Raw genomic sequence first — 54,831 nt, 5'->3', positions numbered from 1 at the left:
GCGCCCTTTTCCAGATGCAGATCGGAGACGACGAGGATGCCGGCCTCCGGCAGATAGAGCGCGCCCAGCGGGTCACAGACGGCGGGGACGCCATGAATGACGGCCTCGACACCCGCCGCGCTGGTTGCGCCGTTGCCTTCATTCATATCTCGCGCTAGCGCCAGGCGGTTCATTACTTTAACGATCTACCTTCGTCGTCTGCCTTACAGTATCCCTATTCCATCGCTTCGCGGATCAAGTCGTCAGCCGCTTCCGCAAGCAGAGAATCGTGAGCCTCGCCCGGTACCGGCACCTTGCCGATTTCCAGCATCACCGGAACGGCGAGCGGAGAAATATGGTCCAGCGCGCGATGGGTGATATGGCCCTTGATTCGCTTCAGCATATCCGCAAGTCGGCCAATATCCAAAAGCCCGGTCGCCGCGTCCTGCCTTGTGGCCTGCAGCAGGATATGATCGGGCTCGTGGCTGCGCAGCACGTCATAGATCAGATCGGCCGAGACGGTCACCTGCCGGCCGGTCTTTTCCTTGCCCGGATGCCGGCGCTCGATCAAGCCTGCAATCACGGCGCAATTGCGGAAGGTCCGCTTCAGCAGGAAAGATTCATCGAGCCAGGCTTCGAGATCGTCGCCGAGCATATCCTCGTCGAAGAGATGGGAGAGGCTGAGGCGCCCGTTGGCGATCATCAGCCCCATATCCTCCAGGCCCCAGATGCCGAGCGAATAATCGGTCGCGACGAAGCCCATGGGCTTCGCGCCGGCGCGCTCCAGCCTTCGGGTCAGGAGCATGCCCAGCGTCTGGTGGGCCAGCCTTCCCTCAAAAGGATAGGCAACCATGTAGGCGCGGCTGCCGCGCGGGAAAGTCTCGATCAGAAACTCGTCGCGCTTCGGCAGCAGCGACTTCTCGTTCTGAATTTCCAGCCAATCGCGCACCTGATCCGGCAGGCGGTGCCGCCGGTCGGGATCGGCAATCATCGCCCGCACCTGATCGGCCAGATAGGTCGAAAGCGGAAACTTGCCGCCGGCATAGGACGGGATTTTGGGGTCCAGCGAGAAGGCCTGCGAGGCCAGGCATTCGCTCTCGCGGATGCCTTCGAAGCGCAGAACCTTGCCGGAAAACAGGAAGGTATCGCCGGGTGACAACTGCTCGACGAAATATTCCTCGACCTTGCCGAGCGGCGCCCCGCCTCTCCCAAGCGAGCCCAGCGCATTGCGCTTTACCAGTCGGATGTTCAGCATCGCCTCTTCGACGATCGTGCCGAGATTCAGGCGATATTGCTGCGCGACCTGCGGATTGGAGACGCGCCAGCGCCCATCCGCCGTCTTGCGGATACGGGCATAGCGCTCGTAAGTTCGGAGCGCATAGCCGCCGGTGGCAACGAAATCAACGATGCGCTCGAAGGTCTCCCAGGAAAGCTCGGCATAGGGTGCTGCACTCTGCACCTCGTCATAGAGTTCGAGCATGTCGAATGGTTCAGCGCAGGCCATGCCGAGCACATGCTGGGCGAGAACATCAAGCGCGCCGGCACCGATCGGCGGCGTGTCCTGCGCGCCGGTATAATTGGCATCAAGCGCTCCCTGGCATTCCATGACCTCGAAACGGTTGGCGGGCACAAGGATTGCCTTCGAGGGTTCATCCATGCGGTGATTGGCACGGCCGATACGCTGGGCAAGGCGGCTTGCGCCTTTCGGCGCACCGACATGGATGACGAGATCGACATCGCCCCAGTCTATGCCGAGGTCGAGCGTCGATGTGGCAACGACGGCGCGCAGCCGGTTCTCCGCCATAGCCGCTTCCACCTTGCGGCGCTGGCCGACATCGAGCGAGCCGTGGTGCAGGGCGATCGGCAAGTTATCGTCGTTGGCCGACCACAACTCCTGAAACAGCATTTCGGCCTGCGAGCGCGTGTTGACGAAGAGCAGCGTCGTGCGATGCGCCTTCAGTTCGCGATAGATATCGGGGATGGCATATTTGGCGGAGTGGCCGGACCAGGGGATGCGCTCTTCGGTCGCAAGGATTGAGATATCGGGCTTGGCGCCACCTTCGACCATGACGAGGCCGGCGTGGTGCTCTTGCCCCGGCCGCTGCGCCACCAGCCATTTCTGCAGATCCATGGGATCGGCGACCGTCGCTGAAAGGCCGATGGTCTGCACGCGCGGCGCCAGCTTGCGGATACGGGCAAGGCCGAGCGACAGCATATGGCCGCGCTTGGAGGTGACGAGCGAATGCAGTTCATCGAAGACGATGTATTTCAAATCCTTGAAGAAACGCTCGGCCTCACGATTGGCAAGCAGCAGCGCCACTTGCTCCGGCGTCGTCAGCAGGATATCGGGCGGATTGAGCTTTTGCCGCTGCCGCTTGCCGCTCGGCGTATCGCCGGTGCGGTTTTCGACCGTGACAGGCAGGCCCATCTCCGAAACGGGCTTCATCAGGTTGCGCTCGATATCGACCGCCAGCGCCTTCAGTGGCGAGATGTAGAGCGTGTGGATGCCGGTAAAGGCCGAGCCGGGCGGGATTTTCCCGCGCCGGGTGAGATCCGTCAGCGACGGCAGGAAGCCGGCGAGCGTCTTACCCGCACCGGTCGGGGCAATCAGCAGCGTGCTTTCGCCGGCTTCGGCGCGGGCCAGCAGCTCCAGCTGATGCGCACGCGGCTGCCAGCCCTTTTCCGCAAACCAGCGGAGAAAGGGAGCAGGCAAGGCAAGGGGGTACTGCGCGTCGATCTGGTCCACGGGTTTCAATGTAATGGATATGCGGCGGATGAGAAGCCGGGGAGCTTCGTGTCCGTTCGTTTCAGCGTTTGCGGAGCGCGCAATACCCCCCTCTGTCACTTCGTGACATCTCCCCCACAAGGGGGGAGATCGGTAATCCGCAGCACCTGCTTGCCTCAAACAAACTCTGCATCACCAGAAAAGACGCCCGATGTTAACCGAAACGCAGCGGCACGCTCCAAACGATCTCCCCCTTGTGGGCAGGGGTATCGCATATGAGCGGAGATCGCCGCCGTCCCCCTTCTCCCCAGCGGGGAGAAGGTGCCGCCAGGCGGATGAGGGGGTGCCCGCCAAGACCCCACAAAAATCCATGAATTCAAAGCGATAACCCCCTCATCCGACCCTTCGGGCCACCTTCTCCCCAAGGGGAGAAGGAGCTCATGGTGCTCATCCGCCTCCATATGCGATAGCCCTGCCGCCGGCGGGGAGATGTCACGAAGTGACAGAGGGGGGTGTCAGACGTCCGACATATTCAAATGCAGCTTACATGCCGCTCATTTCAAGGGCCTTGACTCCCATCATAATCGTGGATAAAAGTTATCTACGATTAGAAAGGCACCAAGATGAAGCTCGGAGACGGCGTCGAACAATCCATCCATTGCGTTGCCATGCTGTCGGGTTTGTCCGATGGCGGCGTGCTCTCGGCTGCGGCGCTTGCGGAATTTCACGGCGTTTCGGTCAGTTATCTTCTGAAGCACCTGCAGGCGCTTTCTGGCGCCGGCATTCTCGATACCGTGCCGGGGCCGAAGGGCGGATATCGGCTGGCGCGCAAGCCGGAGGAGATCACCCTTCTCGATATAGTGCTGGCGGCTGAAGGCCCAGCACCCGCCTTCCGCTGCGCGGAAATCCGCCAGCGCGGCCCGAACCCGCTGGAAGGGCGCTACTTCGCCAAGCCCTGCGGCATCAATGCCGCCATGCTGGCAGCAGAACGCGTCTATCGGGCCGAATTGGCAAAGACAACGATCGCCGACGTGCTGACCGACCTCCGGCAGACGGACACGGACGGTGGGATAGCCGCGAGAGGCTGCGCCTTTCTCGAGCTGCATGAACGCAAGACCAGAAACTGAACCTCAATTTAAAACCCAAGGAGAAGACCATGCATCCGCGTTTCAATTTCGCCAAAGCCTCCCCGGACTCCTACAAGGCCGTCGTCGCGCTGGAAAACTTCGTTCAGAGCAGCGGCCTTGAGCGCCGCTTCATTCACCTGATCAAGCTCCGCGCCTCGCAGATCAACGGCTGCGCCTATTGCGTCGACATGCATGTGAAGGAAGCCCGCCACGATGGCTTGAGCGAACAGTGGATCAACCTGATGTGCGTCTGGTGGGAATCGCCTGTTTATGACGACCGCGAACGTGCCCTGCTTCGGTGGGTCGATTCCGTCACCAAGATCGCCCAGACTGGCATTCCGGATGCCGATTTCGAACCTCTGAAGCAGCATTTCAGCGAAGAAGAGATCGTCAAGATCACGGTAGCGATCGGCACGATCAACATCTGGAACCGCCTCGCCGTGGGCTTCCGCTCGCAGCATCCGGTGGATGCGGCAAGCAAGGCTGCTTGAGTACGCTCTTGCCGGGCATGTGATGTGCCGCCGCTTGCTGCGCTGAGCTTCCCCTGAGCTCCGTCATCCTCGGGCTTGACCCGAGGATCCAGACACAAGGAAGGCAGTGGCACCGAAGCGCCGCCAGTGAGCGTTGGCGAGAGTGCATCCCATGATGCGATGCACTCCCCTCCCAGCTTGGGCGTGGATCCTCGGGTCAAGCCCGAGGATGACGCACTGTGGGGTTAGCAGCGGGGGGCCAAGAAAGTCTGGGCGACAGCGGCTATTTGATAACCTCAAAACGAAAAACGCGGGGCCAAAAACCCCGCGTCATTCATTTATTCTCTTATGCTCGGGGAACCGAAGCTGAGAAGTCTTAGGCAGCAACCGAGCCGAAGCCAGCCGTCGGAACTTCCGAGATGGTCTTCAGAACCTGGGAAGCGATCTGGTAGGGGTCGCCTTGCGAGTTCGGGCGACGATCTTCGAGGTAGCCCTTATAGTCGTTCTTGATGAACGAGTGCGGAACGCGGATCGAGGCACCGCGGTCGGCAACGCCGTAGCTGAACTTGTTCCACGGAGCCGTTTCATGCTTGCCGGTCAGGCGCATGTGGTTGTCCGGACCGTAAACAGCGATGTGGGCTTCGAGGTTCTTGTCGAACTGAGCCATGAGCGCTTCGAAATAGGCCTTGCCGCCGACTTCGCGCATGAACTTGGTCGAGAAGTTGCAGTGCATGCCCGAGCCGTTCCAGTCGGTGTCGCCAAGCGGCTTGCAGTGGAACTCGATGTCGATGCCGTACTTTTCGCACAGACGCAGCAGCAGGTAGCGTGCCATCCAGATCTGGTCGGCGGCTTTCTTGGAGCCTTTGCCGAAAATCTGGAATTCCCACTGACCCTTGGCCACTTCGGCGTTGATGCCTTCGTGGTTGATGCCGGCTTCGAGGCAGAGGTCGAGGTGCTCTTCAACGATTTCGCGAGCGACATCGCCGACGTTCTTGTAGCCGACGCCGGTGTAGTACGGGCCCTGCGGAGCCGGATAGCCGGATTCCGGGAAGCCGAGCGGACGGCCGTCCTTATAGAAGAAGTATTCCTGCTCGAAGCCGAACCATGCATCTTCGTCGTCGAGGATGGTTGCGCGGCTGTTGGACGGATGCGGGGTGACGCCGTCGGGCATCATGACTTCGCACATGACGAGAGCGCCGTTGGTACGGGCCGGATCCGGATAGATAGCGACGGGCTTCAGCACGCAGTCAGAGCTGCGGCCTTCGGCCTGCATCGTCGACGAACCATCGAAGCCCCAAAGCGGAAGCTGCTCAAGCGTCGGAAATGCGTCGAATTCCTTGATCTGCGTTTTACCGCGCAGGTTCGGTACCGGGGTGTACCCGTCGAGCCAGATGTACTCGAGCTTATACTTCGTCATTACGCACCTCATAACAGTTAATCAGGCGAAGTAGGAAAAACTTGGCCGGCGCGCCCGCCGGAAAATTCCTCACTACGAACGGCTGCCAAGAGAGATGCATGTGCCGTGCCAGATCGCATCGATACCTAGTCCGTCAGGCGAGATTTTCACGATGGAGTCGTGTTCGGGCGAGATTTCCCAGTGCCAAGCATCAGATTCTTTTCAAATCGCCGCCATGGTTTCAATCGAGCTGCCAAAGTGTCGCAGGCTCGACCGGGCCCTAAAACGGATTGGAAAATCGGCAGACCAAAGAAACGGCATCGGCGACACCATCGTCGATTTGCCTATAATTTCATCATTTAGCATTTTTTTTAAGCGAAATGGTGATATTCGCCTTCGGCTTTGCTATATATGAGTTGTCTCTTGAAGCGCGCCCGCTTGAACACCAAAAAGGGAGAGACAAAGAATGGCAATCGGTACTCGGCACGAAACCGCAAAGATCTATCAGTTTCCCGTTACGGCTCGCCCCACGGCGCTCAGCCAGCGTCCGAAGGTGAACCTCACCCCGGATATCGGCCCGTCCATTGCGACGGCCGCATTCGATAGCTGGTATCACGAAGCCGCGATCGTCGAATCCGACGAGACCCGCAAGCAGTAGGCTTTAGCTTTACAGCGCTATATAGCGATCTGAGCGATGATTGATCGCGACGAAGAGATTGAGCGCGATTGCGCCGATCACCGAGCAGATGACCACCGCAGGCGTGGTCACCGCAAAAGCGACGGCGAGCACGCAGAGGTCGATCGCAAGCTGCACTAGCCCTGCCCTCATGCCGAAACGCTCCTGCAGGTAAATCCCCAGAATGCCGACGCCGCCGAGGCTTGCCCGATGGCGATAGAGCGCGAGCAGCCCGAAGCCGAGCAGAATGCCGCCGAGCACCGCCGACCAGAGCGCGTTGATATGCGCGACATCGAAGAGCAGCGGCTGCAGGTTGGTCAGCAGCGAGGTGAGCGCAATGGCGATGAAGGTCTTTATGGTGAAGACCGGGCCGAGCTGTTTCAGAGACAGATAGAAGAACGGCAGATTGACCACGAAAAAGGCGAGGCCGAAATTCAGGCCGATCGCGTAGTGCAGCAGGAAGGCGATGCCGGCGGTGCTGCCGGTTAGAAGGCCGGCGCTTGAAAGGCAAAATAGCCCGAGCGAGGAAATCAGGCTGCCGGAGATGATGCCCTGAACATCCTCGATCCACGAATGCCGGGTCGCGGATGTATTCCAGATACCAAATGCGCTCTTTGCGTTTGCCATATGATTTCCCCTGGGTTTCAAGGCTTTTTGCTGAAAGCTCAGGCGATAATCAAGCGAAAATACGTAAGTAATGCTGACCTATTTCAAATTCGCAAGATTCGAAATTATCAGGCCGATTTCCGGGTAATGAACAGAATGCCGTGGACCGGTTTTCCGCCATCCATGCGAATGACGCCGCGGGTGAGATCCAGCACCGTAAAGCCGTAAGCGGCCAAAATCCGACTGACATAGGCTTCGGAATGGGCGAACCGTAAGGAATCGCGCAGGACATAGCCGTCCGCCTGCTGTGCATCCTCGACCGAAAACGCAAAGATGGCGCCATCGGCCGAAAGTTTCTGCACGATCGCCGTCACGCCATGCAAATCGCCGAGATACATCAGCACGTCGGCGGCGGTGATCAAATCCGCTCGGCCAACGGCGAACCCTTCATCGAACACGCCTGACAGCTCCGGCTCCAGCGACAGATCGGCCTGGCCGAGATGATCGTAGACATGCTTTTCCGCCGCCTTGGCGAGCATGCCCTTCGACAGGTCATAGCCTTCGAGCCGATCGACGGTGACGCGGATTTCCGGCCCGAGCAGGCCGGTGCCGCAGCCAAGGTCGATCGCGAGACGGAAATGTTTCGGGATACCCGCCGTTTCGGCAATTAGGCCGGCAAGCTTGCCGGGCACGCTATAGCCGAGCTTCTCGACCAGCGAGGTTTCGAAGCGGTCGGCGTAGTCGTCGAACAACCGCTCGACATAGAGGCTCGGCGGCCGGTCCGGCACATCGGCACCGCCGAGAACGGCAAGCTTGAGGCGGGCGCCGAAGACATCGCCTTGATCGAGCATCAGCACTTCGTTCAGCGCCGCGATTGCGCCGGATGCATCGCCGGCCTTCTCGCGATAGGTCGCAAGCGTGAACCAGCCCGCCGCCCAGCGTGGTACCAGCTCCAGCGCCTGCTCCATCAGCTCGGCCGCACTTGCGGGCTCTCCGCTTTCGGCAAGCATCTTCGCATAGTCGGCGCGGCGGTCGGCGATGACATCGCCGGAGGAAAGCTGGCTTGGCAGCATGTGTTTCATCCTGTTTGATGCTCGCCTTTGAACGCGGCCATAAAAAAACTCAAGTCCTATTTCAGGCAGGCGCTGGTTTAGGGTGTAGGCTGGGCGAAAGTGCTTGCGAGTCGCAGGTGTCGGCCCTATCTCAGCACCGACCGACTGCCATATGGAGACGTCAGCATGTCCGATCAGGTGAACAGATTCCTTGGCGACTCGCCAGGCAGAACGCTGGTGAAGCTCGTCATCGTGTCGCTCGTGGTCGGCTTCGTGATGAAGTTCTTCGGCTGGCGGCCGCTCGATTTCCTCTATGGCGTCCGTCGCTTCCTGCTCGATCTCTGGCACAGCGGCTTCGCTGCGCTTGGCGAGTTCGGCGATTATGTGCTGCTTGGCGCCTCCATCGTCATTCCCGTCTTCATCATACTTCGTTTGTTCAACTACCGCCGCTGACATGACCTCCCAGACACTGACCTGCACGCGCCGCGATGCGCTGCGCCTCGCCGCTCTTGCGCTCACCGCATCCGTCGCAAGCTGCGCCACGCCGCCTGCCCGGATTTCCAGCATCCCTGCCAGCGACCAGACCGCCTCCGCCCTGCCGCTCGTCAATGCACTGCGCGCCAAGAACGGCTTGCCACCATTGAAGATCGATACCGCTGCCAGCGCCGCCGCCGTCTATCAGGCGAGGCGGATGGCGGGTGCCGGCAAGATGGAGCACCTGATCGGCCTCGGCGACGATTTCGGCAAGCGGGTCAAGGCAAGCGGCGTCAAGCTGCCGGCAGCGGAGAACATTGCCGAGGGTCAGCGCGACGTGAATGCGGCGGTGACGGCCTGGATCAATTCGCCGAAGCATTTGCACAACATGCTCGGCAAATATGATGGGCTCGGTGTCGCTCTCGCCTATGCACCCTCTTCCGGCGACAGGCCTTATTGGTCCATGGTGCTTTCCTCGAACTGAGGAGGCGTAAGGCAACATGGATGTCCAGCAGGAGAGCGGGAAGGTTCTGCCCTTCGACGTGACGCATCGGCTCGTGCTGTCGATCGCGATTCCGATGACGCTCGGCTTCATGACGACACCGCTGCTCGGCCTTGTCGATACGGCCGTCGTCGGGCATCTCGGCCAGCCGGACGCGCTGGCGGGGCTTGCGATCGGTGCCGTGTTGTTCGATCTCCTTTTCTCAAGCTTCAACTTCCTGCGCGCTTCGACGACAGGGCTCACCGCGCAAGCCTACGGCCGTCATGACCGGCACGAACAGCAGGCCGTCTTCTGGCGCGCGCTGATATCGGCGCTCACATCAGGCATCCTGATCGTGCTCTTGTCGCCTCTTCTCCTTTGGCTCGGCCTCAAGTTGATGGGACCGCAAGGCGGCATCGCGGAGGCGACGCGCACCTATTTCTCCATCCGCATGCTGTCGGGACCGGCAGCGCTTGCCAATTACGCGCTGCTCGGCTTCGTGCTCGGCCGTGGTCAAGGCCGCATCGGGCTTTTGCTGCAGACCGTCATCAATGGCGTCAATATGGTGCTCGCCATCCTGCTCGGCTTATACCTTGGCTGGGGTGTAGCCGGCGTCGCCTGGGGTACACTGATTGGCGAAGCAAGCGGCATGCTGCTAGGGCTTGCTATTGTCCTGCGCAGCTTTGCCGGCGAGGAGCGGCCGCCGCGCGTGGAACTGCTTTCCCGCGCCAAACTTACCCAGCTCTTCGCGCTCAATCGCGATATCCTGATCCGGACCTTCGTTCTGATCGGCGCCTTCACGCTGATGACGCGCATCGGCAACAGTTTTGGTGCGGTCATGCTCGCCGCCAATGCCGTACTGATGAACTTCTTTTTGTTATCCGGCTATTATCTCGACGGGCTCGCCAATGCCGCCGAGCAGATCACCGGCCGCTCGATCGGCGCCAATTACAGGCCGGCCTTCGAGCGCGGATTGAAGCTGACCGCGCTCTGGTCCTTCGGGCTGGCGCTTGCCGCCGCCATTTTCTTCTTCACCGTCGGGCCGGCCCTGATCCGCCTGCTGACCACCTCGGAGGAGGTCCGCGCCGCGGCCGAAACCTATCTGCCCTGGGCGGCAATCACCGGCTTGACCGGGGCACTCGCCTTTTTGATGGATGGGGTCTTCATCGGCGCCACATGGTCGCGCGAGATGCGCAACAAGATGCTGCTATCCTTCGGCGGCTATCTCATAGCGCTCGCCGTCTTCGTGCCGACGCTTGGCAATCATGGCCTGTGGATGGCCATGAACGCCTTCCTGCTGTTTCGCGGCATCTTCCTGGCCATGGGCCTGAAGAAGCGGGCCGATCAGACGTTCCGGTTCGCCCAGTAATCCAGCTTGGCATCGCGTAGGTCGCGGATCGAGCCGGCACGCTCGCGATCGAGCAGCTTCGACAGGCCGGTGACGACCTGTCCCGGCAACCCTGGCCCTTCATAGACCATGCAGGAATAGAGCTGCACGAGATCCGCGCCGGCCTTGATCTTCTCCAGCGCGGTCTCCGCTGAGGAAACGCCGCCAACACCGATGATCGGCAGCGCGGCACCCACACGGCGGCGCATCTTGGCAAGCACCGCAGTCGATTTTTCAAAGACCGGCTTGCCGGAAAGGCCGCCCGCCTCCTTGGCCTGCCGCTGATCTTTCAATCCATCGCGCGACAGCGTGGTGTTGGAGACGATCAAGCCATCGAGCGCATGCGACAACACTTCCGCGGCGATGTCATCCATGCCCTCTTCGGTCAGATCGGGGGCGATCTTGAGAAAGACAGGGATGCGTTTGCCGGCCTTTGCCGCTTCCTCGTCGCGCGCGGCAAGCACGGCCGACAACAGGGCCGACAGGCTTTCGCGCGCCTGCAAATCGCGCAGGCCCGGCGTATTCGGTGAAGAAATATTGGCGGTGAAATAGCGCGCCACGGAATAGAAGCGGCGGATACCGGCGACATAATCGGCGATGCGGTCGGCGCTATCCTTGTTGGCGCCGATGTTGACGCCGATGATGCCGTTGCCGCGGATGGTTTTGAGGCGCTGAAATGCTGCCTCATGGCCCTCATTGTTGAAGCCGAGGCGGTTGATGACGCCTTCGTCTTCGACCAGCCGGAAGATGCGTGGGCGCGGATTGCCCGACTGCGCCTTCGGCGTGACCGTGCCGATCTCGGTGAAGCCGAAACCAAGCTTCAGCAGCGCCTCCGGCACTTCGGCATTCTTGTCGTAGCCGGCCGCCATGCCTATGGGGTTAGCAAAGTCGAGCCCTGCCACGGTCTGGCGCAGGCGGGGATCGTTGTGTGTGCGGCAAGCCGGAATGAGGCCGGATTTCAGCGCCGCTATCGACATGCCATGCGCGGTTTCCGGATCGAACAGGAACAGGCCGCGCCGGCCAAGGTCGCGAAAGGCGCCGATCATTCCGCCATCTCCGGAAAGAGGTGAGCTCCATCGTCGCCAATCGGCAGCGGCTTTTCCCAGAGCACGGCCGAAAGCGGCAGCGGCGCGTAGAGATGCGGGAAGAGATCGCCGCCGCGCGAGGGTTCGAACACCAGCTTGTCGCCGAGCGCGTCGCCGTCCACCGCGACGAGCAGCAGCCCGGTCTGCCCGGCGAAATAGAGCTCGGCGGTTTTTCGTGCCTGCTTCGCGGTGGAGAGATGAATGTAGCCGTCGGTCAGATCGATCGCCGCGCCATGAAAAACGCCGGTTTGTCTGGCTTGCTGCCAGAGCGTGTCCGGCACGATCTTGTAAACCACTGGCATGGCGGTCATCATCCCTCTGTAAAGCTGTCCTGATAGGGCTTTGCACGAAAACATCAGCCGATGTCCACGGTTTCCGTGATGGATTTGGGGTTTAACGCAGAAAATCCGGAGGATGACATGACGAAGGAACTGAAAATCGGCCTTGCGGCCATGCTTGTGCCTGCCGCTTTTCTTCTCTCCACACCGGTTCTATCGGCCGAACCGGACGCAACGCGCTTCCAGCTGGAACGCAGCGGCGATCATTTCATCCGCCTCGACAAGCAGACCGGGGCGATGTCCATCTGCCAGGATCAGGGCGGCAATCTCGTCTGCCGCATGGCCGCCGACGAGCGCAGCGCCTATGACGACGAACTCGATCGACTGTCCGATCGCGTGACGAAGCTGGAAAAGACCGTCGCCGCAAACAAGGGATCGAGCCTGCCCGACGACGCCGAGATCGACCGTACGCTCGGGATCATGCAGAAATTCATGCGTGGCTTCATGGGCATGGCGAAGGAATTCCAGAACGAGCAGCCGGATGTGAAGCCGCAGCCGCAGAAGACCTGATGGCTGTAAAAAGGGCCGCGAAAGCACGGGGATAAAGGACCGTATTCCTATGCCGGCCTTTACTCGCCAAAATGCCTCGGTTAACCTTTTCTAAAGAGCAAAGCGCCGGGCGAGCCGGCGCGGATACCGAGCGGCGATGCTGTCACACGAGCAGATATGGGGTGCGATCGACCGGCTTGCCGAGCGGCATGCCTTAACGCCTTCCGGCCTCGCTCGCCGTGCCGGCCTCGATGCCACCTCCTTCAACAAATCGAAGCGGCTGAGCCAGGACGGACGCCTGCGCTGGCCCTCGACGGAATCGATCGCCAAGATCCTGGATGCGACCGGAGCAACCCTGGAACAATTTCTGAGCTTCATTCGCCCGGCCGAGTCGTCGACCGCAACAGCCGAGAACGGAATCCTGCCACCCGGCACCTCCATCCCACTGATCGGCTTCGCCCAAGCGGGCGCAGGCGGCTTCTTCGACGATGGCGGATTTCCAGCCGGTCAGGGCTGGGACATGGTGGAATTTCCCGTCGCTGCCGGGCACAGGACCGGCGCCTATGCGCTCGAGGTGCAGGGCGAAAGCATGTTGCCGCTCTATCGCGACGGGGATATTCTGATTGTCGAGCCAGGTGCTCAGATCAGGAAAAACGACCGTGTCGTCGTGAAGACCCGCGAGGGCGAAGTCATGGCCAAGGTCCTGCTGCGGCAGAGCGCCAAGTCGATCGAGCTTTTGTCGCTCAATCCCGAACACCCCAACCGCAGCTTCGATCTTGCGGATGTGGAATGGATTGCCCGGATCATTTGGGCCAGCCAATAGGAAAGTTTTCTCGTTATGCGTCGTAATATTTGGCTTGCAGGTGCGGCAGGCGCGATCGTCGGTTCTTGGTTGACCCTCGTCGCGATTCAGGTCAGCGAGCGTGGTTTCAGCCTGCCCCACCGAGACCACAGCGACACGACGGCTCAAAGCAAGCCGGCTGTGACTGGGCCGGGCGAGACTGCCAAGGCCGGCACCACACCACCAAAGGCTATCGAGGCACCTAAGCAAGCCGAGACCACGAAGCAGAACGGCGCAAATTCAGGTCAGGCGCAATCGGAAGGCCAACCGGTAGCGCAAGCCGCCGGCTCGGCCACGCAAGCAGCGAAGGATAAGGCAACGATCCTCGCCACAGCGTCCCCATCGACAAGCAGTTCCGACGGCAGTCCCGAGCTGTCCGCCGCTGCCATGGCGGCGGCTGCGGCGGCGAGCGATGGCGACGAGACTAAGGCCGCGGAAAACAAGACGGCGGCAGCGCCGCCGGTGACGCAACAGGACGACAAGGTTCCGAGCGACGCTGCCCGTTCGAACGACGTATCGACGAAGCCAGAGGAAATCCAAAAGCTGCCGCCTGCGACAGATATGGCGAGCGGCAAGGACGCCGCCACGTCCCAGGCCCAGCAGTCAAGCGAAAACACGCCGGGCAAGGCGGTAGCCGCTTCATCGGAGACTGGGTCTGACGACCAGGCCAAGACCGATCCCATCCCGGACAACCGGATACCGGCCGACCAGATCGACAGGGAGACGGCGGCGGCCGAACATCGAACCCTGCCGCCGGAATTGCCGCGGCAGCAGCCAGCGTCTCAGTCCGAACAGGCAGCACTTGATCCCGCATCCAAGCCGCAGGAGCAGACGACAACGATCGAACTCGTCCGCCCCTTCTCGGATCAGGCCGGCATATTGACCATCACCGGTAGGAGCGTACAGCTCACCGGGATCATTCCGACCGATGTCGATCGAATGTGCACCGGCCCGAGCGGGAAGGACTGGCCCTGCGGCCAAGCCGCGCGCACGGCATTCCGCATGTATCTGCGTGGCCGTTCGATCGATTGCGATGTGCCCGATGCCAACTGGAAAGGCACTGTCAAGGCCGCCTGCCGCTACGTCCGCGTCGATCTCAGCGCCTGGCTGGTGCGCTTCGGCTGGGCCGATCCGGAGCCAGGTTCGCCGCTTGCATCGCTCGTCGACGAGGCCAAGCAGAAGAAGCGCGGCATGTATGGCGACGATCCGCGCAAGAATGGAAAATCGACGCTCGGGCCGGCCTTGCCCAAGGAAGACCCGCTCAATCCGATCTGACGTCTTGCTTCCGCCACCACAGCGCCGCGCCTCATATATCGCGCGCAAAGGCCGCTACGGCACTTCCAATCCGCCGCATAATTCCTTAAATCGATTCCGATTCAAGGAATTATGCAGTAACTTTTGCCATGGGACGCGCGACTTTTCAGCTTGCCAAATTCAAAGGACTTCGCCTGTCATGAACAAGCCGCTTTCTGCTCACGAGGCCCTGATCTACGTCATGGTATTGGCCTCGGCCGTTGACCGCACGATGAACGACCGGGAGCTCAGCCGCATCGGGGAGCTCATTCACGCCCTGCCGGTCTTCAAGGGGTTCGACGACGAGAAGCTGATTTCCGTCTCTCGCGATTGCGCCAAGCTTCTTTCGAACAATGAGGGATTGGACATCGTGCTCGAAACCGTGCGCGATACGCTTCCCGCCCGTCTCTACGACACGGCCTACGCCCTTGCCGTCGAAGTCGCTTCGGCCGACCTATCGGTCAAGGCCGAGGAATTGCGCCTGCTCAGCCTACTCCGCGACCGTCTTGGGCTCGACAAGCTGACCTGTGCGGCCATCGAACGCAGCGCAATCGCCCGCTATCGCAAGGCCTAGAGGCTTTTTCCGAATTGCGCTAATCAGTAAAGCCCGTAAGGGAAATAGCGCAGATAGATTTCCTGCAGCCTGCCATCGCGAGACAGGGTGGCAAGCGCGTGGTTGATCGCGGCCGTCAGATCGGCGTCCTGCTGGCGCAGCATGATGGTCATGCCTTCGCCGAGAAATTGCTGTGACAGGTAGGGACCGTCAAAAAGAGCGCAGCATTTTTCCGCCGCCGGCGACGAGACCCAGAAGGAAAGCTGCAGGCCATCGGCAAATGCGGCATCGACCTTGCCGTCCTTGACGGCGGCCAGAAGCCCATCCTTGTCATCGAACGGCACCGACTTGATCGCCGGGAAGAAGGCCGCCAGCATCGCCTCGTGCACCGTGCCCTTGACGACGCCAACAGGATGTCCCGAGAGCGAGGCGGCCGTCGTGCCGCCGATCGATGCCTTGAGGTTGCGCACGAAGCGGGCCGGCAACATCAGGAACGGCCGTGAAAAGGCGAAGGTCTTGCGCAGTTCGGGTGTGACCGCAACGCCGGCGATGACGGCATCGCCTTGCGAAGCGGCAAGTGCGCCCTGCAATTCGCCAAAGGGCAAGGCCTGGATCTGGCATTTGTCCGCTATTGCCAGCTCGTCGCAGATCTTGCGCGCCAGCTCGACATGGAAGCCGGTGAGCTTGCCGCTCTGATCGAGAAAATTGAAGGGCGGAAAGTCGATCGACGTCAGGAAGCGCAGTCTGACCAGCGAGGACAGATCCGGCTTCGGAAGGCGCTCACGCGCATCGAACAGGATCGGCAGGCTCTGCGGCTTCGTCTCCTGGGCGGCAAGCGGCAGGGTGCAGGACATGGCGATCAAGGCCGTAAGCGCGAGATGCCGGGCGGCCGACATGATCGAGGAAAGGCAAACACGCATGGTCTGGATCGGGCCTCCGGTCGTGGATGCACATCTCTGGTTTCACGAATCCGATGTAACAGAGTCATGCCGCAGGGGGAATATCGCGGTCTACTGATGGCCGAAGCTCCGGGATGAGCGACGTTCGAGCTTTTTTACTTTTTCTGCAGGACCAGCCGTTCAATCTTTCCCGATCGGGTGCGGTCCGCCTCTCCGCGCCGCTTCAGCAGCCTTGCCGGGGTACCGACATAGATGCCGTAAGGCTCGGTCCTGCCCTTGACGACGGCGTTGGCGCCGATAACGCATCCTTTGGAAATATGGGAGCCACCGAGGATCTTGGCGCCCGCTCCGATCCAGACATCGTCTTCGATGACGATCGGCTTCTTCGTCACGCCCTGAAGACGAATTGGGCGGGAAATATCATCGAAATTGTGATCGAAGGAAACGATCATCGCATGCGCAGCGATGCGTACATCATTGCCTATGACGATCCCGCCGCGGCCCAGCAGAATGCTGTAATCGTTGAAGGAGACGTGATTACCGATCTCGATGCTGCCTTCCTGTGCATCGATGACGACTCCCTTGCGGAAATGCACTCTTTCCCCGATGCGAACGTCGCCGCGCCGCCAGATGATCCTGGTGCCGAGAGGTACTTTCGTGCTGCGGGCAATCTTCAGCGCACCGCTTCGAAAGAGCGCCCTCAGCCTGTAAACCCAAGCTATTCCACGCATTCCGACGCTCCTGACAAGGGGCGCCTGTTTTTGCATGCTTGTCTGGCGGCCACCTGAATGCGTCACAGATGGCGATGCGGCAGCGCAGCCACAAGTGCTGTCCTTGCATTGCTCAGGTGCGCGCAGCAAGACCCGTGATCAATGCAATCACGCCAAAGCCCGCCGCCCCTGCGCATACGGCAGCCCAGCCGCCGAAATCCCATGCCGTGCCGGCGAGCGCCGATCCGAGAGCCCCGCCGAGGAAGAAGATGCCGACGAACAGACCATTGATCCGCCCGCGCGCCTCCGGCTTCAGGAGATTGACGGCACGGCGACCTAAGGTCTGATCGCCGGTGACGCCGACATCGAGCAAGACGGCGCTCATGCCCAGAAGGATCAACAGGGCCACGGAGCTGCCCGAGCGTATTCCACCCACCCAGGCGGCCAGCGCCATCGCGGCAAGCACGATCACATGCGAGGCCAATGTCGCCGTCCGCGTCCATCCCCTGTCGCCCATACGGCCGAAGACGGAGGTCGCCGCGGCACCACCGGCACCCACAAGGGCAAACAGCGCGATGCCGGATTGGCCGAGCGAGAACGGCGGCTGCGCCAGACGCAGTGCGACGGAAGTCCAGAACAGGCTGAAGCTCGCCATCATCAAGGCTGCCGTGAAGGCGCGCAGCCGCAGCACCGGTTCCTCCTGCAAAAGCTTGAAGAGCGAACCGATCAAGGCCCCGTAGCTCGCGCTGATCAGAGGGCGCCGCTCGGGCAGGCGTAGGGCGAGCACAGCGGCGAGGAGCGCAAGCGTTGCGGCGCTCAACGCATAGAAACTTCTCCAGCCCCAGAAATCGGCAATCAGGCTCGCCAGCGGTCGCGAGACAAGAATGCCGACCATGACGCCACTCATGACATTGCCGATCACCCGGCCGCGATGCTCAGGCGGCGCCATCGCTGCCGCGATCGGCACGAGGATCTGGATGGCGGAACAGGCCGCTCCCAGAAGGAAGAGGAAGATCAACAGGCTCCAGCCGGTCGGCGCAAAGGCGGCGGCAACGGCCATGACCAGAGCCGAAAGGAGCATGCGCAGCACCAGCTGCCGGTTCTCCATAAGATCCGCCAGCGGCACCAGAAAGAACAGGCCGGCGGCGTAGCCAAGCAGCGAGGCCATGGCCACCAGGCCGGCACCGCTTTCGGAAAAGCCGAGCGACGGACCGATGATGCCGACCAGTGTCTGAGGCGCGAAAAGATTGATGATGATGACGCCGGTCGCGATGGCGAACAACAATGTCGAGGGAGCGGCCGTTGCTGCGGAAACCTCTTCCTCCGGCTCGCTCGTGATGCATTCCGGGACTTGCGACATGATCTCTCCAATAATTTCTGATAATAAAGATAGCAATCATTATCGCTTTATTGCATAATGCGGCAATTAAAATGAACTAATAATGATTATGCGAGCCAAGCATGAACATTCATGACCTGGAAGCCTTCGTCGCAGTGGTGGAAACAGGTTCGATCGTTGCCGCCTCCGCGCGCATCAATCTGACCCAGCCAGGCATCACCCGCCGCATACAGAACCTGGAAGACAGCCTCGGCATTGCGCTGCTCGACCGGCAGTCGAAGCCCTTGCGGCCAACGGCGGCAGGACGCGAGGCCTATGAGCATGGGCGCCGCGTGCTTCGCTCGCTCGACGATCTGAAGGCAGGCGTTTCGCCCGGCGGCACAATCGGCGGCGAATTCCGTCTCGGGATCATGCCTTATCTCTCCGAAGCGGCCTTATCGGCCCCGCTCGACGAGTTACGCGGCCAGTTTCCGCAATTGACGCTGCGCGTCGTCACCGGCTGGTCGCCGCAACTGATCGAACAGGTCGCTCACAGTCAGCTCGATGCGGCAACCGTCTGCCTGGCGGAAGGGCTGCAGCCGCCGGATAATGTCGTCGGCGAGATGCTCGGAGTCCATGCCGTCATTCTCGTCGCGGCACCCTCGCTGGGCGTCCCCAAGGAACCGAGATTGGAAGATCTCTCCCGCTTCCCCTGGATCATGAACCAGAGCGGCTGCGGCTTTCGCGCCTTCATTCAGCATCGCTTCGAAGCCGAACGCCTGCCCTTCGACGTCGGCGTCGAGGCCATGAGCGCCGATCTCAGAATGTCGCTGGTCGCGCGCGGTCTCGGCATCGGTGTCTTGACGCCGGCCGCACTAGCGGACAGCCGCTGGCGCGATTTGGTCGAAATCGTCGAAGCCCCGGATTTCAGCCCGAAGGTCGTCAACTGGCTGGTGCATCGCCCGCCGGCGGGGCGGCTTGCCCGTCCGATCGCAATTTTTGGGGAAGCGCTGAAGGAAACGCTGAAAACGAAGAGACCGCTTCTGGCGTGAAAAGTATGGAGCGGGTGAAGGGAATCGAACCCTCGTATTCAGCTTGGGAAGCTGCTGCTCTACCATTGAGCTACACCCGCCTGACACCTTGAGATGTCCAACAGTTGGCGGCCTCTGTCAAGGCCACCAAATAGTCGATCACAGCCGGAAGTGCTTGGAGAGCTTCAGGCCCTGTGCCTGGTAGTTCGAGCCGAGACCGGAGCCGTAGAGGCTGCTTGGCTGTTCCAGCATGTGTTCGTAGATCAGCCGCCCAACGATCTGGCCGTCTTCCAGTATGAAGGGCACTTCGTGGCTGCGCACTTCCAGCACAGCGCGACTGCCGCGGCCGCCGGCCGGTGCGTGGCCGAAGCCGGGATCGAAGAAGCCGGCATAGTGGACGCGAAATTCGCCGACCAGCGGATCGAAGGGCGTCATTTCGGCGGCGAAATGCGGCGGCACATGCACAGCCTCGCGCGAGACGAGGATGTAGAACTCATCGGGATCGAGGATCAGCTCGGTCCGGCCGCGGCTGTAGAGCGGCTCCCAGAAGTCAAAGATATCGTGCTGGGCCTTTTTGTCGACATCCACAACCGCCGTATGGTGCTTGCCGCGATAGCCGATAAGCCCTTCCTTGTCGCCGGCAAGATCGATCGAGAGAGCGATGCCGCCGCCGGTGATATTCGGCTTCTTGCTGGCGACCAGCGTCTCGCTCTCGTGTAGCGCCAGCAGTTCCGGCTCGGTGAGCAGGGCTTGGCCGACGCGGAAGCGGATCTGCGACAGGCGCGAACCGCGGCGCACGACGATCGGGAAGGTGCGCGGGCTGATTTCGAGATAGAGCGGGCCGGAATAGCCGGCCGGGATCTTGTCGAACTCCTGCGCCCGGTCGGTGATGACGCGGGTGAAGATGTCGAGACGGCCGGTCGAGCTCTTCGGATTGGCGGAGGCCGACATATCCTCGGGTAGATCCAGCCGCTCCATCAGCGGCACAATATAGACGCAGCCCGTTTCCAGCACAGCGCCTTCGGAGAGATCGACCACATGCAGTTTCAGCCGGTCGAGCTTATCGGCGACGAGGTGCGATGGACCGGGCATGAAGCTGGCGCGGACGCGGAAGGCATGCGAGCCGAGCCGCAGGTCAAGGCTTGCCGGCTGGATCTGATCGACATCCAGTTCTCTCTCGCTCGTCAGCCGCCCCGTTTCAAACAGCGCTGCGATGGCGCGATCGGCCAAAATTCCAGTATTGCGAGCCATCATGCTTCTCTCATAATTTGTCGCAGACAAAACCAAACTCGGGGAATTGACGCAAGCCGTCAACGGCAGTATTGCAACTTATCCCGTGGTGATTTGGCCGGTCGGCTTGCAGCCACGTTAAACAAATGGCTAAAAAGACCGGGGTTGAACCGGTCTGCTTTTGCGACCGGTTTTTTTGTTTTGAAAGTGGTGATGGCATGAGCAAGACTTGGCGCCCCGCAACCCAGCTCGTACACAACGGAACGCTCCGTTCGCAATTCGGCGAGACCTCCGAAGCAATCTATCTGACCCAGGGCTTCGTCTACGACACGTCGGAAGCGGCGGAAGCCCGTTTCAAGGGCGAGACGGACGGTTTCATCTACGCCCGCTACGGCAGCCCCACCAACGACATGTTCGAAAAGCGCATGTGCGCGCTGGAAGGCGCTGAAGACGCCCGCGCCACCGCGTCCGGCATGGCCGCGGTCTCCGCAGCCATCCTTTGCCAGCTGAAGGCCGGCGATCATATCGTCGCTGCCCGCGCCCTCTTTGGCTCCTGCCGCTGGGTGGTCGAGACGCTGGCGCCGAAATACGGCATCGAATGCACGCTGGTCGACGGCCGCTTTACCGAGAACTGGGAAAAGGCCATCCGCCCGAACACCAAGGTGTTCTTCCTCGAAAGCCCGACCAACCCGACGCTGGAAGTGGTCGATATTGCCGCCGTTGCCAAGCTCGCCAACCAGATCGGCGCGAAGGTCGTGGTCGACAACGTCTTCGCGACGCCGCTCTTCCAAAAGCCGCTAGAACTTGGCGCCCATATCGTCGTCTACTCCGCCACCAAGCATATCGACGGCCAAGGCCGTTCTCTCGGCGGCGTCATCCTCTCCGACAAGCAGTGGATCGACGAGAACCTGCAGGACTATTTCCGCCACACCGGCCCGGCCATGTCTCCCTTTACCGCCTGGACGCTGCTGAAAGGCATTGAGACGCTGCCGCTGCGCGTTGCGCAGCAGACGGCGAACGCCTCCAAGGTTGCCGATTTCCTCGCCGAGCAGACCAACAAGGTCGCCCGCGTGATCTATCCAGGCCGCAAGGACCATCCGCAGGCCGATATCATCGCCAAGCAGATGAGCGGCGGCTCTACGCTGGTCGCCTTCGAGCTCAAGGGCGGCAAGGAAGCGGCCTTCAAGCTGCAGAATGCGCTGGAGATCGTCAAGATTTCCAACAATCTCGGCGACTCGAAGAGCCTGATCACCCATCCTGCCACCACGACGCACAAGAACCTCACCGACGAGGCCCGCGCCGAGCTCGGCATTTCGCCGGGCACCGTGCGCTTCTCCGCCGGCATCGAAGACAGCGTGGATCTGGTCGAGGACTTCGCCCGCGCGCTCGAGCAGGTTTCCGCCTGATATCAATCGAGCCGCCCGGATTTTTCCGGGCGGCTCGACCTGCCCTCATCGGGCAATCTCGCGAGAGATAGGGTAGCTCGTCAGCTAGCGGCCTTGAATTCAACCAGACCGTTGTTCAGAAAGACCGTCTTGTCGAACAATTTGAGATCCAGCGGATTCGGCAGGCGAACATCCGAGAGATCGGGCACTGGTTTCAGCGCCGGATCATAGGAACGGTCGATCTGCGAGACAAAGACGACGATCACGCCTCTGGCGCGCGCAAACGCCTTCAGCGCCCGGACCTGGATCATCAGCTCCGGTTTTTCCCGTTTCTGATCGAGCAGCTGCAGAAAATCGACGACCGCCAACGTGCCGCGTGACGCCTGGGCCAGCTTTTCGACGATATAGTCAGCGCTGATGGCATCCGAATTGTCGAATCCGAACAAATCGGCAAATTCCGCGTGATCGGCGCCGATCACCGGAAAACGGTCCAGAACCACTTTCTCGGTGTCTTCCAGCGTGAAGAAGACACTGCGGTTACCAGCCTTCATGGCTTCGACGGCGAGCCGCAAGCTCATCAGGGTCTTGCCGTGGCCGGGCCGCGCGCCGATCAGCACCAGATCGCCCGGGCTTAAACGCGAATACAGTTCGCTGACAGATACGGCCGTGTTCGTTTTACTTGCAAGCAAGCTCCAGCCTCCAAAGCCTTCGCCAGCCGCGACGCGATCCAGCGCAGCGTGCAAGGGGATTTTCTGCTGGCGAGACAGGAGTTTCGCCTTACGCTTCAAATGATAAACAGGGGCAGAAAGCCTCATCTAAACCTCCTATTGCGAGCAATGACCGCAACCCCTCCTTATGCCAGGCGCTCAAACAGTCGGTTTTGATATCGACGGCCCCGCATGAAATATACTTTCCCGAATGGAGGGGGGAGGCACGGGCCATGCCAGAATCAGATGATAGCCGAAATCCTCCTGAGAGGGAATCGGGCGCAAGTTCCCTCAGCGGAACATAAAGAAGGACAGTGGGTTATATGGCCGAGAGGTTTTAATAACTGGCGATCAGATGTGACGCCCACTCCCTGAAGTGCACCAGCAATTGCAGCAAGCGTATCCCCACTCCATAAGCTCCATCGGCGGCATTATGGTAGACAAGACTAAATGACGAGCGAAACGAGATACTTTGAGAGTAAAGGACTAACCTTCTTCATTCGTCGTAATAGCTGAATTTCAGAATGATCCGCATCCCTAAGCGAGATTTCATCACGCCGTTCCTTGACGGAATGGATTGGTTATAGGATACCGCTAGATATCCTGCGCTTTGCGGGAGCAGTGGAAAGCGGATAATATGCCGCAGACGTGAAAATGCTGAGACGATAATGGGGCTTCGAGGAGCCTCCGGCGCCTCAGAGCAGTGGCAAGGTATCAGGCATGTATCGCGCCCTAACACGCGACATCGAAGTGGTTGTAGAGCCGTTTTATCTGGAGGAGCAATCCGATCCGGACGATGATCGCTATGTCTGGGGGTATCGCATCGTCATTTCCAACCACTCGAAGCGGGCCGTGAAGCTGGTGACGCGCTACTGGCACATCACTGACATGAATGGCATGGTGGATGAAGTAACGGGGCCAGGAGTCGTCGGTGAGCAGCCGCATCTGAAGCCCGGCGATACCTATGAATATTCCTCCGGCTGCCCGCTGGACACGCCCTCAGGCATGATGTTCGGCCATTACCAGATGGAAACGGACGACGGGGAACTCTTCCATGTCAAGATCCCCGCCTTCTCGCTGGATACGCCGAACCTGCTGCGCACGCTGAACTAGAGCAGTTTCGCTTTTCTTCGAATCGCGAAAATGCTCTATCCCTTTGTTTTCATGCTATTCCGGACGGAAAACCGCTACACACTTTTCCTGGAATTGCTCGAGAGCGGCATTAAGCCGCTTCTATCTCCGACACTTCGAAGCGATAGGTGGTCGAGCAGAACTCGCAGGTCACGGCGATCTCGCCATTGTCCTGGCTGGCCTCGATCTCCTCAGCCGTGAAACCCTTCAACACGCCCTTCAGCTTGTCGCGCGAGCACGAGCAGCGGTCATAGACGGCCTTCGGTTCATAGACGCGTACGCCACGCTCGTGGAACAGGCGATAGAGAAGGCGCTCGGTGCCAACCTGCGGATCCGTCAGCTCATCGGCATCGATGGTTTCCACAAGGCTGCGTGCCTCCGCCCAGGCATCGTCTTCTACATGATCGCGCACGCCGGTATCGCCGTCACCGCCATGCAGGTCCGGCTGACGCATGCGCTCGGGCGCTTCGGGCAGGAACTGCGCGATCAGGCCACCGGCCCGCCAGCGGTGACGCGGCTTGCCGTTCTCATCACGGTCGAAAAGTTCTGCCGCCCCCAGACGCACGCGCGTCGGGATCTGCTCCGACTGACGGAAATAGGTGCCGGCAATCTCTTCGAGCGAGGCGCCATCAAGCGCGACAATGCCCTGATAGGGCTGGCTGAAACGGCCCTGATCGATGGTGAAGGCGAGAACGCCTTTGCCGAGCAGCTGTTCCGGCTCGGTCCGGCCTTCGGCGACTGCCTTTTCCAGTGCTTCTTCGTCGAAACGGGCATAGGCGCGAACATTTTCCGGCGTCGTGAAATCGGCAACCAGCAGGTCCACGGGACCGTCGCCCTTGGTCTGTACGGTAAACTTGCCTTCGAATTTCAGCGACGTGCCAAGCAGGACGGTCAGGACGATGGCCTCCGCCAGAAGGCGTGCAACCGGCGTCGGATAGTCATGCCGGGCAAGGATCGCGTCCAGCAGCGGACCGAGCTGTACGGCACGGCCGCGCACGTCCAGACCTTCCACCTGGAAGGGAACGACATGATCGTCACCGGCGAAATCAAACTGACCCAGCGTTGCGGCATTTTCGGCCATTGCTTTACTCCTACTGCGCCCGCGCCCTTGAGACGCGGTTTAATATCTTCAGATCGCGCCCAGGCACCAAGCAAGAATCGACTTTTGCGCATGAAGGCGGTTTTCCGCCTCATCGAAGACAACGGATTGCGGGCCATCGATCACCTCGTCCGTCACCTCCTCCCCGCGATGAGCAGGCAGGCAATGCATGAACAAAGCGTCTTTGCCGGCCTGTGCCATCAAAGCCTTGTTGACCTGATAAGGCTGGAAGACGTTGTGACCGCGTGCCCGGTGCTCCTGATTCATGGAAACCCAGGTATCGGTTACCACGCAATCGGCGCCGGCGACCGCACGGTCTGCATCATGCGAGAGCATGATTTCGGCGCCCTCGTTGCGGGCCCAGTTCAGATAGTGATCCTTCGGCTCGGAGCCAAGGGGTACCGCCATATTCATGCGATAGCCGAAGCGCGCGGCCCCTTCGATCAGCGAATGCAGCACGTTGTTGCCGTCGCCCGTCCAGGCGAGCGTCTTGCCCTTGATGGGACCGCGATGCTCCTCGAAGGTCATGATATCCGCCATGATCTGGCAGGGATGCGTATCGTCGGTCAGCGCGTTGATGACCGGAACGGTCGCATGTTCCGCCAGCTCCAGCAGACGCGAATGATCGGTCGTGCGGATCATGATGGCATCGACATAGCGCGACAGCACCTTGGCCGTATCGCCGATCGTTTCGGCGCGGCCAAGCTGCATTTCGGTGCCGGAGAGGAACAGCGTCTCGCCGCCCAGCTGTCGCATGCCGACATCGAAGGAAACGCGGGTTCGGGTGGACGGCTTCTCGAAGATCATCGCCAGCATCTTGCCGGCGAGCGGCTTGTCGGCAGTGCCGGCCTTCTGCGCGCTCTTTCGCACGATCGCGTCATCGATGATGCTGCGCAGATCGGCCGCCGGAACGGCAGAGAGGTCGAGAAAGTGTTTCGGAGAAGCCATGTCCTTACCTGTGCTCCAGAAAAAACAATAACGCCCGCGTGGGGCAGGAACGCCCCGTCAGCGGGCGTTGAACTCAAGCCGATTTCTTGGTGCGGGCAGCGCGCGCACGCTCGGCGGCACGCTCCAGGCGGGCAAGACCTTCGCGTGCTTCTTCGGCGGTGACGACCAGCGGCGGCAGAAGGCGGATGACGTTATCGCCGGCCGGCACGCCGAGCAGATGCTCGGCACGGATAGCCTGCAGCAGCTCTGCCTGCGGAATGGCCGCCTTGATGCCGAGCATCAGACCTTCGCCGCGAACGTCCTCGATGATGTCAGGAAAACGATCCTTGAGCGAGGCGAGCCCCTGGCGGAAGACCAGCGAGACATCGCGCACATGCTGCAGGAAGCCTTCGGCAAGCACGATATCGAGAACGGCATTTCCGACCGCCATAGCAAGCGGATTGCCGCCATAGGTCGAGCCGTGCGTGCCCGCCTTCATGCCTGAGGCGGCTTCTGCCGTCGCAAGGCATGCACCGAGCGGGAAACCGCCGCCGATGCCCTTGGCGACAGCCATGATATCAGGCTTGATGCCGGCCCATTCATAGGCGAAGAGCTTGCCAGTGCGGCCGACGCCACACTGTACTTCGTCGAGGATCAGCAGCAGGCCATGTTCGTCGCAGATCTCACGCAGCCCGCGCAGGAATTCGTTGGTGGCCGGACGGATGCCGCCCTCGCCCTGGACCGGCTCGATCAGGATTCCGGCCGTCGCATCCGTGATGGCGGCGCGCACGGCATCGAGATCGCCGAATTGTACCTGATCGAAACCCGGTGCCTTGGGTCCGAAGCCCTCGATATACTTCTCCTGGCCGCCTGCGGCGATGGTCGCGATGGTGCGGCCGTGGAAGGCGCCCTCGAAGGTGATGATGTGGAACTTTTCGGGATGCCCCTTGGCGAATTGATAGCGCCGCGCCGTCTTGATGGCGCATTCCAGCGCCTCGGCGCCCGAATTGGTGAAGAATACCTTGTCGGCGAAGGTCGCTTCCGTCAGCCGCTTCGACAGCTTCTCCTGACCTGGCACCTCGTAGAGGTTCGACAGGTGCCAGACCTTGTCGGCCTGGGCCTTCAATTCGGCGACGAGATGAGGATGGGCGTGACCGAGCGAGTTGACCGCGACGCCGGCTGCGAAATCGAGGTAGCGCTCGCCATTTTCGGTGACCAGCCAGACGCCCTCGCCTCGCTCGAACCGTAACGGAGCGCGCATATAGGTGTCATAAAGCGGCGTGGTCTCGGCCATGGCCATATCTCCTGATCACAACTTTAAGGACCGATCGCTTCGATTTGATGAAACGGGTCCGAAAAAATCAAAAATGCCGCCTTGCGGCGGCCTGGGCACTATTGATGTTTTGCACCGCGATGTCAACAAAACTGGCGTTTTAGCAGTTGCGAGAAAGCGCTTGCCGGCAAAAGAGATGGGTTGGGCGGCGCCTATGGCAGAAATGCCACGCCCGGACAGCAAGTTGGGGAAAACCTCGAAATCGATTCCTCAAGATTCCCGCGACTCTTGTCACGGAGTCAGCCTCACACTAGGTTAAAAAGCAATTGCTAGACTGCATGCGGCGGAACTAGTCACCACAATTTTAGAGCGTTTCGCGCCTCGTTCCCATGCGAGGCAATGGTGAGGGATTCTGCCATCGGAAACGCGACAGCGGAGACAGGGCATGAATTGGACAGACGAACGCGTCGAGAAGCTGAAAAAGCTATGGTCCGAAGGGTTGAGCGCCAGCCAGATCGCTGCGCAGCTCGGTGGCGTGAGCCGTAATGCCGTTATCGGCAAGGTGCACCGCCTGAACCTTCCTGGCCGAGCGAAGGCCGGCGGCACGGCAACCGCGACGCGCACGCCAAAGCGCAGTGCCGCGGCTCCTCGCGCAACGACCTACGGCTCGCGCGTCGCTACCCGCACCGTGGTCGCCCGCCAGCAGGGCGCAACCATGCTGAAGGAAGAGATCGAGATCGATTCCGTCAATGAAATTCAGTATCGCCCGGCATCGAACGTCGTCGTTCCGATCTCCCGCCGCCTCGGCCTGACGGAGCTGACGGAACGCACCTGCAAATGGCCGGTCGGGGACCCGCTGAAGGACGACTTCCACTTCTGCGGCAATGACAGCCCGGATTCGTCGCCCTACTGCACCTATCATCAGCGCATGGCCTACCAGCCAGTGCATGACCGCCGCCGCAACAACGGCTGAAAGTTACCGCAAGACAAAGAGAAACGGGCCCCTCGAGGCCCGTTTTTCTATTTCCGCCGCTATTTAGTAACACCCGAGCGGCAAGCCGCTCAGGCTTCCATGGAATAGCCCGCGCCGCGAACGGTGCGGATGACATCCTGCATATTGGAGAAATTGAGCGCCTTGCGCAGACGGCCGACATGGACGTCGACAGTGCGTTCATCGACGTAGATATCGTGCCCCCATACGCCATCGAGCAGCTGCGAACGCGAGAAGACGCGGCCTGGCGAAGACATCAGGAACTCCAGCAGGCGGAATTCTGTCGGCCCCAGCCGGACTTCGCGGCTCTTGCGGTGGACGCGATGGGTTTCGCGGTCCAGCTCGATATCGCCGCAACGCAGCACCGTGGAGAGAACCTCCGGGCGGGCGCGCCGCAGCATCGCCTTGACGCGGGCCATCAGCTCCGGCGTCGAGAACGGCTTGACGACGTAATCGTCCGCGCCGGTCGAAAGTCCGCGCACGCGCTCGCTTTCCTCGCCGCGGGCCGTCAGCATGATGATCGGCAGGCGCTCCGTCTCCGGCCGCATACGCAGCCGGCGGCAGAGCTCGATGCCGGACACGCCGGGGAGCATCCAGTCGAGGATCAGGAGATCGGGGATGCGCTCCTGGAGACGCAGCTCGGCCTCATCGCCTCTGAGGATGGTGTCGACCTCGAAGCCTTCGGCCTCAAGATTGTAGCGCAGCAGAACGCTAAGCGCTTCCTCGTCTTCTACAACAGCAACTCTCGGAACCATGCGCCTATGGTCTCCTTTCTTCGCTTCCAGATTATTCCGTCACTGCGCCGACGGTGTTGGCGGTATCGTCCTTCGGGCGCTCGCCTTCCGGCTGAGCACCGGTCGCCATGTAATAGATCGTCTCGGCGATGTTGGTGGCATGGTCGCCGATGCGCTCGATGTTCTTGGCGCAGAAGAGAAGATGCGTGCAGGTGGTGATGTTGCGCGGATCTTCCATCATGTAGGTCAGCATCTCGCGGAAGAGCGAGGTGTACATGGCGTCGATTTCCTCGTCGCGTTCGCGGATCGACACGGCCTTGTCCGGCGAGCGGGTGGCGTAGACATCAAGAACTTCCTTGAGCTGGCTCAGTGCCAGTTCGGAGAGGTGTTCGATGCCACGAGCGAGACGACGCGGCACGCCCGTGCCCTGAACGGCGATGACGCGCTTTGCGGTATTCTTGCCGAGATCACCGACGCGCTCCAGATCGGAGGCGATGCGGATCGAGCCCATGATTTCGCGCAGGTCCGCTGCCATCGGCTGACGACGAGCGATGGTGACGATCGCCTTGTCACCAACTTCGCGCTCGGCATGGTCGAGAACGACGTCGTCGGAGATGACCTTCTGGGCCAGGGCCGCGTCGCTGTTGACGAGAGCGCGTACGCTGTCGCTAACCATCTGCTCGGCCAGGCCGCCCATTTCGGCAATGCGGCGCGTCAGAAACTTCAGGTCTTCGTCATAGGCAGAGAGAATGTGAGTGGAGACCATTTTTCTATCCTCAAGTGAACTGTGTGAAAGGAGCCGCGCGCCTGCCATCATCAACCAAAACGGCCCATGATGTAATCCTGCGTGCGGAAATCGTCGGGATTGGTGAACATCTTATCGGTGTCGTTCTCCTCGACCAGGTGGCCGAGATGGAACATTGCGGTACGCTGCGAGACGCGGGCGGCCTGCTGCATGGAATGCGTCACGATGACGATGGTGAAATTCTCCCGAAGCTCGTGGATGAGATCCTCGACCTTGGCGGTTGCGATCGGATCGAGCGCCGAGCACGGCTCGTCCATCAGGATCACCTCGGGGCTGACCGCGACGGCGCGCGCGATGCAGAGGCGCTGCTGCTGGCCGCCCGACAGGCTCGTGCCGGCGTCATGGAGCCGATCCTTCACCTCACCCCATAGACCGGCCTTCTGCAGACTGGTTTCGACGATATGCTCGAGATCGGCCTTTGAGCGATGCAGGCCATGGATGCGCGGGCCGTAGGCGACGTTCTCGTAGATCGACTTCGGAAACGGGTTGGGCTTCTGGAAGACCATGCCGACGCGGGCGCGCAATTCCACGACATCGATGCTGTCGTCGTAGACATCCTGATCGTCGAGCGTGATCTTGCCGGTGACGCGGCAGGTCTCGATGGTATCGTTCATGCGGTTGAGGCAGCGCAGGAAGGTGGACTTGCCGCAGCCGGATGGGCCGATCAGAGCCGTCACCGTATTGGCGCGGATCTTCAGATTGACGTCGAAGAGCGCTCGCTTGTCGCCGTAGAACACAGAAACGTCCTGGCCGATCATCTTGTAGGGGATCGTGGTCATCTTCTTGGCCAAGGCTCTTTCGCTGGCAGCTTCCGTCATCATGTTCATTTCGTGCGCCCTCCTTTACCAGCGCCGCTCGAAACGACGGCGCAGCAAGATGGCGCCGATGTTCATCGCGACGAGGAAGAAGAGGAGCACGATGATGGCACCAGACGTCCTTTCGACAAAGGCACGCTCGGCTTCGCTCGCCCACATGTAGATCTGCACCGGCAGCGCCGTCGAAGGATCGAGCGGCGATGTCGGATAATTGGCGACGAAGGCGACCATGCCGATCAGAAGAAGCGGCGCGGTCTCGCCGAGCGCATGGGCAAGCCCGAGGATCGTGCCGGTCAGAATGCCAGGCATCGCGAGCGGCAGAACATGATGGAAGACCATCTGCATGCGCGATGCGCCAAGACCGAGCGCTGCGCTACGGATCGACGGCGGCACGGCACGCAAGGCGGAGCGCGTGGCGATGATGATCATCGGCAGCGTCATCAGACTCAGCACGAGACCGCCGACCAGCGATGCCGAGCGCGGCAGCCCCATCATGTTGATGAAGACCGAGAGACCCAGCAGGCCAAAGACGATCGAGGGAACGGCAGCGAGATTGTTGATGTTGACCTCGATCAGATCCGTCAGCCGGTTCTTCGGTGCGAACTCTTCCAGATAGATCGAGGCAGCAACGCCGACCGGCAAGGCAAGTACGAGAACGGTCAGCATTAGGTAGAGCGAGCCGATCAGCGCGACACCAAGCCCGGCGGCTTCCGGCCGGCTCGAATTGCCCGACAGAAAGAGACCGCTGTTGAAGGCCTTGTGAAGCGCGCCGCTTTCGCTGAGTTGCTTCATCCATGCGACCTGGCGGTCGGAAATCTTGCGATCCTTCTCGCTGACGGTCAGATCGATCTGCCCCTTGTTGGCGGAATCGATGTTGGCGCTGGCCAGGAATGTGACGTTCTGTGTCGTCCCGATGATCGAGGGGTTGGCAACGACTCTGTCGCGCAACACGATCCTGGCGCTGTCCGACACCATCGCCATCGCCTCGCGCACAAGCGTGCGATTGGCCGGATCGATGCCAAGCGCTTTCACCAACGCATCGCGCACCAGTACGGGGTAATTGGCAGCGATCAGCACCTTCGGATCGTTCATGCGCTTACCCGTCTGGTCGATTACCTTCTCGGTGAATTCGATCGGCAAGGTGATCGAAGTCTGGACAAAGGCGGTATAGCCTGTGCGGACCACGGTCGAGACCAGGATGATAAGGAAGACGAGACCGAAGATGACGGCGGTCATCCCATAGGCGCGAAAGCGACGTTCGGCCGCATAGCGCCGCTTAATGCCGATATCTCGGTGCACAGACGCACCCGGCGTCAGACCGCGCGGCATGTTGAGCTGGGAGGAGGACACGACGCCGCTCATTCGTATTGCTCCCTGTATCGACGGACGATGTAGAGCGCATAGACGTTGAGGCACAGCGTCAGGCAGAACAGCGTGATGCCGAGGGCGAAGGCGACAAGCGTCTGCGGCGAAGTGAACTCCAGATCGCCGGTCAGCTGATTGACGATCTTCACCGTGACCGTCGTCATCGGTTCGAAGGGATCGAGCTGCATGCGCGCGGCAACGCCTGCGGCCAGCACCACGATCATGGTTTCGCCGATCGCCCGCGACGCGGTCATCAGCAGCGCGCCGACGATGCCGGGAAGAGCGGCCGGCAGCAGAACACGCTTGACCGTTTCCGACCGCGTGGCGCCAAGCCCGAGCGAGCCGTCGCGCAGCGAGCGCGGCACAGCCATGATGATATCGTCCGACAGCGACGAAACATAAGGGATGAGCATCACGCCCATGACAAAGCCGGCCGTCAAAACGCTCTGTGCCTCGATGAAGCTTCTGTAGTTTCCGGTCATCAGCCCGTCGATCTCGGCGGAGATATCGCGCAGGAAGGGGCCGACCGTGACAAGGGCGAAGAAGCCGTAGACGATCGTTGGAATGCCGGCCAGAACCTCCAGCATCGGCTTGGCGATGGAACGGACGCGAGCCGAGGCATATTCGGCCATGTAGATCGCCGCAAACAGACCAATGGGCACGGCGAAGAGCATGGCCACAAGCCCGATATAAATCGTGCCTGCCAGGAGCGGGATCAGACCGAAGGTGCCCGAGGTCTGCGCGCCGGCGCCGGTGAAGCGCGGGTCCCAGACGGTACCGAAGAAGAACTCGCTGGCCGGCACCATACTGAAGAAACGCGCCGCTTCCGAAAGCATGGAAACGACGATGCCGACCGTTGTCAGCACCGCGATGGAGGAGGCAACGATCAGGGCTCCGAGGATGACCTGCTCGACCCGGTTGCGGGCGCGAAAACGCGGCGCAATCGCGTGAAGGCCATGGGCCGCGCAAAGCAACGACAGGACGATCGCCGCCGCCGCCATGACCATGCGGCTCAATTCGCGCATGCCATTATATCTATTCGCGGCCTCGATCATATAGCCCGTGGGGCGTACGGCGAGTGGAACGCCCTTCTGCGCCAGCAGCAACTGAAGATCGGCCTTGCCGCCATCGACATCGGCAAGCTCCTGGCTATCGAGCATGCGCATGCCACGGGCGATGCTGCGCACCATGCCGTAGCTGAGATTGAGCTCAGCCGGCGGCAGAGACTGAACCTCCTCGGGAAAGGATTTGGTCACCAGCCGGTCGATGACCATGGGACTGACGATCAGCCAGACGCAGACGAGCGCCAGGGGCGGAAGTACCGCCCATATGGCGGCATAGGCACCGTGATAGCCGAGCCGAGAATGCATGGACGAAGACCTGCCGCCCGACAGCGCAGCCGCCCTCACCCGCCCCAGCACGAAAGCGGAGGAGCCGAAGACCGACAAGCAGAGCAGCAACAGCGATACACTCATTCCCATTCCCCGGCGAACCCCGGGGCAGCGGAAAGCCGCCCCGGTGCCCGACCCTTCAGCAGTCACATGATCTTCCCGCCCGCGAAATCCTTGCGGATCTGGTCGCGTTCAGCATCCGGCGCCGGCACGAGGCCATATTCCGCCAGCGGGCCGTCCGGTCCGATCATCTGATCGCTCGTGAAGAAATCGACATATTCCTTGAGCCCCGGGACGACACCCAGATGGGCCTTCTTGACGTAGAAGAACAGCGGCCGCGATACCGGATAGGTGCCATCGGCGATCGTCTCGCCCGAGGGCACAATGCCACTGACGGTGGCGACCTTCAGCTTGTCGGCGTTGTTCTGGAAAAAATACAGGCCGAACACGCCAATGCCATGCTTGTTGGCATTGATGCGGGCCAAGGTTTCGGGATAATCGCCATCGATATCGACTGCGGCGCCATCCTTGCGCACGGCAATGCATTTCTTGGCCTGCTGAGCGGCGTCGGAGAATGCTACCTTGATGACATCGGCCGCGCCGGAAGCCTTGCAGCCGGCAGCAAGCACCTTCTCTTCGAAAACTTCGCGCGTGCCATGCTTCTCGCCCGGAATATAGGCGGCGATTTCAAAATCCGGCAGCGATGGATTGATCTCAGACCACTTCTTATAAGGATTGGCGACGAGCTTACCGTCGACGACGACCTCGGCAGCAAGCGCCTTGTAGAGATCGACCGGTTCGAACCTGATATCCGGATTGCTCTTGTCGAAGGCAAAGACGATGCCGTCATAGCCGATCTTGACCTGCTGGATGTCAGCGACACCGGCAGCCTTGCAGGCTGCGACTTCGCTGTCCTTGATCGGACGAGAGGAATTGGCAATGTCGATCGAATCCGTTCCCACACCCTTGCAGAATTCCTTCAGGCCGGCTCCGGAGCCGCCGGACTCGACCACCGGGGTCTTGAAGTTGGTGAAGGTCTCGCCGAAAGTTTCGGCCACGATCTTGGCATATGGGAATACGGTCGATGAACCGGCGATCTGAATTTGATCGCGGGCGGTTGCAGTGCCGGCAAGGGCAACCGATGCAACCAGCGCAAGAATGGATATTTTCAAAGCATTCACAACGAATCCCCCTGATGAGCTTTGAAGAGCGCCGAGGTGGAGGCCACATCCACTTTTTCAGCAGTCCATTCTTACTGGCGAAAACACCGCCCTTTTATGTCAGGCGAGTGAAACAATTATGACAGGCTATATGCCTGATATAATTTGGATAAATCGCCACCTAAACCGGGGCAGGTAGAGCTTGTCAGAAGCGAACCGTAAAGTCGGTTCCCTTTCCGACTTCCGACTTGACGATCAGTCTGGCGCGATGGCGGGTCAGAATGTGCTTGACGATGGCAAGCCCGAGACCGGTTCCCTTCTTGGACCGGCTATCCTCAACGTTAACGCGATAGAAGCGCTCGGTCAGGCGCGGCACATGTTCTGCGGGTATCCCCGGCCCCTTGTCCGAGACGACGACCTCGACGGCCTGGCCGGCACCGTTCAGCAGCGAAACCTCGACCGATTTCCCTTCCTGGCCGTATTTGCAGGCATTCTCGATCAGGTTCTCGAAGACCTGCACCAGTTCGTCTCGATCTCCCAATACCTCCACCTTGCCCGCCGGCAAATGCAGATTGATGCTGACATCGAGATCACCGGCCAGCGGCAACAGGGAGTCTCGCACGTGGCCGAGCAGGGGCACGAGATCCACCTTCTGATCCGGCGCGATATGCGACTTCAGCTCCAGGCGCGACAGCGACAGGAGGTCGTCGACCAGCCTGCTCATGCGCGTCGTCTGATCGAGCATGATGCCGAGGAAACGCTGCTGCGCCTTCGGATCGGCTTTGGCAGGTCCCTGGATCGTCTCGATGAAGCCTCGCAGCGACGCCAGCGGCGTGCGCAATTCGTGGCTGGCATTGGCGACGAAATCGGAGCGCATGCGGTCGATGTGGCGCAGCTCCGATATGTCGCGGAAGGAGAGCAGGAAGAGCGCATCTTCCTGTCTGTCGATCTCAGGCAGATCAATCGGCGCGATGCGCACGACATAGACCCGTTCCGAAGGCAGGCGCTCGGAATGCTCGATCTGGTTCGGCGTATTGGTCGCGATGGTCTCGCGCACCATGTCGAGCAGACCCGGCGAGCGCAGCTTGGAGGAAATATGTGCGCCGATCGGAAAGGCACCGAAGGCTTTTTCGACGGCCATGTTCTGCACCAGCACTGATGCCTCGCGGTCGATGATCAGCACTGGCATATCGAGTGCCGCCAGTCCAGCAAAGGCGGTGCGCAACAGGGCTTGCGCATCGACGGGCGGCGCCTCGACCTGTGACGGCACCTCTACCCGCTCGACGAGCGGCGGGCGAAGCAGCGTGACGATCATGACAATCGCCCAGATCCAGAATACGGCGCCGGTATTGATGCCTTCAACCAGGGCGAGTGCGGCAATCAGCGTCGCCAGAACCAGGATGGCGCTCTCCTGCCGCAGCCGAACTGCCAACCTCCTGACAAATGACCATTCGTCTTCCAACTGCGCCGTCCTTCGCCTGCCATCATGGAACGCTGGATTCCGCGTCTTATCTGCGATTCATGACAGAAGTATTCGGCTCTATCCACAGAAGCCAGTAACTGACAAAAATAAATGTAGCCGGCAAAGGAGGGTAGCCGTAAAGGGCTTGAAACTATTGAACAAAAGCTCCAGTTTCCTGGCCAAGCTTTTTTACCGCTGCCAGCGGTAGGGTTAACGCCGTGTAAACAGCCGAGGAGCCGACATATGGGGAAGAAGACAGAAAGCCGGGCAGTTGAGTTGGATATCCATGGCATCAAGCGCATATTCGATGTCGATGACCCCGTCCTGCCGAGCTGGGTCGAAGACGAGGCGCTGACCTCGGGCGGCTACCCCTACAAGAAGAAGCTGAAGGAAGACGAATATCTCGACGAGCTGAAAGCGCTGCAGATCGAACTCATCAAGGTGCAGTTCTGGCTGCAGGCGACCGGCAAGCGAGTGATGGCGCTCTTCGAGGGGCGTGACGCCGCCGGCAAAGGAGGCTCGATCGCCGCGACGTCAGCCCATATGAACCCCCGTCTGGCGCGCGTGGTGGCGCTGACGAAGCCGACCGATCGCGAGGCCGGCCAATGGTATTTCCAGCGCTATGTCGCCCAGTTCCCGACGGCGGGCGAATTCGTGCTCTTCGACCGCTCATGGTACAACCGCGCTGGCGTCGAACCGGTCATGGGCTTCTGCACGCCGCAGCAATACGAGCAGTTTCTGAAGCAGGCTCCCCGGATGGAAAAGCTCATTGTCCAGGACGGCATCCATTTCTTCAAATTCTATCTCGATATCGGTCGGGAGATGCAGCTGAAGCGATTCCACGACCGGCGCCATGATCCGCGCGCCGTCTGGAAACTCTCCTCGATGGATATCGCCGCCCTGCCGAAATGGAAGGACTATAGCGAGAAGCGCGACCGCATGCTGAAGGATACGCATACCGATCACGCACCCTGGAGCGTCATCCGCGCCAACGACAAGCGGCGCGCACGCCTGAACCTTATCCGTCACATTCTGCTGACGCTCGACTATGACGGCAAGGACAAGGAAGCCATCGGCAAGGTCGACGACAAGATTCTCGGCATGGGATCGGCTATCCTCGCCTGACGAGGTCGAGGCATCGCCCCGGGGTTATTGCCCGGGCAGGACGCGGATGGCGTAGATATTGATGCCGCGTGCCTTGCCATCGACATCGCTGTTGATGATGAGGCGTCCCGAACCGGTCGGCGCCATGGCGCGATCGAACTTGACCTGGAACAACGAATCCGTTTTTTGTCGGCTGACGGTGAAACGGTGCCGGCCGCAACGACCGAGAGAACCGAAATCGCATTCCACGGTGATCTGCGTCGGCGCATCCGAGGTGGACTGCAATGTCAGCGCGACCGTCGAAGCCTTGCCGGCCATCTGCTGCAGCACATTGACGGGCACCTCGACCGAGCCACTGCCGTCCGGACCGCTGCTGAGCGAGGTCAGCCTCACGGCCGGCCCTTCGTTCTCCGATACATTCTCGGCCTTCGACTGCGAGCCGGTCGTCACCTTCGGCGCGTCGGTGGGCTTCAAGATCTCAAGCCATTCCGCCGAAAAGCTGTTCTGCGGATCGATGGTCGCAAGGCCCGGATTGACCGGGCCGCTACTGTCGTCCTGGTCCGAGGTATCGTCATCGTTGCTGTTGCCGCTGAAATCCTGCGAATCGACATGCGCCGGCGGATTGGGCACGCTCGTATCCCTCTGGGATGCAGACATGAGCAGGCCCGAGGTCTTAATCCACCAGGCACCGACGCCGAGGAAGGCCAGCAGAATGCAGAAGACGAGCAGGCGCGAGAAGAACTTGCGCGGCTTGCGGCGCACGGCCGCCCGCTCCGGCTTGAAATTCATCGACCGCGGCGGCGGCGCATCAGCCGTCGGACGCACATCACTGTCCGCCCCGAGATGATCGGCGGGGCCGGCGCGCATATCGCCGAAATCGTCTTCACGTGCAGCCAGCTCGGTCGAGGTCGGCTCGGGCGGAACGGCCGGGCCTGCCGACGTTGGCGGATCGCGTGTTTCTCCGCGCACGCTCATGACGGGCTCCTGCGGTCGTGCCGCTGCCTGCCTTGCATCGGACCTGAGTACGGAAGGAGAAACATGCGGAGCATCCAGCTCCGGTGAAACCGGCATCGCCTGCATGGGGCGGGCGCGTTCATCGGCCTCAATCTCGCGGATCGTCGCCTCCAGACGCTGGCGCTGGGCGGCGATGACGTTGATATCGGTAATGTCCTGCTTGCGAAGACCGGCTTCCAGAGCCTGCCGCGCCGATTGATAGATGCGAGCCCGAATTTCCGGATTGGCGCGATCAGACCGATCCAAGGCGCTTCTGATAGCCGTTTCTAATCCGCTCACATCCGATCCTTTACGCTCACTCGCACCATACTCGCATAGTCCGCTGGCAAGGCAGCCATATTTTCATCAATCGTTAACCGGATTCGGTAACGCCCCGTTCTGCAATAGGCAAGCCTCCGCCTTGGGTTAAGGGCACTCGGGCGGGGATAAACAGCAAAGACGACGCAAATGGGGTGGAGGTGAGGCAGTAGGCAGTGGGCAGTGGGCAGTGGGCAGTGGGCGAAGGTATCGGACCGGGGCGGTCAAGCGCTATTACTGTTGCCTGTTGCCTATCGCCTACTGCCTTTCCCTGCCTCTTCCACCATCTTCCCCTCTCGATAGACATCTGCTATCCCTTTTGACGTTTTCGTAAACGTCAAAAGGGATGATGTCCATGGCCCTCCCCTCCATCCTGACCGAGCACCTGCGCCTGCCGGTTGTGGCTTCGCCGCTTTTCATCATCTCGCACCCCGCCTTGACGCTCGCGCAATGCAAGGCCGGCGTCGTCGGTTCCTTTCCGGCGCTGAACGCACGTCCGGAAAGCCAGCTCGACGAATGGCTTGCGATGATCACGGAGGACCTTGCCGCACACAATGCCGCAAATCCGGACCGTCCGGCAGCTCCATTTGCGGTCAATCAGATCGTCCATACGTCGAACAAACGCCTCGAGCAGGATCTGATGCTTTGCGTGAAATACAAGGTGCCGATCGTCATTTCCTCGCTCGGCGCCGTGCCCGAGGTGAACGCCGCCGTGCATTCCTATGGCGGCATCGTACTGCATGACATCATCAACAACCGGCACGCCAATTCGGCGATCCGCAAGGGTGCCGACGGGCTGATTGCGGTTGCTGCCGGCGCCGGCGGCCATGCCGGCCAGCTTTCGCCCTTCGCGCTGGTGCAGGAAATCCGCGAATGGTTCGATGGGCCGCTGCTCCTGGCCGGCGCCATCGCCACCGGCGGCGCCATCCTGGCCGCCCAGGCGGCCGGCGCCGATCTTGCCTATATCGGCTCGCCCTTCATCGCGACGGAGGAGGCGCGCGCGGTTGATGCTTACAAGCAGGCGATCGTCGAGGGAACCGCCGCCGATATCGTCTACTCCAACTATTTCACCGGCGTTCTTGGGAATTATCTGAAGCCCTCCATTCGCGCCGCCGGCCTCGATCCGGACAATTTGCCCGAGGCCGATCCTTCCAAGATGGATTTCGAGGCCGCCACGACCGGCGTGAAGGCCTGGAAGGATATCTGGGGGTCCGGCCAAGGTATCGGCGCCGTCAAATCCATCCAGCCCGTATCCGCCCTCGTCGACAGGCTTGAGAGAGAATACCGACAGGCGCGCGCCCGACTGGCACTTTGATCGGGCGCGAAAAGCGGTACTTTTTTCACAAGCATCTCGCTTTTTTGCCAATTGGCAATTTGAGCGCTTGAAATCTCGCCACATAGACTGTATCAGCGCCATGCAAATCGCGGGGCCGAACCGAATGCTCCGCAGAATGCCGCTTTAGCTCAGTCGGTAGAGCACATCATTCGTAATGATGGGGTCACGTGTTCGAGTCACGTAAGCGGCACCACTTATCCTGTCTGCCCCGAATACCCTCAACTCTATTCCAGGCATCGCCAGTCCTCAGCAAGTCCGCCCGCGCCGTCGACCGAATTTGCCGCAAGAAGCACCGGTCCTGACGTGATCGGTCAACGACGCACCCAGGCGCGATTTTGTTGATATCGCAGGTGTGCGGACGAAGAATGATCACATATGCCTCAAAGCGGCCGGCGGATTAAGAAAGTTAAATGCGCGCCCAGTGGCAAAAGGGCCAAAACAGCCTCTGCCTTGACGGAGTCTGCTACCATGAACATCGTGCCGCACTTCTCTCCCATCCGCGTCATTCGCAACGGTTCCGGTGAAGCGAAGTCCGTAGGCTCGGCCGAGGAAGTCTGGAAGACGCTTCTCGATGACTGGCCTTCGGAGGAAGGCGACTGCTTTCTGTCGGCATTGCTCATCTGCATCGACGTCCAGCGCGGCTGGCGAGCGCCTGAGGAAGCGCGCGTCGCCTTCATTGCCGCAGCGGCCGAAGCGGGAGTTCCCTTGCTGTCGTGACAGCGCGGATCCGGCCGACGGGGCTGCGGAACATTCCAGCCAACGGCACGTTGACCGCGGAAGGAGAAACCTCATGGCCCAATGGTGGAGCAAACCCGTAATCGTCGAGACCCGCAAAACGGGCGACCGGCTGGTGATATCGAATGCGGAACGCGCCATGGAATACATGGCGAAGGAATGGCCGACGCTCGAGGACGGGCAAGCCTACAGGAGCGCCAGAAAAGCGCTGCTGGACGCGCATGAGGGCAAGCTTGACGCGGAGAAAGCCAGGGAGGCCTTCATCGCGGCTTTGCAGGAAGGCGACATCTTTATTTTCGAGGATTGAGCCTGCATCGGCCCATGATCGGCCGGTCGGCCGCTGCAATCATCTCACGTGAGGCGCCGAACGGTAGCGGCCTTATTGAGCCCGCATCGGCGACGGGGTGCCTGCCGGCCATAGGCCATGACACCCAAAACGCGGCGCGATCTTTCAGATTCGCTTTTCGCGCTTCAGATCTTTGATTTTGTGCATGTCATTGTCGCAAAACCGCTGCGCATTTTTACGCGACATGCTTCAAAGCCGCTTCAGCGAGAACGAAAAATGCCCGTGGGATTCCAAGGTCATGTATTCGAACTGCCAATGGAAATCCTTGCAGAACTTGGTGCAGGCTTCGACCACGCCATATGGAATGGCATCGACGACATTGCCGGTGCAGAAGTCGTGGCCGGCAATGCGGCCGTCCTGCTTGACCTTGACGTGGCTGATCTGCAGCTCCTCCAGGGTCGTCTCGTAGCTGTGATTGGTGTCGACATAGACCCAATCGAAAAAGCTGTTGGGAAATTCCGAAAGCCGGACGGTGGAGTAACCCTGGACGATGCGCAGGCGGCCTTGATCCAATGCGCCGCGGAATTTTGACCTGATCTGCTCCAGGCCCTCCTGATAGCGGGGCGTATCCCACGCGTCGATCAGGTAAAGCTCTCGCGGCGCGTTCTTTTCAAATATCTCGGCGGTGAAATCGCCGAAAGCCGCGCCGATCTCGGCGCAGACGCCGCCATGCGGCAGGCGGTGCAGCAGCTCGCCGCGATCGGGCAGCAGCCGGGCATTTTCCATGTGATGCAGGCCGAGCTGCGTATGCGGCATGCCGCTCTTGTACTGAAATCTCGAGTCGCGCGTTTGCATTTGGCGGCGGATACCTTCGATATCGGCTGAAGGGCAGATCGCACAGACGACCTGCTTCTGGACCGTGGATGCTGCAAGTCTTGGCATTCATGGCTTGCGTCAGGCATTCGAGCCGATCGCAAATGCCGGCCGGCGAGACAGGCCCCTCTTTCGAAACGCTCCATCGACGGCTGTAAATGGGCCGGCCGCCGACAACGAAACGCCTTTTGCGCGCAATCCGTTGAATGCATGCGATTAGCACAACCAAAGATTCAGCTTTTGGTGGTTCCGTGCGCCTTGGGATCATATTCTGGGGATGCATCATGAAAATTGCCGTTGGCGTGGCGACATGCGGTCGCAAGGCGATTCTGGGGGCGATGATCGACAGGCTTGCCGGACAGGCGCGCAAGCCGGATCATCTCTTCCTGTGCCCGGCCAAGAGTGACGACATCGATACGGAACGCTTACGTTCCGCACCCTTTCCCGTGACGATCGTCTCCTCACCGCAGGGCAGCTGCCCGCAGCGCAATGCCATCATCGATGCGGCCGTCGGCATGGATGTGGTCGTCTTCTTCGATGACGATTTCTTTCCGGCAACGAACTATCTCGCCGAAACGGAAGCCCTGTTCGAGGCGGATGAGGAGATCGTCGTGGCGACCGGCGAAGTCGTCCGCGACGGTATCCTTGGACCGGGCCTGACGGCGGACGAGGCGGACGAGGCGCTCGCAGCCGATGCCACTCCCTTTCCGGCGCCAACGATCGAGGACACGCACAACGCCTATGGCTGCAACATGATTTTCCGCCGGAAGCAGATGCTCGCAAACGGCATCTATTTCGACGAGGATCTGCCGCTCTATGCCTGGCAGGAGGATGTGGATCTGTGCCGGCGGCTGCGTCCTTTCGGCAAGATCGTCAAGTTCAATCGCCTGCGTGGCGTCCATCTCGGCGTCAAGACCGGCCGCACATCGGGCCTGCGCCTTGGGTACTCCCAGGTCGCCAATCCGCTCTATCTCGTCAAGAAGCGCTCGGTCTCGCTGAAATGGGCGCTGAAGCTGATGGGCGGCAATATCGCCTCGAATGTTGTCGGCTCTGTCAACCCACCGCCCTATATCGACCGGCGCGGCCGCCTGCAGGGCAATCTCCTCGCGGTCGGCCATTTGCTGAGCGGATCGCTCGATCCCAAATACATCAATCGGATGTGAACGCCGCGATCCAGCAAGAATCTCATGCGCGATAAAAATTGAAGTTCGGCGTTCGGACGAACCTGTTCCGTGGTAATGGTTGAAACCGGCCTCACATCCGGTGGCGTCCGTTATTCTCCATCCGTATTGAATATCGCTTCAAGGACATCTCCATGATTCACGTACTCGCCATCCTCACCGCCCATCCCGGCAAGCGCGCCGAAGTGCTCGAAGCGTTCCAAGCGAATGTTCCGGCCGTCCACGCCGAAGACGGTTGTATCGAATATACCGCCGTCGTGGATGTCGAAGGGGCCGATCCGGCCTTTGGGCCTGACACCTTCGTCGTGGTCGAGAAATGGGAAAGCCTGGCGGCGCTGAAGGCGCATGCCGCTTCCGCGCATATGGCCGCCTACGGCGAGAAGGTGAAGCATCTGATGGCCGATCGCGCCGTTCACGTCCTGAACTCGGCGTGAACCTGTCGCTGCCGGACAGCTTCTGATGTCATCATGAAACGGCGCCCCGGAGGCGCCGTTTTGCCAGCGGCCAGGCCGTCAATTGTGCGAGAAGTGCGGCTGGCTGTAATAGCGCCAGTGGCCACCGCCGCCGTGCCATCCGCGATGGCCGCCGGCATACCAGCCGTGATGGTATCCGCGCCCGCCATACCAACCGTGGTGGTGGCGATAGCCGCCATAACCGCCGAAAACACCGAATACCCCTAAGGGATAGTAGGGCTGGTAATAACCGTAATAGGGTCGGTCATAGCCATAATACGGCGCGTAATAGCCGTAATATGGGCGATAGTAGTGATGGCGGTAATAGTAGTGGTGGTGATAATGCCGATGGACGACCATCCGATGGTGGTGCCCATGGTGATGGGGACGCGCCTCGGCATAGGTTGCCGGCAACACGACCATACCTAGCGCAACCAGCGCTGTTGCCAGAATTTTCATTTCCAGCCTCCTTCAATGCCGGACGTAAACGCTACTCGTATTACTCGCGTCCTCCGGACGATATAGTAAACGCAACAGCGCCTTCGAAAGTTCCGTTATCCCTTGGAGAGCAGGCGTTTTCGCGACATCGCCATAGGTCCGCCGAAGCACGATCACGCGCTTGCCGGCCGATGGTTTCAACCGGCATCGTCAAGACGGAATGAGGAGGACGCAAGGGATGGGACAGTCGCAAAAACGGCGCCCCAAGGCGCCGTTTTCATACCTGTCCGCAGCCATCAGGCATGCGAGAAATGCGGCTTGCTGTGCCAGCGATGATGGCGATGTCCATGCCGCCATCCTTCGTGGCGATGCCAGCCATGATGATGAGGGCGATAGTCGCGATGGTGATGTTGATGCCAGCGGTGGTGGTGATGATCACGCGCCTCGGCATAGGTAGCGGGTAGAACAATAATGCCTAATGCGACGAGCGCAGTTGCAAGAATTTTCATCTATGGTCTCTCCTTGGGTGCCGAACGAGCCCCCCGGCTGCGTACGCCCGGACTAACCTAACCCACCTAAACGCGAATATGCCACGTTTGTTCCGCTACCCGCGAGACGACAGCCGCTTTCGTGCGGTTCCCATCTCTCCAACCAGTTCACGAACCGCCTGCTGGATCAACCGGCAGGCTTCCACCGAGGCTTTGCGGCCGTTATGGGCGAGATGATAGGACAGCGGCAATATCTCATCCGGATCGACGATGCGGACCTTGTCGGCGATCGGAATGGCGCTGACGCGGCCGAGAAACGAGACGTAGCCGTGATTGGCAACGAGGTCGACGATGACGGGCAGCGAGTCGGCCGAGGTAATGTCGCGGCCGAGAAACCGGCGGCGGTCGCGACTGTCATAGCCGAAGGCCGTCGCGGCATTGCCGATACCGGTCCGGGGGCTCGGCACGCAGAGCGGATGATTTTCGACGAGCGCGGCGAATGTATGCTCCGTGCTGTCGGGCGGGGCGATCGCCACCATGTCCGTGGCGATCAGTTCCACATGTTCGAAGGCATCGAGGCCGAACACGGAATCGACGATGGCGACATCGATACGGCCTGATCGAAGCGCCTCGCGCAAATCATCGGCCGTCATCAGCATTAGCGACAGCATGTTGCGGTTGCCGCCGATGTTCCAGCGCGACACCAGGCTTGCAAGCGAACGGGCGACCCAGCTTTCCGAACCGGTTGGAATGATCGAGCCGATGCGGACCGCGCGTGCAGTGCGCTGAAAGCGCTCGTCCGCCGTCGCTTTCATCTCGTCCCAGGCCTGCGCAATGGCGGAGAGAATGGCGTGAACCTGCTGTCCGGCCTCCGTCAGCACCGAGCCTTGCGCCTGCCGCGCGAACAGGCGGCAGCCGAATAATTCCTCCAGATTGGCGATCTGCAAGGAGAGCTGCGGCTGGCCAAGACGCAGGCGGCGGGCCGCCCGATTGATGCTGCCCTGATCGGCAACCTCCAGAAAGCGTTCTATGGTGGCGATCTTCAGCGGCAGGCGCGCGGCCCATTGGTCATAGTACCCAGGCGCCGGCGGCTCCTTCACCAGGGTGGAAAGCTGACGCATGCTCGCGAGAATAGGTTGCAGGCCCTTTTGAACCTTCGAACTCGCCAGAAGGGTTGCAAGCTCGCCGGAGGCGCGCTCGACAAGCTTCATGGCCAGCTCGGTCTCTAGCCGGCGCAACGCGCTTGAGACGGTCGAAGCGGAAAAAGACAGCCGCCGCGCGGTCTCCCTCACCGAGCCGATGGAGAACACCATGTCGGCTATGAACAATGCGCCGAGATACAAATCAGATCTCCTCAGCCGCGGCACGCATCCTGGCTCGACCGCAGCAATATCAACGATATCCCGACGATATGACGTGTTCTCGAAAAAAGATATCCCTAAGCCGAAAAGCGACAGCTATCGTTTCTTTGTCGCCTTACCGATCCAGCCGCAAAAATGAGATCGGAACAGCGCCAAACGGGTAAGGGGAACAAAAACAAACGCACTTGCCCCCGAAAAAAGAAATCCAATTTCGCGCGAATGTCGAGTACGCTCGTCATAATCGCGCGACTGCAACGGGTATCCGAAGCACATCGACTTTTCCGCGATGAGCGCTACCTGCCTGAAGCAGCCACGAATTCGCCTGTGGGCTGACCGCCCGCTCCAAGCCTGCCTGTCCGGACTGCGGCCCTTCAAGGCGGCGCGGGCAAGCAGAAGAACGATTTAACGGGGTACAAAGGGAAACATCATGTTCAAGAAGCTTGCACTTGCCGCCACGCTGACGGCTCTCCTTGCCAGTGGCGCCAGCGCCGCCGACGTCGTCGTCTCCTCGAAGATCGACACCGAAGGCACGCTGCTCGGCAACATCATCCTCGCGGCGCTCAATGCCAACGGCATCAAGGCGCAGGATCGCATCGCTCTGGGCACGACGCCGGTCGTGCGCAAGGCGATTACCGCGGGCGAAATCGACATCTATGCCGAATATACCGGCAATGCCGGCTTCTTCTTCAACAAGGCCGACGATGCGGCCTGGAAGAACCTGCAGCAGGGTTATGATCTGGCGAAAAAGCTGGACTATGACGCCAACAAGATCGTCTGGCTGACGCCCTCGCCCGCCAACAACACCTGGGCGATCGCTGTGCGCAGTGACGTCGCCGGCCCGGCCAAGCTGAAAACCATGTCGGACTTCGGCAAGTGGGTTGCTGGCGGCGGCTCTGTGAAGATCGCAGCCTCTTCCGAATTCGTCAATTCGCCGGCAGCCCTGCCGGCCTTCGAAACCACCTATAGCTTTAAGCTAAAGCCGGATCAGGAAGTGGTGCTTTCGGGCGGCGATACTGCGGCGACGATCAAGGCTGCTGCCGACCAGACCAACGGCGTCAACACGGCGATGGTCTATGGCACCGACGGCGCCATCGAAGCCGCCGAACTGACCGTGCTCGAGGACGACAAGAGTGTGCAGCCGGTCTATGCGCCGACGCCGATCATCCGCGAGGCTGTGCTGAAGGCCAATCCGAAGATCGAAGAGGTTCTGGCTCCGATCTTCAAGGGTCTGACAGCCGACGTGCTGCGCAAGCTCAACGGCCGCATCCAGGTCGATGGCGAGCCGGCTAAGGCTGTTGCCGAATCCTACCTCAAGGACAATGGCTTCCTGAAATAAGGCATTGACGCTGCTCTCGAGCATGATGCCGAAAAGTGTCAACGGTTTTCGGACGACATCATGCTCTACTCCTCTGGTTCCGGAGCGGATTCAGATTTTAGGTCCAGTAGACCTAAAATCATCCGTTCCGGCGGCTCCATTTTGATAAGGTGGAGCCGCGGGGTCTCAATTGGGCATGATCTTGTCCGAACCCGCCTTGAATTCTGGGCTCATGTGCTGACGGAGCTTGCCTGATGGAAGATGCGCTAGCGGTCCGCAGAGTGGACCGTCTCGGAGTGGTATTGGTGGCCGGCGGCGTGCTGGCAACGGCCTGGATGCCGTTCATCATCGTCAAGGCAAACCGCATCGCCGCCGGCAAGCCACAACTGCTGACGCAGCTTCTTGCCCAGCCGTCCGCCCTATGCCTGCTGGTCCTTCTGGCCGCAGCCGCGCTCGCCGCGCTTTTCCTGCGCAACCAGGTCATTCGCCTCGGGATCGCAACACTCGCGATCGCCATGCTGATCGTAACCCTCGGACTGGTCTCGACGGCCGCAACGCCTGCGGGCAGCACCGTGGCACGTATTACGCCCGGCGGCTGCTTCTGGGTGCTGCTCGCCGTCGTGGGATTGATGATTTCGGACGCGCTGGTCAAGCTGCGGCTGACACCCTGGTTGCGGGTCGGGGCGCTGGCTGTTTATGCAGCGCTGCTTGCCGTCGTCCTGCGCTCCGGCCTGCTCAACAATCTCTCGATCATGAAGGAATACGCCAACAATGCCGACAAATTCTGGCATGAGGCGCTCAACCACGTGTTCCTGTCTCTGGGCTCAGTCGCCATCGCCATCGTGCTGGCGCTGCCGCTCGGCATCTTCTGTTATTGGCAACCTAGCATCCGAGCCGTGGTATTGCGGGCGCTGAGCCTGGTGCAGACCATCCCCAGCCTTGCCCTATTCGGCATTCTCATGCTGCCGCTCGGCTATATCGCCGCCAACGTGCCTTTCGCCGCCGAGATCGGCGTCAAAGGCATTGGCGTGGCGCCGGCGTTGGTAGCACTCGTCATCTATTCGCTGCTGCCGATCGTCGCCAATACCGTTGTCGGCCTTGCCGGCGTCGACCCTTCCGTGCGCGATTCCGCCGCCGGCATGGGCCTGACGCGCCGGCAGATCCTGACCGGCATCGACCTGCCGCTCGCCTTCCCCGTCATCCTCACGGGCATCCGCATCGTGCTGGTACAGGCAATCGGCCTCGTCACCGTGGCGGCATTGATCGGCGGCGGCGGCTTCGGCCTCTTCATCTTCCAGGGCATCGGCCAAACGGCCAATGACCTGGTGCTGCTCGGCGCCGTGCCGACGGTCTTTCTCGCCTTCTCATCGGCCGTCATCCTCGATGCGGTCATCGACAGCATCCGGGGACAACGCGCATGACCAGCATGATCGAGCTCAAGGGCGTCACCAAGCGGTATGGCAACGCAACGGTCGTCGACAATGTCAGCATGAGCATGGAGAAGGGCACAATCACCGTCATCGTCGGCACCTCCGGCTCCGGCAAATCGACGCTGATGCGCATGATCAACCGGCTGGTGCCGATATCGGGCGGCCACATCTCCGTTGCCGGCGAGGACATCATGAATGTGCCGGCGACCGAGCTTCGCCGCCGTATCGGCTATGCCATTCAGGGGCACGGGCTCTTTCCGCATCGCACCGTTGCGCAGAATATCGCTACCGTCCCCGAGCTGCTCGGCTGGGAAAAGACGCGCATCGACGGCCGTGTCGAAGAGCTCCTCAATCTTTTCCATCTCGACCCCGGCACCTTTGCCGGCAAATATCCAAGCCAGCTTTCCGGTGGCCAGCAGCAGCGCGTCGGCGTCGCACGCGCGCTTGCAGCGGAACCGGAATTGCTGCTGATGGACGAGCCCTTCGGCGCACTCGACCCGGTCATCCGCGGCAAGGCGCAGGACGACCTGCTCGCCATCCAGAAGCAGTTCGGCACGACCATCGTCCTCGTCACCCACGATATGGACGAGGCCTTTCATCTCGGCGACCAGATCGCCGTCATGAGCGGCGGCAAGCTGCTGCAATGTTCCGAGCCTGAGAAAATCCTGACCGAGCCGGCCGATCCCTTCGTGCAGCAGCTGACCGGCACATCCGATCGTGCCTTGAAGCTGATGTCGCTGCTGCCATTGAAAGAGAGCATGCAGCCGCCGCGGCCGGGACTAGGCTACAGCCTGCCGCAAACCCTCAATCTTCGCGACGCTTTGGCCGAACTGATCTGGCAGGGCGCGGACGAGGCGACGGTCGAGGACGAGCGCAAGGTGCCCGTCGGCTCGATCTCGATCCAGCACCTGATCGAGCTGGGCCGCAAAGCATGAAATTTCTCGCCGCCAATCTCTTTCGCCTCCTGGCTCTGGCGCTGCTGCTGGTGATGCTCTTCCGTCCGGAATGGCTGATACCTGTTCTGGCACCGCTGACCAAATTCGGGGCGTCTCCGATCTATACGCAGAACAGCCTGCCGAGCCTGGCGCTCAGCCATCTCGAGCTGATCCTTGTCTCGATCGCCGCAAGCGGGATCCTGGCCGTGCTTGGCGGTATCTTCGTCACGCGGCCGATCGGCGCCGACTTCCTGCCGCTGTCGCGAGCGATCGCCAATGCCGGCCAGACCTTCCCGCCCGTTGCCGTGCTGGCGCTTGCGATCTCAACCACCGGCTTCGGCGCCGTCCCGACATTCATCGCGCTGTTTCTCTACGCGCTGCTGCCGATCTTCGAGAACACGGTAGCCGGGCTGCAGCAGGTACCCGCCTCGGTGCTCGATGCCGCCGACGGCATGGGCATGAACGGCTGGCAGCGGCTCTTCCGCGTCGAGTTGCCGCTTGCCCTGCCGCTGATCATCGAAGGGCTGAAGATCGCGACCGTTATCAATATCGGCACGGCGACGATCGGCTCCACCGTCGCCGCCAAGGGGCTGGGTGAAGTCATCATCGCCGGGCTCATCAACGACAACACCGCCTTCATCCTGCAGGGCGGCCTGATCGTTGGCCTGATGGCGGTGCTGATCTATGACGGCATGGAGATGATCGAGCGGTCGGTCACCAGCAAGATCGGCCTTCAACCTCATTGAGGTCGACGCCGATCACAGCTTCCCATCAGTTGCCTTCGCCTGACGGCAAGGATGCGCCGGGCAGGTAAAGCGAAATCGGTCTGACTTCATAAACGGCGGTGGGATTGACGCGGCGCAATTCGCGCGCTGCCTCGACTGCCCCCTCAATCGTCGGAAAATCGACGACGTAGAAGCCGAGCAGCTGTTCCTTGGTTTCTGCAAACGGCCCGTCGATGACCATGCCCGCACCCTTCCCCCGCAAGGTGACGGCGTTCTGCGTCGATCCGAGACGCGCAGCCGGCCCCAGCGATTTCTGCGCGACCATGCGGTCATTGATCTCCAAAAGCTCCTTCATGAGCGCGGTATCCTCCTCCTTGCTCCAGGATTCGACGATACTTTCCTCGTGATAGGCCAGAATGGCGTAGTACATGGTTTCTCCCCCCTTGAGCCCTATACGTGAGCGCCGGGGAGTTAAGCAGACCGATCGCAATCCGGGAACCCCGGATCTATGCTCGGCTGGAGATATGGCGAGTTTCCCCATGCTTGCCTTCGCTGGCTGCCGATGGCATTGGCTGCAATGATATGTCCCGACGATTTATGGAGGCACCGATGGCCAAGATGATTCACTCGATGATCCGCGTGCTGGACGAGGCGCGCTCGATCGAATTCTACGATAAGGCTTTCGGCCTGAAGGTTGCCGACCGTATTGCCTTCGAGACCTTTACCCTGGTCTATCTCAGCAATGCCGAGACCGGCTTCGAGCTGGAATTGACCATCAATCAGGGCCGCATCGAGCCTTATGCACAAGGGGATGCCTACGGCCATCTCGCGGTTTCAGTTTCGGAACTGAAGGACGAGCATGCGCGTATGACCAAACTCGGGCTCAACCCCGGCAAGATCATCGAACTCAATCGTGATGGGAAGCTTTTTGCATTGCTGTTCTTCGTCACCGACCCCGATGGTTACAAGATCGAGGTGGTGCAAAAGCTTGGGCGGTTCAACTAGCCCAAACAGGGAGCGAGCCCCGCATCGGCGGGGCATCCGGCAGTTCCGCCAGCGCGCTCACATCCAATAGGGCGGCACGCCAAAATAATCGTGGCTCTTGTGGCCATGATTCTTATGGTCGTGGTCGTCCTTGGCAGCGAAGCGGCACGCCTTTTCGATGTCGTTCTTGGTCATGCTGACGCGATAGCCATCAATGTGGGCATCGTAGCGCAGCTTCTCCCACGGCAGCCGGTAGTGCTCCTGGCCGATGCCGAAGAAACCGCCGAAGCTCAGAATGACGAAAGCGATGCGTCCATCACTTTTTTCCAGCATCAGCCGCTCGATATGACCAATCTGTTTGCCGTCCGAGCCGTACACTCTCGACCCTTCGACGCGATCGCAGGGGACCAGCATCGACATGTCCTTAATGTAAAGGTCACGACCCGAAAAATCGGCACTCTCTTTATGCATATGCGCACCTCCTTCTGGATACGCGTCACATAAACTATGGAGCGTCCGATCTGCTCTTTGGGGCAGCACGATGCTCCGATGGGTTTAAACCCATGGCGCTATTAACGCTCCGTTGTCATAAAAGTTCCAGTACTTTTTTCAAGATTGTAAAAAACGTGAGCGCAAGACGATTATTGACGTTTACGTCAAGGTTATTGTAGCTTCGGTTGCGCTCCAATGATTTAGTTGAGAGCAAAGACTGCGGCGATGTGAAAAGCGGGAGACTTTTTGATCGTCCAATGACACTCTGCATAGCCGCCGCATATGACGGCGGGGCGTGGTGATGGTGCGTAGAGGAGGAAATGCGCATGAATTCAGTCTCCGCTCCTTCGGATAGACCGCAGGTCAAGAAAATATGGCTCGCCTCCTATCCGGATATCGTACCGGCGGAGCTGCCGCCGCTGGAACATGCATCGCTCGCCGAACTGCTGGAGGAAAGCTGTGCGCGCTATGCCGACAGACCCGCCTTCACCAGCATGGGCAAATCCATCACCTATCGCGATCTCGATCTGCAGACGCGCAAAATTGCCGCCTGGTTGCAGAGCCTCGGCCTCAAGAAGGGTGATCGCGTTGCCGTCATGATGCCGAACGTGCTGCAAAATCCGATCGCAGTTTATGGCATTCTTCGCGCCGGGCTCGTCGTCGTCAACGTCAACCCGCTCTACACGCCACGCGAACTCGAACATCAGCTGCGCGATTGCGGGGCCAAGGCGATCTTCGTTCTGGAAAACTTCGCCCATACGGTCGAGCAGGTTCTGGCCCATACGGATGTACGCCATGTCGTCGTCACCGCGCTCGGCGACATGCTCGGCGCCAAGGGCCACATTGTCAACTTCATCGTCCGCAAAGTGAAGAAGCTGGTTCCAGCCTGGTCCATTCCCGGCCATCGCAGTTTCAAGAGCGTGATCGCCGAGGGCTCGCGTCTGCCCCTGAAGCTATCGGAACTGACCGGCAGCGACATCGCATTTCTGCAATATACCGGCGGTACGACCGGCGTCGCCAAGGGCGCGATCCTTACCCATGCCAATCTGCTCGCCAACCAGCTGCAATTGCTGCTCTGGCTCCAATCCGCCTATATCAACAAGCCGCGCCCGGAGCAGCTGACCTTTGTCTGCGCCTTGCCGCTCTATCATATCTTTGCACTGACGGTGAATTCGCTGATGGGCATGTCGCTCGGCGGCCATAATGTGCTGATCGCCAATCCACGCGACATACCGGCATTCATCAAGGAGCTCGGCAAATACAAGTTCGACATGTTCCCCGGCCTGAACACGCTATTCAACGCGCTGATGAACAATCCGGAGTTTAGCAAACTGGACCTGTCCAATACCGCAACGCTTGCCGGCGGCATGGCGGTGCAGCGGCCAGTCGCCGAACGGTGGCAGAAGATGACGGGCGCCTGGATCACGGAGGGCTACGGCCTTTCCGAGACGTCGCCGGTTGCCAGCGCCAATCGTTTCGACAGCCCGGAATTTACCGGCACGATCGGCCTGCCGATTACAGGCACCGATTTCGATATTCGCGACGAGAACGGCAATTCCCTGCCGCTCGGCGAAGTCGGCGAAATCTGCATTCGCGGGCCGCAGGTCATGGCAGGCTACTGGAAGCAGCCGGCAGAGACCGCGCGCGTCATGACGCCGGACGGCTTCTTCCGCAGCGGCGACATGGGCTTCATGGACGAGCGCGGCTACACCAAGATCGTCGATCGCAAGAAGGACATGATCCTGGTCTCGGGCTTCAACGTCTATCCGAACGAGATCGAGGAAGTCGCCGTCATGCATCCGGGCGTTCTTGAGGCCGCAGCAATCGGCGTGCCCGACCCGCATTCCGGTGAAGCGGTGAAGCTCTTCATCGTCAAGAAGGATCCGGCGTTGACGGAGGCCGACGTCAAGGCTCATTGCGCGGAAAACCTTACCAACTACAAGCGTCCGCGCTTCATTGAATTCCGCACCGAACTGCCGAAATCGAATGTCGGCAAGATCCTGCGCAAGGAGTTGCGCGGCTGACATAATTCGATGTCATTCAGGAAGCCGCTCGTGCTTTTTCACGAGCGGCTTTTTTCGTTTTGGGCGATAGGTGAACTTGATTTACGCCCTACATAGGGAATAGTTTTCGCGACCAATCTCAAAGCGCTTGGCCCGGTTTTGAAGGCCAGCAGCGCGAACCGCAAGGAGCCTCCCATGAACGCCCTCGTCGACCAACTGAAGAGCACCGCATCGGCAACGAAGGCCACGGATATTCGCGCCGCTTTCGCCGCCGATCCGAAACGCTTTTCCCGCTTCAGCGCCTCGTTCGACGACCTATTGATGGATTACTCCAAGACGGCTGTTAACGACGATATCCTCGCCCTGCTCGAGAAGCTCGCAGCCGAGGGCGGCGTTGCCGCCAAGCGCGAGGAAATGTTCTCCGGCGTAGCGATCAACTTCACCGAAAATCGCGCCGTTCTGCACACTGCGCTGCGCAACCGCTCGAACAAGCCGGTGCTCGTCGATGGCAAGGATGTCATGCCTGATGTCAACGCGGTTCTGGCCGCAATGGGCAAGTTCGCCGACGGCATCCGCTCGGGCGCCGTGAAGGGCTCGACGGGCAAGGCGATCACCGATGTCATCAACATCGGCATCGGCGGCTCCGATCTCGGGCCGGTCATGGCAACGCTGGCGCTCGCCCCCTACCACGACGGCCCACGCTCGCATTTCATCTCCAACATCGACGGCGCCCATATCGCCGATATCCTGAAGCTCGTTAAGCCAGAAACGACGCTCTTCATCGTTGCTTCGAAGACCTTCACGACCATCGAAACGATGACGAACGCCCAGACGGCGCGCAAGTTCATCGCCGACGCGCTCGGCGAAGCTGCCGTGCAGCATCACTTCGCCGCCGTTTCGACGGCGCTCGATAAGGTCGCCGCCTTCGGCATCGACAGTGAGCGCGTCTTCGGCTTCTGGGATTGGGTTGGCGGCCGCTATTCGATCTGGTCGGCCATCGGCCTGCCGCTGATGATCGCGATCGGCCCGGAAAACTTCGGCAAGTTCCTCGATGGCGCACATGCGATGGACAACCATTTCCGCCAGGCGCCATTCAAAGAAAACCTGCCGATGCTGCTCGGCCTTATCGGCTTCTATCACCGCAACGCGCTCGGCTATCCGACGCGTGCGATCCTGCCCTATGACCAGCGTCTCTCGCGCTTCCCGGCCTATCTGCAACAGCTGGATATGGAATCGAACGGCAAGGGCGTCACCATCGACGGCACGCCGGTCGAAGGCAATTCCGGCCCGGTCGTCTGGGGTGAGCCCGGCACCAACGGCCAGCACGCCTTCTATCAGCTCATCCATCAGGGTACGAGCATCATCCCGGCCGAATTCATGATCGCCGCCAACGGCTTCGAGCCGGAGCTGCGCCACCAGCACGACCTGCTGATGGCCAATTGCCTGGCACAGTCGGAAGCGCTGATGAAGGGCCGCACCTTCGAGGAAGCCAAGGCTCAGCTCACCTCCAAGGGCATGGACGACAAGAAGGCTGATTTCATCGCGCCGCACCGCGTCTTCACCGGCAACCGCCCGTCGATCACCTTCGTCTATGACAAGCTGACGCCCTTTGCACTGGGACGCCTGATCGCGCTTTACGAACATCGCGTCTTCGTCGAGGGCGTGCTCTTCCGCATCAACTCCTTCGACCAATGGGGCGTCGAGCTCGGCAAGGAACTGGCAACAGGCCTGCTTCCGGTCATCGAAGGCAAGGAAAGCGCCGCCGGCCACGATTCCTCGACGCAGGGGCTGGTGGCAGCGCTCGCAAGCCGCGCGAAGTAAGCCGATTATCCACCTCCTCCTTGAGGAGGGAGGTCGCCGCAAAGCGACGAGTAGGGGTGATTGAGCTCTCCGCATCGGAACGACCAAAGGATCACCCCACCTCGGCACGACGTGCCGACCCTCCCCTCAAGGCAGGGGTATCGCATATGAGCGGAG

Annotated in this window: 57 protein-coding genes, 2 tRNA genes and 1 riboswitch (1 of these 60 only partly in view); of the genes, 29 read left to right on the top strand and 30 right to left on the bottom strand. The window is 60.6% G+C overall.

Annotation, left to right across the window (positions count from 1 at the left end; translation table 11 throughout):
- Both pdeM and AC13RC_RS00290 read right to left on the bottom strand, forming a co-directional pair.
- A protein-coding gene (gene pdeM / locus AC13RC_RS00295; RefSeq protein WP_488556173.1) for a ligase-associated DNA damage response endonuclease PdeM crosses the window boundary here: on the bottom strand, nt 1-173 show its 5' end (the start). 562 nt of this gene lie to the left of the window's left edge; the window shows 173 of its 735 coding nt (coding positions 1-173); the start codon lies at nt 171-173; its stop codon lies off the left edge, out of view.
- A gap of 41 nt (nt 174-214) precedes the next feature.
- Nucleotides 215-2,725, bottom strand: a complete 2,511-nt coding sequence (locus AC13RC_RS00290) for a ligase-associated DNA damage response DEXH box helicase (protein WP_488556172.1) — start codon at nt 2,723-2,725, stop codon at nt 215-217.
- Between the two features lie 602 nt (nt 2,726-3,327).
- Between AC13RC_RS00290 and AC13RC_RS00285 the strand changes: the two genes are divergently transcribed.
- Both AC13RC_RS00285 and AC13RC_RS00280 read left to right on the top strand, forming a co-directional pair.
- A complete protein-coding gene (locus AC13RC_RS00285) occupies nt 3,328-3,831 on the top strand; it encodes an RrF2 family transcriptional regulator (protein ID WP_113332039.1) in 504 nt (167 codons plus the stop codon).
- Nucleotides 3,832-3,860: 29 nt separating this feature from the next.
- Nucleotides 3,861-4,322, top strand: a complete 462-nt coding sequence (locus AC13RC_RS00280) for a carboxymuconolactone decarboxylase family protein (protein WP_015338745.1) — start codon at nt 3,861-3,863, stop codon at nt 4,320-4,322.
- 355 nt (nt 4,323-4,677) lie between these two features.
- Here AC13RC_RS00280 and AC13RC_RS00275 read toward each other — a convergent pair whose 3' ends face one another.
- Nucleotides 4,678-5,718 carry a glutamine synthetase beta-grasp domain-containing protein gene (locus AC13RC_RS00275; RefSeq protein WP_069611260.1) on the bottom strand — a complete coding sequence of 347 codons (1,041 nt, stop codon included), beginning with the start codon at nt 5,716-5,718 and terminating at the stop codon, nt 4,678-4,680.
- A 445-nt stretch (nt 5,719-6,163) separates the two neighbouring features.
- Here AC13RC_RS00275 and AC13RC_RS00270 point away from each other — a divergent pair, with 445 nt between their 5' ends.
- Complete coding sequence (locus AC13RC_RS00270; RefSeq protein WP_015338743.1) at nt 6,164-6,355, top strand: DUF2735 domain-containing protein; 192 nt, start codon at nt 6,164-6,166, stop codon at nt 6,353-6,355.
- A gap of 9 nt (nt 6,356-6,364) precedes the next feature.
- Here AC13RC_RS00270 and AC13RC_RS00265 read toward each other — a convergent pair whose 3' ends face one another.
- Complete coding sequence (locus tag AC13RC_RS00265; protein WP_488556171.1) at nt 6,365-7,000, bottom strand: YitT family protein; 636 nt, start codon at nt 6,998-7,000, stop codon at nt 6,365-6,367.
- Between the two features lie 107 nt (nt 7,001-7,107).
- Entirely contained in the window at nt 7,108-8,052 is a 945-nt protein-coding gene (locus AC13RC_RS00260; RefSeq protein ID WP_488556170.1) for a class I SAM-dependent methyltransferase, read from the bottom strand.
- 165 nt (nt 8,053-8,217) lie between these two features.
- Between AC13RC_RS00260 and AC13RC_RS00255 the strand changes: the two genes are divergently transcribed.
- From AC13RC_RS00255 to AC13RC_RS00245, 3 genes are read left to right on the top strand one after another with little or no spacing between them, the layout of a single operon-like run.
- The gene (locus tag AC13RC_RS00255; RefSeq protein ID WP_113332035.1) at nt 8,218-8,484 is read left to right on the top strand and encodes a DUF6460 domain-containing protein; all 267 of its coding nucleotides are present in this window, start codon (nt 8,218-8,220) and stop codon (nt 8,482-8,484) included.
- 1 nt (nt 8,485) lies between these two features.
- A complete protein-coding gene (locus AC13RC_RS00250) occupies nt 8,486-8,989 on the top strand; it encodes a CAP domain-containing protein (RefSeq protein ID WP_488556169.1) in 504 nt (167 codons plus the stop codon).
- Nucleotides 8,990-9,005: 16 nt separating this feature from the next.
- Nucleotides 9,006-10,355 (top strand): MATE family efflux transporter, encoded by a 1,350-nt coding sequence (locus AC13RC_RS00245; RefSeq protein ID WP_488556168.1) that lies wholly within the window; start codon nt 9,006-9,008, stop codon nt 10,353-10,355.
- Here AC13RC_RS00245 and AC13RC_RS00240 read toward each other — a convergent pair.
- Nucleotides 10,331-11,419: a quinone-dependent dihydroorotate dehydrogenase gene (locus tag AC13RC_RS00240; RefSeq protein WP_488556167.1), complete on the bottom strand. Its 1,089-nt coding sequence runs from the start codon at nt 11,417-11,419 to the stop codon at nt 10,331-10,333. The two genes, AC13RC_RS00245 and AC13RC_RS00240, sit on opposite strands and share 25 nt — an antisense overlap.
- Entirely contained in the window at nt 11,416-11,772 is a 357-nt protein-coding gene (locus tag AC13RC_RS00235) for a DUF952 domain-containing protein (RefSeq protein ID WP_488556166.1), read from the bottom strand. The genes AC13RC_RS00240 and AC13RC_RS00235 overlap by 4 nt, the downstream gene beginning before the upstream one ends.
- Nucleotides 11,773-11,877: 105 nt before the next feature.
- Between AC13RC_RS00235 and AC13RC_RS00230 the strand changes: the two genes are divergently transcribed.
- The 4 genes from AC13RC_RS00230 (at nt 11,878) to AC13RC_RS00215 (ending at nt 14,993) form a co-directional block, all read left to right on the top strand.
- Nucleotides 11,878-12,306, top strand: coding sequence for a hypothetical protein (locus AC13RC_RS00230; RefSeq protein WP_488556165.1), 429 nt, complete (start codon nt 11,878-11,880; stop codon nt 12,304-12,306).
- 136 nt (nt 12,307-12,442) lie between these two features.
- Complete coding sequence (locus tag AC13RC_RS00225; protein ID WP_488556164.1) at nt 12,443-13,108, top strand: S24 family peptidase; 666 nt, start codon at nt 12,443-12,445, stop codon at nt 13,106-13,108.
- Between the two features lie 15 nt (nt 13,109-13,123).
- Nucleotides 13,124-14,401, top strand: coding sequence for a thermonuclease family protein (locus tag AC13RC_RS00220; RefSeq protein WP_488556163.1), 1,278 nt, complete (start codon nt 13,124-13,126; stop codon nt 14,399-14,401).
- Nucleotides 14,402-14,579: 178 nt separating this feature from the next.
- Entirely contained in the window at nt 14,580-14,993 is a 414-nt protein-coding gene (locus AC13RC_RS00215) for a tellurite resistance TerB family protein (protein WP_015338732.1), read from the top strand.
- Nucleotides 14,994-15,016: 23 nt separating this feature from the next.
- On the opposite strand, the gene AC13RC_RS00210 is transcribed toward AC13RC_RS00215, so the two are convergent.
- The 3 genes from AC13RC_RS00210 to AC13RC_RS00200 form a co-directional block, all read right to left on the bottom strand.
- Nucleotides 15,017-15,826, bottom strand: coding sequence for a transporter substrate-binding domain-containing protein (locus tag AC13RC_RS00210; protein ID WP_488556729.1), 810 nt, complete (start codon nt 15,824-15,826; stop codon nt 15,017-15,019).
- Between the two features lie 200 nt (nt 15,827-16,026).
- The gene (locus AC13RC_RS00205) at nt 16,027-16,602 is read right to left on the bottom strand and encodes an acyltransferase (RefSeq protein ID WP_488556162.1); all 576 of its coding nucleotides are present in this window, start codon (nt 16,600-16,602) and stop codon (nt 16,027-16,029) included.
- Nucleotides 16,603-16,714: 112 nt separating this feature from the next.
- Nucleotides 16,715-17,941 carry an MFS transporter gene (locus AC13RC_RS00200; RefSeq protein ID WP_488556161.1) on the bottom strand — a complete coding sequence of 409 codons (1,227 nt, stop codon included), beginning with the start codon at nt 17,939-17,941 and terminating at the stop codon, nt 16,715-16,717.
- A 101-nt stretch (nt 17,942-18,042) separates the two neighbouring features.
- Here AC13RC_RS00200 and AC13RC_RS00195 point away from each other — a divergent pair, with 101 nt between their 5' ends.
- Entirely contained in the window at nt 18,043-18,951 is a 909-nt protein-coding gene (locus tag AC13RC_RS00195; RefSeq protein WP_112722064.1) for a LysR family transcriptional regulator, read from the top strand.
- 6 nt (nt 18,952-18,957) lie between these two features.
- On the opposite strand, the gene AC13RC_RS00190 is transcribed toward AC13RC_RS00195, so the two are convergent.
- A tRNA-Gly gene (locus AC13RC_RS00190) sits at nt 18,958-19,031 on the bottom strand.
- A 58-nt stretch (nt 19,032-19,089) separates the two neighbouring features.
- Nucleotides 19,090-20,184 (bottom strand): 2'-deoxycytidine 5'-triphosphate deaminase, encoded by a 1,095-nt coding sequence (locus tag AC13RC_RS00185; RefSeq protein WP_069611245.1) that lies wholly within the window; start codon nt 20,182-20,184, stop codon nt 19,090-19,092.
- Between the two features lie 72 nt (nt 20,185-20,256).
- Nucleotides 20,257-20,335: riboswitch (SAM riboswitch) on the top strand.
- Nucleotides 20,336-20,378: 43 nt separating this feature from the next.
- On the opposite strand from AC13RC_RS00185, the gene AC13RC_RS00180 reads away from it, so the two are divergent.
- Nucleotides 20,379-21,566, top strand: a complete 1,188-nt coding sequence (locus AC13RC_RS00180; protein WP_488556160.1) for an O-succinylhomoserine sulfhydrylase — start codon at nt 20,379-20,381, stop codon at nt 21,564-21,566.
- A gap of 80 nt (nt 21,567-21,646) precedes the next feature.
- Here the strand turns inward: AC13RC_RS00180 and AC13RC_RS00175 are convergent, their stop codons facing one another.
- Nucleotides 21,647-22,360, bottom strand: a complete 714-nt coding sequence (locus AC13RC_RS00175; protein WP_488556159.1) for a DNA helicase — start codon at nt 22,358-22,360, stop codon at nt 21,647-21,649.
- A gap of 612 nt (nt 22,361-22,972) precedes the next feature.
- On the opposite strand from AC13RC_RS00175, the gene apaG reads away from it, so the two are divergent.
- Nucleotides 22,973-23,365, top strand: coding sequence for a Co2+/Mg2+ efflux protein ApaG (apaG, locus tag AC13RC_RS00170; protein ID WP_095433884.1), 393 nt, complete (start codon nt 22,973-22,975; stop codon nt 23,363-23,365).
- 109 nt (nt 23,366-23,474) lie between these two features.
- Here apaG and AC13RC_RS00165 read toward each other — a convergent pair whose 3' ends face one another.
- The 3 genes from AC13RC_RS00165 to AC13RC_RS00155 form a co-directional block, all read right to left on the bottom strand.
- Nucleotides 23,475-24,464 (bottom strand): Hsp33 family molecular chaperone, encoded by a 990-nt coding sequence (locus tag AC13RC_RS00165; protein ID WP_488556158.1) that lies wholly within the window; start codon nt 24,462-24,464, stop codon nt 23,475-23,477.
- A gap of 48 nt (nt 24,465-24,512) precedes the next feature.
- Complete coding sequence (argF, locus tag AC13RC_RS00160) at nt 24,513-25,430, bottom strand: ornithine carbamoyltransferase (protein WP_183810468.1); 918 nt, start codon at nt 25,428-25,430, stop codon at nt 24,513-24,515.
- Nucleotides 25,431-25,503: 73 nt separating this feature from the next.
- Nucleotides 25,504-26,703, bottom strand: a complete 1,200-nt coding sequence (locus AC13RC_RS00155) for an aspartate aminotransferase family protein (RefSeq protein WP_113332020.1) — start codon at nt 26,701-26,703, stop codon at nt 25,504-25,506.
- 424 nt (nt 26,704-27,127) lie between these two features.
- Here AC13RC_RS00155 and AC13RC_RS00150 point away from each other — a divergent pair, with 424 nt between their 5' ends.
- Nucleotides 27,128-27,655, top strand: coding sequence for a GcrA family cell cycle regulator (locus AC13RC_RS00150; RefSeq protein WP_113332019.1), 528 nt, complete (start codon nt 27,128-27,130; stop codon nt 27,653-27,655).
- Between the two features lie 89 nt (nt 27,656-27,744).
- Here AC13RC_RS00150 and phoB read toward each other — a convergent pair whose 3' ends face one another.
- The 7 genes from phoB to phoR form a co-directional block, all read right to left on the bottom strand.
- Nucleotides 27,745-28,428, bottom strand: coding sequence for a phosphate regulon transcriptional regulator PhoB (phoB, locus tag AC13RC_RS00145; protein ID WP_004128368.1), 684 nt, complete (start codon nt 28,426-28,428; stop codon nt 27,745-27,747).
- 31 nt (nt 28,429-28,459) lie between these two features.
- The gene (gene phoU, locus AC13RC_RS00140; protein WP_015338719.1) at nt 28,460-29,173 is read right to left on the bottom strand and encodes a phosphate signaling complex protein PhoU; all 714 of its coding nucleotides are present in this window, start codon (nt 29,171-29,173) and stop codon (nt 28,460-28,462) included.
- 50 nt (nt 29,174-29,223) lie between these two features.
- A complete protein-coding gene (pstB, locus tag AC13RC_RS00135; RefSeq protein ID WP_113332018.1) occupies nt 29,224-30,039 on the bottom strand; it encodes a phosphate ABC transporter ATP-binding protein PstB in 816 nt (271 codons plus the stop codon).
- Nucleotides 30,040-30,054: 15 nt separating this feature from the next.
- Nucleotides 30,055-31,389: a phosphate ABC transporter permease PstA gene (gene pstA / locus AC13RC_RS00130; protein WP_488556157.1), complete on the bottom strand. Its 1,335-nt coding sequence runs from the start codon at nt 31,387-31,389 to the stop codon at nt 30,055-30,057.
- Nucleotides 31,386-32,867: a phosphate ABC transporter permease subunit PstC gene (pstC, locus tag AC13RC_RS00125; protein WP_488556156.1), complete on the bottom strand. Its 1,482-nt coding sequence runs from the start codon at nt 32,865-32,867 to the stop codon at nt 31,386-31,388. The genes pstA and pstC overlap by 4 nt, the downstream gene beginning before the upstream one ends.
- Nucleotides 32,868-32,929: 62 nt before the next feature.
- Nucleotides 32,930-33,964, bottom strand: a complete 1,035-nt coding sequence (locus tag AC13RC_RS00120) for a substrate-binding domain-containing protein (RefSeq protein ID WP_113351261.1) — start codon at nt 33,962-33,964, stop codon at nt 32,930-32,932.
- A 184-nt stretch (nt 33,965-34,148) separates the two neighbouring features.
- Complete coding sequence (gene phoR / locus AC13RC_RS00115; RefSeq protein WP_488556155.1) at nt 34,149-35,405, bottom strand: phosphate regulon sensor histidine kinase PhoR; 1,257 nt, start codon at nt 35,403-35,405, stop codon at nt 34,149-34,151.
- Between the two features lie 243 nt (nt 35,406-35,648).
- On the opposite strand from phoR, the gene ppk2 reads away from it, so the two are divergent.
- Nucleotides 35,649-36,530 carry a polyphosphate kinase 2 gene (gene ppk2, locus AC13RC_RS00110; protein WP_488556154.1) on the top strand — a complete coding sequence of 294 codons (882 nt, stop codon included), beginning with the start codon at nt 35,649-35,651 and terminating at the stop codon, nt 36,528-36,530.
- Between the two features lie 24 nt (nt 36,531-36,554).
- Here the strand turns inward: ppk2 and AC13RC_RS00105 are convergent, their stop codons facing one another.
- Entirely contained in the window at nt 36,555-37,802 is a 1,248-nt protein-coding gene (locus tag AC13RC_RS00105; protein WP_488556153.1) for a hypothetical protein, read from the bottom strand.
- Nucleotides 37,803-38,175: 373 nt separating this feature from the next.
- Here AC13RC_RS00105 and AC13RC_RS00100 point away from each other — a divergent pair, with 373 nt between their 5' ends.
- From AC13RC_RS00100 to AC13RC_RS00085, 4 genes are all read left to right on the top strand, one after another.
- A complete protein-coding gene (locus AC13RC_RS00100; RefSeq protein WP_488556152.1) occupies nt 38,176-39,135 on the top strand; it encodes an NAD(P)H-dependent flavin oxidoreductase in 960 nt (319 codons plus the stop codon).
- Nucleotides 39,136-39,273: 138 nt separating this feature from the next.
- Nucleotides 39,274-39,349 (top strand) — tRNA-Thr (locus AC13RC_RS00095).
- Between the two features lie 275 nt (nt 39,350-39,624).
- Entirely contained in the window at nt 39,625-39,873 is a 249-nt protein-coding gene (locus tag AC13RC_RS00090) for a DUF982 domain-containing protein (RefSeq protein WP_162746365.1), read from the top strand.
- A gap of 73 nt (nt 39,874-39,946) precedes the next feature.
- The gene (locus AC13RC_RS00085; protein ID WP_488556151.1) at nt 39,947-40,198 is read left to right on the top strand and encodes a DUF982 domain-containing protein; all 252 of its coding nucleotides are present in this window, start codon (nt 39,947-39,949) and stop codon (nt 40,196-40,198) included.
- A gap of 228 nt (nt 40,199-40,426) precedes the next feature.
- On the opposite strand, the gene AC13RC_RS00080 is transcribed toward AC13RC_RS00085, so the two are convergent.
- The gene (locus tag AC13RC_RS00080; RefSeq protein WP_488556728.1) at nt 40,427-41,032 is read right to left on the bottom strand and encodes a class I SAM-dependent methyltransferase; all 606 of its coding nucleotides are present in this window, start codon (nt 41,030-41,032) and stop codon (nt 40,427-40,429) included.
- Between the two features lie 302 nt (nt 41,033-41,334).
- Between AC13RC_RS00080 and AC13RC_RS00075 the strand changes: the two genes are divergently transcribed.
- Together AC13RC_RS00075 and AC13RC_RS00070 are read left to right on the top strand one after the other, a co-directional pair.
- Nucleotides 41,335-42,213 (top strand): glycosyltransferase family 2 protein, encoded by an 879-nt coding sequence (locus tag AC13RC_RS00075; protein ID WP_488556150.1) that lies wholly within the window; start codon nt 41,335-41,337, stop codon nt 42,211-42,213.
- 152 nt (nt 42,214-42,365) lie between these two features.
- Nucleotides 42,366-42,665, top strand: a complete 300-nt coding sequence (locus AC13RC_RS00070) for an antibiotic biosynthesis monooxygenase (protein WP_183810454.1) — start codon at nt 42,366-42,368, stop codon at nt 42,663-42,665.
- Nucleotides 42,666-42,743: 78 nt separating this feature from the next.
- Here AC13RC_RS00070 and AC13RC_RS00065 read toward each other — a convergent pair whose 3' ends face one another.
- From AC13RC_RS00065 to AC13RC_RS00055, 3 genes are all read right to left on the bottom strand, one after another.
- Nucleotides 42,744-43,142 (bottom strand): hypothetical protein, encoded by a 399-nt coding sequence (locus tag AC13RC_RS00065; protein WP_069611227.1) that lies wholly within the window; start codon nt 43,140-43,142, stop codon nt 42,744-42,746.
- Nucleotides 43,143-43,398: 256 nt separating this feature from the next.
- The gene (locus AC13RC_RS00060) at nt 43,399-43,560 is read right to left on the bottom strand and encodes a hypothetical protein (protein WP_162746364.1); all 162 of its coding nucleotides are present in this window, start codon (nt 43,558-43,560) and stop codon (nt 43,399-43,401) included.
- Nucleotides 43,561-43,725: 165 nt separating this feature from the next.
- Nucleotides 43,726-44,922 (bottom strand): LysR family transcriptional regulator, encoded by a 1,197-nt coding sequence (locus tag AC13RC_RS00055; protein WP_488556727.1) that lies wholly within the window; start codon nt 44,920-44,922, stop codon nt 43,726-43,728.
- Between AC13RC_RS00055 and AC13RC_RS00050 the strand changes: the two genes are divergently transcribed.
- From AC13RC_RS00050 to AC13RC_RS00030, 5 genes are all read left to right on the top strand, one after another.
- Nucleotides 44,819-45,109, top strand: a complete 291-nt coding sequence (locus AC13RC_RS00050; protein WP_488556763.1) for a hypothetical protein — start codon at nt 44,819-44,821, stop codon at nt 45,107-45,109. The two genes, AC13RC_RS00055 and AC13RC_RS00050, sit on opposite strands and share 104 nt — an antisense overlap.
- A gap of 288 nt (nt 45,110-45,397) precedes the next feature.
- On the top strand, nt 45,398-46,306 hold the full coding sequence (osmF, locus tag AC13RC_RS00045; RefSeq protein WP_069611224.1) for a glycine betaine ABC transporter substrate-binding protein OsmF: 909 nt from the start codon (nt 45,398-45,400) through the stop codon (nt 46,304-46,306).
- 233 nt (nt 46,307-46,539) lie between these two features.
- Entirely contained in the window at nt 46,540-47,706 is a 1,167-nt protein-coding gene (locus AC13RC_RS00040; RefSeq protein WP_488556149.1) for an ABC transporter permease, read from the top strand.
- Nucleotides 47,703-48,650, top strand: a complete 948-nt coding sequence (locus AC13RC_RS00035; RefSeq protein WP_113351273.1) for an ABC transporter ATP-binding protein — start codon at nt 47,703-47,705, stop codon at nt 48,648-48,650. Before AC13RC_RS00040 ends, AC13RC_RS00035 begins: the two co-directional genes overlap by 4 nt.
- Complete coding sequence (locus tag AC13RC_RS00030; RefSeq protein WP_488556148.1) at nt 48,647-49,396, top strand: ABC transporter permease; 750 nt, start codon at nt 48,647-48,649, stop codon at nt 49,394-49,396. The genes AC13RC_RS00035 and AC13RC_RS00030 overlap by 4 nt, the downstream gene beginning before the upstream one ends.
- A 25-nt stretch (nt 49,397-49,421) precedes the next feature.
- On the opposite strand, the gene AC13RC_RS00025 is transcribed toward AC13RC_RS00030, so the two are convergent.
- Nucleotides 49,422-49,805, bottom strand: a complete 384-nt coding sequence (locus AC13RC_RS00025; protein ID WP_113351275.1) for a YciI family protein — start codon at nt 49,803-49,805, stop codon at nt 49,422-49,424.
- Nucleotides 49,806-49,984: 179 nt separating this feature from the next.
- On the opposite strand from AC13RC_RS00025, the gene AC13RC_RS00020 reads away from it, so the two are divergent.
- The gene (locus AC13RC_RS00020) at nt 49,985-50,380 is read left to right on the top strand and encodes a VOC family protein (protein ID WP_488556147.1); all 396 of its coding nucleotides are present in this window, start codon (nt 49,985-49,987) and stop codon (nt 50,378-50,380) included.
- A 57-nt stretch (nt 50,381-50,437) separates the two neighbouring features.
- Here the strand turns inward: AC13RC_RS00020 and AC13RC_RS00015 are convergent, their stop codons facing one another.
- On the bottom strand, nt 50,438-50,830 hold the full coding sequence (locus tag AC13RC_RS00015) for a PRC-barrel domain-containing protein (RefSeq protein WP_183810445.1): 393 nt from the start codon (nt 50,828-50,830) through the stop codon (nt 50,438-50,440).
- A gap of 347 nt (nt 50,831-51,177) precedes the next feature.
- Here AC13RC_RS00015 and AC13RC_RS00010 point away from each other — a divergent pair, with 347 nt between their 5' ends.
- Nucleotides 51,178-52,875, top strand: a complete 1,698-nt coding sequence (locus tag AC13RC_RS00010; protein WP_488556146.1) for a long-chain-fatty-acid--CoA ligase — start codon at nt 51,178-51,180, stop codon at nt 52,873-52,875.
- A gap of 174 nt (nt 52,876-53,049) precedes the next feature.
- Nucleotides 53,050-54,675, top strand: coding sequence for a glucose-6-phosphate isomerase (gene pgi, locus AC13RC_RS00005; RefSeq protein WP_488556145.1), 1,626 nt, complete (start codon nt 53,050-53,052; stop codon nt 54,673-54,675).
- The last annotated feature ends 156 nt before the right edge of the window (nt 54,676-54,831 follow it).

Source organism: Martinezella sp. CNPSo 3890, assembly GCF_057784455.1.
This window is presented reverse-complemented; position numbering and strand designations above follow the sequence as displayed.

Coding starts and splice junctions, on each gene's coding strand:
- AC13RC_RS00285 (WP_113332039.1), top strand. CDS start 3,328: ATGAAGCTCGGAGACGGCGTCGAACAATCCATCCATTGCGTTGCCATG.
- AC13RC_RS00280 (WP_015338745.1), top strand. CDS start 3,861: ATGCATCCGCGTTTCAATTTCGCCAAAGCCTCCCCGGACTCCTACAAG.
- AC13RC_RS00275 (WP_069611260.1), bottom strand. CDS start 5,718: ATGACGAAGTATAAGCTCGAGTACATCTGGCTCGACGGGTACACCCCG.
- AC13RC_RS00270 (WP_015338743.1), top strand. CDS start 6,164: ATGGCAATCGGTACTCGGCACGAAACCGCAAAGATCTATCAGTTTCCC.
- AC13RC_RS00265 (WP_488556171.1), bottom strand. CDS start 7,000: ATGGCAAACGCAAAGAGCGCATTTGGTATCTGGAATACATCCGCGACC.
- AC13RC_RS00260 (WP_488556170.1), bottom strand. CDS start 8,052: ATGCTGCCAAGCCAGCTTTCCTCCGGCGATGTCATCGCCGACCGCCGC.
- AC13RC_RS00255 (WP_113332035.1), top strand. CDS start 8,218: ATGTCCGATCAGGTGAACAGATTCCTTGGCGACTCGCCAGGCAGAACG.
- AC13RC_RS00250 (WP_488556169.1), top strand. CDS start 8,486: ATGACCTCCCAGACACTGACCTGCACGCGCCGCGATGCGCTGCGCCTC.
- AC13RC_RS00245 (WP_488556168.1), top strand. CDS start 9,006: ATGGATGTCCAGCAGGAGAGCGGGAAGGTTCTGCCCTTCGACGTGACG.
- AC13RC_RS00240 (WP_488556167.1), bottom strand. CDS start 11,419: ATGATCGGCGCCTTTCGCGACCTTGGCCGGCGCGGCCTGTTCCTGTTC.
- AC13RC_RS00235 (WP_488556166.1), bottom strand. CDS start 11,772: ATGATGACCGCCATGCCAGTGGTTTACAAGATCGTGCCGGACACGCTC.
- AC13RC_RS00230 (WP_488556165.1), top strand. CDS start 11,878: ATGACGAAGGAACTGAAAATCGGCCTTGCGGCCATGCTTGTGCCTGCC.
- AC13RC_RS00225 (WP_488556164.1), top strand. CDS start 12,443: ATGCTGTCACACGAGCAGATATGGGGTGCGATCGACCGGCTTGCCGAG.
- AC13RC_RS00220 (WP_488556163.1), top strand. CDS start 13,124: ATGCGTCGTAATATTTGGCTTGCAGGTGCGGCAGGCGCGATCGTCGGT.
- AC13RC_RS00215 (WP_015338732.1), top strand. CDS start 14,580: ATGAACAAGCCGCTTTCTGCTCACGAGGCCCTGATCTACGTCATGGTA.
- AC13RC_RS00210 (WP_488556729.1), bottom strand. CDS start 15,826: ATGTCCTGCACCCTGCCGCTTGCCGCCCAGGAGACGAAGCCGCAGAGC.
- AC13RC_RS00205 (WP_488556162.1), bottom strand. CDS start 16,602: ATGCGTGGAATAGCTTGGGTTTACAGGCTGAGGGCGCTCTTTCGAAGC.
- AC13RC_RS00200 (WP_488556161.1), bottom strand. CDS start 17,941: ATGTCGCAAGTCCCGGAATGCATCACGAGCGAGCCGGAGGAAGAGGTT.
- AC13RC_RS00195 (WP_112722064.1), top strand. CDS start 18,043: ATGAACATTCATGACCTGGAAGCCTTCGTCGCAGTGGTGGAAACAGGT.
- AC13RC_RS00185 (WP_069611245.1), bottom strand. CDS start 20,184: ATGATGGCTCGCAATACTGGAATTTTGGCCGATCGCGCCATCGCAGCG.
- AC13RC_RS00180 (WP_488556160.1), top strand. CDS start 20,379: ATGAGCAAGACTTGGCGCCCCGCAACCCAGCTCGTACACAACGGAACG.
- AC13RC_RS00175 (WP_488556159.1), bottom strand. CDS start 22,360: ATGAGGCTTTCTGCCCCTGTTTATCATTTGAAGCGTAAGGCGAAACTC.
- apaG (WP_095433884.1), top strand. CDS start 22,973: ATGTATCGCGCCCTAACACGCGACATCGAAGTGGTTGTAGAGCCGTTT.
- AC13RC_RS00165 (WP_488556158.1), bottom strand. CDS start 24,464: ATGGCCGAAAATGCCGCAACGCTGGGTCAGTTTGATTTCGCCGGTGAC.
- argF (WP_183810468.1), bottom strand. CDS start 25,430: ATGGCTTCTCCGAAACACTTTCTCGACCTCTCTGCCGTTCCGGCGGCC.
- AC13RC_RS00155 (WP_113332020.1), bottom strand. CDS start 26,703: ATGGCCGAGACCACGCCGCTTTATGACACCTATATGCGCGCTCCGTTA.
- AC13RC_RS00150 (WP_113332019.1), top strand. CDS start 27,128: ATGAATTGGACAGACGAACGCGTCGAGAAGCTGAAAAAGCTATGGTCC.
- phoB (WP_004128368.1), bottom strand. CDS start 28,428: ATGGTTCCGAGAGTTGCTGTTGTAGAAGACGAGGAAGCGCTTAGCGTT.
- phoU (WP_015338719.1), bottom strand. CDS start 29,173: ATGGTCTCCACTCACATTCTCTCTGCCTATGACGAAGACCTGAAGTTT.
- pstB (WP_113332018.1), bottom strand. CDS start 30,039: ATGAACATGATGACGGAAGCTGCCAGCGAAAGAGCCTTGGCCAAGAAG.
- pstA (WP_488556157.1), bottom strand. CDS start 31,389: ATGAGCGGCGTCGTGTCCTCCTCCCAGCTCAACATGCCGCGCGGTCTG.
- pstC (WP_488556156.1), bottom strand. CDS start 32,867: ATGAGTGTATCGCTGTTGCTGCTCTGCTTGTCGGTCTTCGGCTCCTCC.
- ppk2 (WP_488556154.1), top strand. CDS start 35,649: ATGGGGAAGAAGACAGAAAGCCGGGCAGTTGAGTTGGATATCCATGGC.
- AC13RC_RS00100 (WP_488556152.1), top strand. CDS start 38,176: ATGGCCCTCCCCTCCATCCTGACCGAGCACCTGCGCCTGCCGGTTGTG.
- AC13RC_RS00090 (WP_162746365.1), top strand. CDS start 39,625: ATGAACATCGTGCCGCACTTCTCTCCCATCCGCGTCATTCGCAACGGT.
- AC13RC_RS00085 (WP_488556151.1), top strand. CDS start 39,947: ATGGCCCAATGGTGGAGCAAACCCGTAATCGTCGAGACCCGCAAAACG.
- AC13RC_RS00080 (WP_488556728.1), bottom strand. CDS start 41,032: ATGCAAACGCGCGACTCGAGATTTCAGTACAAGAGCGGCATGCCGCAT.
- AC13RC_RS00075 (WP_488556150.1), top strand. CDS start 41,335: ATGAAAATTGCCGTTGGCGTGGCGACATGCGGTCGCAAGGCGATTCTG.
- AC13RC_RS00070 (WP_183810454.1), top strand. CDS start 42,366: ATGATTCACGTACTCGCCATCCTCACCGCCCATCCCGGCAAGCGCGCC.
- AC13RC_RS00065 (WP_069611227.1), bottom strand. CDS start 43,142: ATGAAAATTCTGGCAACAGCGCTGGTTGCGCTAGGTATGGTCGTGTTG.
- AC13RC_RS00050 (WP_488556763.1), top strand. CDS start 44,819: ATGGCCAGCTCGGTCTCTAGCCGGCGCAACGCGCTTGAGACGGTCGAA.
- AC13RC_RS00055 (WP_488556727.1), bottom strand. CDS start 44,922: ATGGTGTTCTCCATCGGCTCGGTGAGGGAGACCGCGCGGCGGCTGTCT.
- osmF (WP_069611224.1), top strand. CDS start 45,398: ATGTTCAAGAAGCTTGCACTTGCCGCCACGCTGACGGCTCTCCTTGCC.
- AC13RC_RS00040 (WP_488556149.1), top strand. CDS start 46,540: ATGGAAGATGCGCTAGCGGTCCGCAGAGTGGACCGTCTCGGAGTGGTA.
- AC13RC_RS00035 (WP_113351273.1), top strand. CDS start 47,703: ATGACCAGCATGATCGAGCTCAAGGGCGTCACCAAGCGGTATGGCAAC.
- AC13RC_RS00030 (WP_488556148.1), top strand. CDS start 48,647: ATGAAATTTCTCGCCGCCAATCTCTTTCGCCTCCTGGCTCTGGCGCTG.
- AC13RC_RS00025 (WP_113351275.1), bottom strand. CDS start 49,805: ATGTACTACGCCATTCTGGCCTATCACGAGGAAAGTATCGTCGAATCC.
- AC13RC_RS00020 (WP_488556147.1), top strand. CDS start 49,985: ATGGCCAAGATGATTCACTCGATGATCCGCGTGCTGGACGAGGCGCGC.
- AC13RC_RS00015 (WP_183810445.1), bottom strand. CDS start 50,830: ATGCATAAAGAGAGTGCCGATTTTTCGGGTCGTGACCTTTACATTAAG.
- AC13RC_RS00010 (WP_488556146.1), top strand. CDS start 51,178: ATGAATTCAGTCTCCGCTCCTTCGGATAGACCGCAGGTCAAGAAAATA.
- pgi (WP_488556145.1), top strand. CDS start 53,050: ATGAACGCCCTCGTCGACCAACTGAAGAGCACCGCATCGGCAACGAAG.